At 71.9% G+C, this 56919-nt stretch carries 51 protein-coding genes; 46 read left to right on the plus strand and 5 right to left on the minus strand.

Annotated features, from left to right (window positions below):
- Positions 1-71 precede the first annotated feature (71 nt).
- From ACFVTR_RS04985 to ACFVTR_RS05015, 7 genes are all read left to right on the plus strand, one after another.
- Positions 72-938: a DUF559 domain-containing protein gene (locus ACFVTR_RS04985; RefSeq protein WP_387035285.1), complete on the plus strand. Its 867-nt coding sequence runs from the start codon at positions 72-74 to the stop codon at positions 936-938.
- 234 nt (positions 939-1172) lie between these two features.
- Positions 1173-2147 (plus strand): 4-hydroxy-tetrahydrodipicolinate synthase, encoded by a 975-nt coding sequence (gene dapA / locus ACFVTR_RS04990; RefSeq protein ID WP_387035287.1) that lies wholly within the window; start codon positions 1173-1175, stop codon positions 2145-2147.
- Between the two features lie 79 nt (positions 2148-2226).
- Positions 2227-3903 (plus strand): ribonuclease J, encoded by a 1677-nt coding sequence (locus ACFVTR_RS04995; protein WP_387035288.1) that lies wholly within the window; start codon positions 2227-2229, stop codon positions 3901-3903.
- 108 nt (positions 3904-4011) lie between these two features.
- Positions 4012-4503: a GNAT family N-acetyltransferase gene (locus tag ACFVTR_RS05000; RefSeq protein ID WP_387035290.1), complete on the plus strand. Its 492-nt coding sequence runs from the start codon at positions 4012-4014 to the stop codon at positions 4501-4503.
- 85 nt (positions 4504-4588) lie between these two features.
- Complete coding sequence (locus tag ACFVTR_RS05005) at positions 4589-7549, plus strand: DNA translocase FtsK 4TM domain-containing protein (RefSeq protein ID WP_387035292.1); 2961 nt, start codon at positions 4589-4591, stop codon at positions 7547-7549.
- 24 nt (positions 7550-7573) lie between these two features.
- The gene (gene pgsA / locus ACFVTR_RS05010) at positions 7574-8176 is read left to right on the plus strand and encodes a CDP-diacylglycerol--glycerol-3-phosphate 3-phosphatidyltransferase (RefSeq protein WP_376940778.1); all 603 of its coding nucleotides are present in this window, start codon (positions 7574-7576) and stop codon (positions 8174-8176) included.
- A 32-nt stretch (positions 8177-8208) separates the two neighbouring features.
- Positions 8209-8724: a CinA family protein gene (locus ACFVTR_RS05015; protein WP_387035294.1), complete on the plus strand. Its 516-nt coding sequence runs from the start codon at positions 8209-8211 to the stop codon at positions 8722-8724.
- A 4-nt stretch (positions 8725-8728) separates the two neighbouring features.
- Here ACFVTR_RS05015 and ACFVTR_RS05020 read toward each other — a convergent pair whose 3' ends face one another.
- The gene (locus ACFVTR_RS05020) at positions 8729-9427 is read right to left on the minus strand and encodes a response regulator (protein ID WP_387035296.1); all 699 of its coding nucleotides are present in this window, start codon (positions 9425-9427) and stop codon (positions 8729-8731) included.
- Positions 9424-11091, minus strand: a complete 1668-nt coding sequence (locus ACFVTR_RS05025; protein WP_387035297.1) for an ATP-binding protein — start codon at positions 11089-11091, stop codon at positions 9424-9426. Before ACFVTR_RS05025 ends, ACFVTR_RS05020 begins: the two co-directional genes overlap by 4 nt.
- Before the next feature lie 202 nt (positions 11092-11293).
- Between ACFVTR_RS05025 and ACFVTR_RS05030 the strand changes: the two genes are divergently transcribed.
- From ACFVTR_RS05030 to dapF, 10 genes are all read left to right on the plus strand, one after another.
- Positions 11294-12382 (plus strand): Bug family tripartite tricarboxylate transporter substrate binding protein, encoded by a 1089-nt coding sequence (locus ACFVTR_RS05030; protein WP_387035298.1) that lies wholly within the window; start codon positions 11294-11296, stop codon positions 12380-12382.
- Positions 12379-12939, plus strand: a complete 561-nt coding sequence (locus ACFVTR_RS05035) for a tripartite tricarboxylate transporter TctB family protein (protein WP_387035300.1) — start codon at positions 12379-12381, stop codon at positions 12937-12939. The genes ACFVTR_RS05030 and ACFVTR_RS05035 overlap by 4 nt, the downstream gene beginning before the upstream one ends.
- Positions 12932-14491 carry a tripartite tricarboxylate transporter permease gene (locus ACFVTR_RS05040; protein WP_387035302.1) on the plus strand — a complete coding sequence of 520 codons (1560 nt, stop codon included), beginning with the start codon at positions 12932-12934 and terminating at the stop codon, positions 14489-14491. Before ACFVTR_RS05035 ends, ACFVTR_RS05040 begins: the two co-directional genes overlap by 8 nt.
- A 155-nt stretch (positions 14492-14646) precedes the next feature.
- Positions 14647-14955 carry a helix-turn-helix domain-containing protein gene (locus ACFVTR_RS05045; RefSeq protein WP_130351053.1) on the plus strand — a complete coding sequence of 103 codons (309 nt, stop codon included), beginning with the start codon at positions 14647-14649 and terminating at the stop codon, positions 14953-14955.
- Between the two features lie 73 nt (positions 14956-15028).
- Complete coding sequence (locus ACFVTR_RS05050) at positions 15029-15274, plus strand: DUF3046 domain-containing protein (protein WP_387035304.1); 246 nt, start codon at positions 15029-15031, stop codon at positions 15272-15274.
- A 310-nt stretch (positions 15275-15584) separates the two neighbouring features.
- Complete coding sequence (gene recA / locus ACFVTR_RS05055) at positions 15585-16652, plus strand: recombinase RecA (RefSeq protein WP_387035306.1); 1068 nt, start codon at positions 15585-15587, stop codon at positions 16650-16652.
- 17 nt (positions 16653-16669) lie between these two features.
- Positions 16670-17476: a regulatory protein RecX gene (locus ACFVTR_RS05060; RefSeq protein WP_387035308.1), complete on the plus strand. Its 807-nt coding sequence runs from the start codon at positions 16670-16672 to the stop codon at positions 17474-17476.
- A gap of 12 nt (positions 17477-17488) precedes the next feature.
- Entirely contained in the window at positions 17489-19087 is a 1599-nt protein-coding gene (gene miaB, locus ACFVTR_RS05065) for a tRNA (N6-isopentenyl adenosine(37)-C2)-methylthiotransferase MiaB (RefSeq protein WP_387035309.1), read from the plus strand.
- Between the two features lies 1 nt (position 19088).
- Positions 19089-20009 (plus strand): tRNA (adenosine(37)-N6)-dimethylallyltransferase MiaA, encoded by a 921-nt coding sequence (gene miaA, locus ACFVTR_RS05070; RefSeq protein WP_387035311.1) that lies wholly within the window; start codon positions 19089-19091, stop codon positions 20007-20009.
- A 5-nt stretch (positions 20010-20014) separates the two neighbouring features.
- Positions 20015-20896, plus strand: a complete 882-nt coding sequence (gene dapF / locus ACFVTR_RS05075; protein WP_387035313.1) for a diaminopimelate epimerase — start codon at positions 20015-20017, stop codon at positions 20894-20896.
- Positions 20897-20941: 45 nt separating this feature from the next.
- On the opposite strand, the gene ACFVTR_RS05080 is transcribed toward dapF, so the two are convergent.
- Positions 20942-21559 carry a class I SAM-dependent methyltransferase gene (locus ACFVTR_RS05080; protein WP_387035315.1) on the minus strand — a complete coding sequence of 206 codons (618 nt, stop codon included), beginning with the start codon at positions 21557-21559 and terminating at the stop codon, positions 20942-20944.
- A 42-nt stretch (positions 21560-21601) separates the two neighbouring features.
- On the opposite strand from ACFVTR_RS05080, the gene hflX reads away from it, so the two are divergent.
- From hflX to metE, 3 genes are all read left to right on the plus strand, one after another.
- On the plus strand, positions 21602-23128 hold the full coding sequence (gene hflX, locus ACFVTR_RS05085; RefSeq protein WP_387035316.1) for a GTPase HflX: 1527 nt from the start codon (positions 21602-21604) through the stop codon (positions 23126-23128).
- 241 nt (positions 23129-23369) lie between these two features.
- Positions 23370-24359, plus strand: a complete 990-nt coding sequence (locus tag ACFVTR_RS05090; protein WP_387035318.1) for a methylenetetrahydrofolate reductase — start codon at positions 23370-23372, stop codon at positions 24357-24359.
- Positions 24356-26710, plus strand: a complete 2355-nt coding sequence (metE, locus tag ACFVTR_RS05095; RefSeq protein ID WP_387035320.1) for a 5-methyltetrahydropteroyltriglutamate--homocysteine S-methyltransferase — start codon at positions 24356-24358, stop codon at positions 26708-26710. Before ACFVTR_RS05090 ends, metE begins: the two co-directional genes overlap by 4 nt.
- Positions 26711-26818: 108 nt before the next feature.
- Here metE and lexA read toward each other — a convergent pair whose 3' ends face one another.
- A complete protein-coding gene (gene lexA, locus ACFVTR_RS05100; RefSeq protein ID WP_387035321.1) occupies positions 26819-27502 on the minus strand; it encodes a transcriptional repressor LexA in 684 nt (227 codons plus the stop codon).
- A gap of 258 nt (positions 27503-27760) precedes the next feature.
- Here lexA and ACFVTR_RS05105 point away from each other — a divergent pair, with 258 nt between their 5' ends.
- The 9 genes from ACFVTR_RS05105 to ACFVTR_RS05145 all read left to right on the plus strand — a co-directional run bounded on the left by ACFVTR_RS05105 (position 27761) and on the right by ACFVTR_RS05145 (position 39287).
- Entirely contained in the window at positions 27761-28183 is a 423-nt protein-coding gene (locus ACFVTR_RS05105; RefSeq protein WP_387035323.1) for a LysM peptidoglycan-binding domain-containing protein, read from the plus strand.
- Positions 28184-28250: 67 nt separating this feature from the next.
- Positions 28251-29363, plus strand: a complete 1113-nt coding sequence (locus tag ACFVTR_RS05110) for a histidinol-phosphate transaminase (protein WP_387035325.1) — start codon at positions 28251-28253, stop codon at positions 29361-29363.
- The gene (gene hisB / locus ACFVTR_RS05115; RefSeq protein WP_376940763.1) at positions 29360-29974 is read left to right on the plus strand and encodes an imidazoleglycerol-phosphate dehydratase HisB; all 615 of its coding nucleotides are present in this window, start codon (positions 29360-29362) and stop codon (positions 29972-29974) included. Before ACFVTR_RS05110 ends, hisB begins: the two co-directional genes overlap by 4 nt.
- On the plus strand, positions 29971-30609 hold the full coding sequence (gene hisH / locus ACFVTR_RS05120) for an imidazole glycerol phosphate synthase subunit HisH (RefSeq protein WP_387035326.1): 639 nt from the start codon (positions 29971-29973) through the stop codon (positions 30607-30609). Before hisB ends, hisH begins: the two co-directional genes overlap by 4 nt.
- 114 nt (positions 30610-30723) lie before the next feature.
- On the plus strand, positions 30724-31470 hold the full coding sequence (priA, locus tag ACFVTR_RS05125; protein WP_376940760.1) for a bifunctional 1-(5-phosphoribosyl)-5-((5-phosphoribosylamino)methylideneamino)imidazole-4-carboxamide isomerase/phosphoribosylanthranilate isomerase PriA: 747 nt from the start codon (positions 30724-30726) through the stop codon (positions 31468-31470).
- Entirely contained in the window at positions 31454-32281 is an 828-nt protein-coding gene (locus tag ACFVTR_RS05130; RefSeq protein ID WP_387035328.1) for an SseB family protein, read from the plus strand. The genes priA and ACFVTR_RS05130 overlap by 17 nt, the downstream gene beginning before the upstream one ends.
- A 109-nt stretch (positions 32282-32390) precedes the next feature.
- Positions 32391-33806, plus strand: coding sequence for a pyridoxal phosphate-dependent decarboxylase family protein (locus tag ACFVTR_RS05135; RefSeq protein WP_387035329.1), 1416 nt, complete (start codon positions 32391-32393; stop codon positions 33804-33806).
- Positions 33807-33874: 68 nt separating this feature from the next.
- Positions 33875-38506: an ATP-dependent helicase gene (locus ACFVTR_RS05140; protein WP_387035331.1), complete on the plus strand. Its 4632-nt coding sequence runs from the start codon at positions 33875-33877 to the stop codon at positions 38504-38506.
- Positions 38493-39287: a DNA-formamidopyrimidine glycosylase family protein gene (locus tag ACFVTR_RS05145; protein ID WP_387035333.1), complete on the plus strand. Its 795-nt coding sequence runs from the start codon at positions 38493-38495 to the stop codon at positions 39285-39287. Before ACFVTR_RS05140 ends, ACFVTR_RS05145 begins: the two co-directional genes overlap by 14 nt.
- A 30-nt stretch (positions 39288-39317) precedes the next feature.
- Here the strand turns inward: ACFVTR_RS05145 and ACFVTR_RS05150 are convergent, their stop codons facing one another.
- Positions 39318-39629 (minus strand): DUF1844 domain-containing protein, encoded by a 312-nt coding sequence (locus ACFVTR_RS05150; protein WP_157432313.1) that lies wholly within the window; start codon positions 39627-39629, stop codon positions 39318-39320.
- Positions 39630-39965: 336 nt separating this feature from the next.
- Between ACFVTR_RS05150 and infC the strand changes: the two genes are divergently transcribed.
- The 17 genes from infC to ACFVTR_RS05235 all read left to right on the plus strand — a co-directional run bounded on the left by infC (position 39966) and on the right by ACFVTR_RS05235 (position 56840).
- Positions 39966-40586, plus strand: a complete 621-nt coding sequence (gene infC, locus ACFVTR_RS05155) for a translation initiation factor IF-3 (RefSeq protein ID WP_387035392.1) — start codon at positions 39966-39968, stop codon at positions 40584-40586.
- Between the two features lie 54 nt (positions 40587-40640).
- Entirely contained in the window at positions 40641-40835 is a 195-nt protein-coding gene (rpmI, locus tag ACFVTR_RS05160) for a 50S ribosomal protein L35 (protein WP_376940746.1), read from the plus strand.
- A gap of 33 nt (positions 40836-40868) precedes the next feature.
- Positions 40869-41255: a 50S ribosomal protein L20 gene (rplT, locus tag ACFVTR_RS05165; RefSeq protein WP_157422736.1), complete on the plus strand. Its 387-nt coding sequence runs from the start codon at positions 40869-40871 to the stop codon at positions 41253-41255.
- Between the two features lie 126 nt (positions 41256-41381).
- Entirely contained in the window at positions 41382-42182 is an 801-nt protein-coding gene (locus tag ACFVTR_RS05170; RefSeq protein WP_387035335.1) for a TrmH family RNA methyltransferase, read from the plus strand.
- 91 nt (positions 42183-42273) lie between these two features.
- Positions 42274-43062, plus strand: coding sequence for an amino acid ABC transporter ATP-binding protein (locus ACFVTR_RS05175; RefSeq protein ID WP_387035337.1), 789 nt, complete (start codon positions 42274-42276; stop codon positions 43060-43062).
- Positions 43063-43113: 51 nt separating this feature from the next.
- Complete coding sequence (locus tag ACFVTR_RS05180; protein ID WP_387035339.1) at positions 43114-43977, plus strand: glutamate ABC transporter substrate-binding protein; 864 nt, start codon at positions 43114-43116, stop codon at positions 43975-43977.
- Between the two features lie 58 nt (positions 43978-44035).
- Entirely contained in the window at positions 44036-44683 is a 648-nt protein-coding gene (locus ACFVTR_RS05185) for an amino acid ABC transporter permease (protein ID WP_387035341.1), read from the plus strand.
- Positions 44680-45615, plus strand: coding sequence for an amino acid ABC transporter permease (locus ACFVTR_RS05190; protein WP_387035343.1), 936 nt, complete (start codon positions 44680-44682; stop codon positions 45613-45615). Before ACFVTR_RS05185 ends, ACFVTR_RS05190 begins: the two co-directional genes overlap by 4 nt.
- 42 nt (positions 45616-45657) lie before the next feature.
- Positions 45658-46698: a phenylalanine--tRNA ligase subunit alpha gene (pheS, locus tag ACFVTR_RS05195; protein ID WP_387035344.1), complete on the plus strand. Its 1041-nt coding sequence runs from the start codon at positions 45658-45660 to the stop codon at positions 46696-46698.
- Between the two features lie 3 nt (positions 46699-46701).
- Positions 46702-49227: a phenylalanine--tRNA ligase subunit beta gene (gene pheT / locus ACFVTR_RS05200; RefSeq protein WP_387035346.1), complete on the plus strand. Its 2526-nt coding sequence runs from the start codon at positions 46702-46704 to the stop codon at positions 49225-49227.
- 301 nt (positions 49228-49528) lie between these two features.
- Positions 49529-50572, plus strand: coding sequence for an N-acetyl-gamma-glutamyl-phosphate reductase (gene argC / locus ACFVTR_RS05205; RefSeq protein ID WP_387035348.1), 1044 nt, complete (start codon positions 49529-49531; stop codon positions 50570-50572).
- Positions 50569-51726: a bifunctional glutamate N-acetyltransferase/amino-acid acetyltransferase ArgJ gene (argJ, locus tag ACFVTR_RS05210; protein WP_387035349.1), complete on the plus strand. Its 1158-nt coding sequence runs from the start codon at positions 50569-50571 to the stop codon at positions 51724-51726. The genes argC and argJ overlap by 4 nt, the downstream gene beginning before the upstream one ends.
- A gap of 2 nt (positions 51727-51728) precedes the next feature.
- Positions 51729-52658 (plus strand): acetylglutamate kinase, encoded by a 930-nt coding sequence (gene argB / locus ACFVTR_RS05215; protein ID WP_387035350.1) that lies wholly within the window; start codon positions 51729-51731, stop codon positions 52656-52658.
- Positions 52659-52690: 32 nt separating this feature from the next.
- Entirely contained in the window at positions 52691-53842 is a 1152-nt protein-coding gene (locus ACFVTR_RS05220; protein ID WP_387035393.1) for an acetylornithine transaminase, read from the plus strand.
- Between the two features lie 24 nt (positions 53843-53866).
- The gene (gene argF / locus ACFVTR_RS05225; RefSeq protein ID WP_387035352.1) at positions 53867-54796 is read left to right on the plus strand and encodes an ornithine carbamoyltransferase; all 930 of its coding nucleotides are present in this window, start codon (positions 53867-53869) and stop codon (positions 54794-54796) included.
- Entirely contained in the window at positions 54796-56226 is a 1431-nt protein-coding gene (gene argH, locus ACFVTR_RS05230) for an argininosuccinate lyase (RefSeq protein ID WP_387035354.1), read from the plus strand. The genes argF and argH overlap by 1 nt, the downstream gene beginning before the upstream one ends.
- An 8-nt stretch (positions 56227-56234) precedes the next feature.
- Entirely contained in the window at positions 56235-56840 is a 606-nt protein-coding gene (locus tag ACFVTR_RS05235; protein WP_387035356.1) for a DNA-3-methyladenine glycosylase, read from the plus strand.
- The last annotated feature ends 79 nt before the right edge of the window (positions 56841-56919 follow it).

A 56919-nucleotide genomic window follows, 5' to 3' on the forward strand; every position in this document is an offset into this window, starting at 1 on the left:
CCCCTGCGATCGAGTGCACTGGTTCCGCCCGGGGTTCCCCTGGATCGACCGGAGCGCACAGGCTGGGCGGCGTGCTCATCTCGTCCGAAGTCGCCGCACGCTGCGACATGCTCGGCGGCGTCGCCCGTACCGGCGAACTCATCGCCGCAGGAGCCTCGAAGCACGCGATCGCGGTGGCCGTTCGTGAGCGGATGATCGAGCGCGTCCGCGAGGGTGTCTACTGCCTGCCCGGAACGTCGCAGGCCTCGAGATCCGCGCTCGTGCACGGCGGCATGGTCAGCTGCATCTCGGCCGCCGAGGCGGCCGGGCTCTGGGTGATCGAGCACCATGGCACGCACGTCGCGGTGGCGAGGCAGAGTCGCCTGCACCCGCACGACGGCTGCGCCTGCACTGTGCATCGCCCGAACGGGCCGGCACCTCTCGGGCGCCGGAGTCCGGTTTCGCGCGCGCTCGTCGAGATTCTCGGCTGTCTCGGCGACGAGGCGTTCTTCATCGCGCTCGAGTCGGCGATGCGGCTCCGAAAGATCGACGCGGCAGGCCTCGCGCGAGTCCGACGGCGGATGCCGCTCGGCAAGCGCAGCCTGGTCGACTTCGCCCGCGGGGACGCCGACAGCGGTCTCGAATCCCTGCTGCGGTTCCGTCTCCGCCGGTACGGGCTCGATGTCGCCGCACAGGTCGACATCCCCGGAGTCGGGCGAGTCGACTTCGTGATCGGCGACCGCCTCGTCATCGAGGTCGACGGCAGGCAGAATCACGAGGGCTCGCCGCGTCGTCACCGAGACCTCGAGCGCGACGCCGTCGCGGCCGGGCTCGGCTTCGACACCTTGCGTTTCGACTACGCGCTCGTGGTGCACGACTGGACGACGGTGCTCGGCGCAATCCTCGCGAAGGTCGACGCCGAACTCCATCGCACCCAATCGCCCGTCCGATTCCTCTGAAGGGCGGAGGGCCCCGCTTCATCTCGTCCGATGAACAGCTCGCGTCCAGTCGTCGGCGCGCGGCGGCGACGCACCGCTGCGCGGGTGGCTCTGCCGGCGCGTCGCGATGCTGAGCCGACGACTGGTCACGGCACATCGCGGGGCGACGTTGGGCGCCCGCCGACGGTGCGCGCCGCATGACCCGCCGGGACGCCCCGCCCCGAGGCATCCGCTCGAACCGATACGCTGGTGGGCGTGACTCAAGACAACCCCTTCGGACAGGTGCTCGTCGCGCTCGTCACGCCGTTCACGGCGGACGGCGAGGTCGATTGGCCCGGGGTCGAGAAGCACATCGATCACCTCATCGAGGGCGGCGCAGACGGCATCGTCGTCACCGGCACCACCGGCGAGACGTCGACCCTCACCGACCCCGAGAAGATCCGGCTCGTCGAGGTCGGCAAGGACGTGGCCGCGGGGCGCGCCAAGATCATCACGGGCGGCGGCTCGAACGAGACCGCCCACGCGATCGAGCTCTACAAGCACTCCGAGCAGGCCGGCGCCGACGGCATCATGATCGTCACGCCGTACTACAACAAGCCGACCCAGGCCGGCATCCTGACCCACTTCAGGATGGTCGCCGACGCGACCGACCTGCCGGTCATCCTCTACGACATCCCCGGCCGCACCGGCGTGCCGATCAAGTACGAGACGATCCTGCGGCTCGCGAAGCACCCGAACATCCTCGCCGTGAAAGACGCCAAGGGCGACTTCTCCGAGGTCAGCCGGGTGCTGAACCAGACCGACCTCATGTACTTCTCGGGCGACGACGCGAACGTGCTGCCGCACCTCGCGATCGGCGCGACGGGCCTCATCGGCGTCACGGCGAACATCGCCCCTGCGCCGTACCGCACGATCGTCGACGCGGTGAACCGCGGCGACCTGAAGGCGGCGACCGCCGCGCACCAGCAGCTCGAGCCGCTCGTGCGCGCCGTGATGACCCACGTGCCCGGCACGGTCGCGGCGAAGTACATCCTGCACGGCCTCGGCCGCATCTCGAGCCCGCGGGTGCGTCTGCCCCTCGTCGGCCCCGAGGAGTGGGAGGCCGCGCTCATCGAGGACGAGATCGACCTCGTGAGCGGCATCCCGGGCGTCGACTTCCACAACTTCCGACCCGACCGCAACGCCGCCGCCGGCGGCGCCCTTCCGAAGGTCGCGGGCACGACCCGCTGAGCGGGTGCGCCCACCACGAGACATCCGCGGCGCCGTGCGCGTCGCACCGAACTGAACACCGCAACGTAAGGAGGGCACTGTGCCCGACACCGTCATCGATCCCGCTCCGCTCGAAGCCGGGACGCTCCGCATCATCCCGATCGGCGGCCTCGGAGAGGTCGGCCGCAACATGACGAGCTACGAGATCGACGGCAAGATCCTCATCGTCGACTGCGGCGTGCTCTTCCCCGAAGAGCACCAGCCGGGCGTCGACCTGATCCTGCCCGACTTCGGATTCCTCCGCGACCGCATCGACGACATCGTCGGCGTCGTGCTGACGCACGGCCACGAGGACCACATCGGCGCGGTGCCCTACCTCCTGAAGCTCCGCCGCGACATCCCACTGATCGGTTCGCAGCTGACCCTCGCGCTCGTCGAGGCGAAGCTCAAGGAGCACCGCATCGCGCCCTACACCCACACGGTGAAAGAGGGGCAGCACGAGGAGCTCGGCCCGTTCGACCTCGAGTTCGTCGCGGTGAACCACTCGATCCCCGACGCGCTCGCGGTCGCGATCATCACCGACGCGGGCACGGTGCTCGCGACGGGCGACTTCAAGATGGACCAGCTGCCGCTCGACGGCCGCCTCACCGACCTGCGCGAGTTCGCGCGACTCGGTGAAGAGGGCGTCGACCTGTTCATGGTCGACTCCACGAATGCGGATGTCCCGGGCTTCACCCCGCTCGAGCGCGAGATCGGTCCCGTGCTCGACCAGGTGATCTCGCGGGCGACGAAGAAGGTCGTCGTGGCGAGCTTCTCGAGCCACGTGCACCGCGTGCAGCAGGTGCTCGACGCGGCGCACGCGAACGGGCGTCGGGTGGCCCTCCTCGGCCGCAGCATGGTGCGCAACATGACGATCGCCGCCGACCTCGGCTACCTCAACGTGCCGGCGGGCGTGCTCGTCGACTACAAGAAGGCCGGCGACATCCCCGACGACAAGATCGTCTACATGTCGACGGGCTCGCAGGGCGAGCCGATGGCGGTGCTCAGCCGCATGGCGAACCGCGACCACCAGATCGAGATCAGCGAGGGCGACACGGTGATCCTCGCCTCGAGCCTCATCCCGGGCAACGAGAACGCGGTCTACCGCGTCATCGACGGGCTGACGAAGCTCGGCGCGAACGTCGTGCACAAGGCCAACGCGAAGGTGCACGTCTCGGGCCACGCTGCGGCGGGCGAGCTGCTCTACTGCTACAACATCCTGAAGCCGGCGAATGTGCTGCCGATCCACGGCGAGTACCGTCACCTGCAGGCGAACGCGAAGCTCGCCCGCGACACCGGCATTCCGGCCGAGAACGTCTTCATCGGCGAGAACGGCACGGTCTACGACATGACCGACGGCGTCGTGCGCGAGGCCGGTCAGCTCGACCTCGGCTTCGTCTACGTCGACGGTTCGACGGTCGGCGAGATCACCGACGCCGACCTCAAGGACCGCCGCATCCTCGGCGAAGAGGGCTTCATCTCGGTGATCGTCGTCGTGGATGCCACGACCGGCCGGGTCATCTCGGGCCCCGAGATCCACGCCCGCGGCTTCGCCGAGGACGACGCCGTGTTCGAGGACGTCAAGCCGAAGATCGTGGCGGCCCTCGCCGACGCCGCGCAGAACGGGGTGCGCGACTCGCACGCCCTGCAGCAGCTCGTGCGGCGCACGCTCGGCACGTGGGTGAACCGTCGCCTGCGCCGTCGTCCGATGCTCGTGCCGCTCGTCATCGAGGCGTAGGCGAGTCGGCCGCGCTCGCGGGCCCGGCCCGCGGGCGGGCCCGTGATCGGGGCGCCGTCCTGCGTCACGCGAAACACGGCCGAAACATCTCGGCCGTAGCATCCGCGCATGTCGACGTTCACGCTGCACCCAGCCGCCCCCTCCGATGGGGCGTTCCTCGCCGACATGGTCGTCGAGGCCGCGAACTGGCGGCAGGGCGCGACGCGGCCAAGGCCCGACGTGCTGGCCGACCCGATCTCACGCGGCTACATCGCGGGCTGGCAGCGGCCCGCCGATCGCGGCGTGGTCGCCGTCGACGAGGGCGGACGCCCGGTCGGCGCGGCCTGGTACCGCCTGTTCTCGGTCGAGCAGCGCGCGCACGGCTTCGTGGCGACGGGAGTACCCGAGCTGATCATCGGGGTGCGCCCGTTGTGGCGGGCGCAGGGTGTCGGCCGGGCGCTGCTCCAGGGGCTCGCGGATGCCGCGCGCTCGGCCGGGTTCGCGAGGCTGACCCTCTCCGTGGAGCACGGGAACTTCGCGGGCGTCCTCTACCGCTCGGAGGGGTTCGCGGTCGTCGAGACGCTCGGCGGGCGTGACACGATGGTGCGCACCCTCGCCTGAGCGGGCCGCGTCGCCCCGGCCCGGATCGCAGACACTCGCCCGGTGATGCGGGCGAGGGTCGGCCGTCGGCCGTAACGTAGACCGCATGGCTACGAGCACCAGGTCGAACGGACGCGCCTCCGGCACGCCCGCGCGCGGGGGTTCGAGGTCGACGAGTGCGAAGTCGTCGGGCGCGAAGACCGCGCCCACGAAGAAGCTGCCCGCCACGACCTCGCGCGCGACGTCTGCGAAGGCCGCGGCCGCGGCATCCGATCGCCCCAACGTCCTCGTCCGCATGTGGATGGGTCTCGCCCACGTCACCGGCGGCGCTGCACGAGCGCTCGGCCCCGAGACGCTCAGCAAGGAGGAGCGTCGCGACGGCCTGCCGTTCTTCCTCGTGCTCCTCGCGGTGGCCGGGGCGGTCGTCGAGTGGTTCTTCATCAACGAACCCGTCGCCCAGACCCTCGACGCGTGGACGTTCGGCGGGCTCTTCGGCCGCGTCGCGTTCGCCCTGCCGGTCATCCTGCTGATCTTCGCCGTGTGGCTGTTCCGGCACCCGAGCTCGGTGCACGACAACACGCGCATCGGCATCGGACTCGGCATCCTGCTCGTGAGCGTCTCGGCGCTCTGCCACCTCTTCGGCGGGCAGCCGGCGCCGAGCGAGGGCATGGCCGTGCTCGCGCGCGCCGGCGGCATCCTCGGGTGGATGCTGGCGACCCCGCTCATCCTGCTCCTCACCGAGGTCGGCGCGACGATCGTCGTGATCCTCCTCGTGCTGCTGGCGCTCCTCATCATCACCAAGACGCCGCCGAACCGCATTCCGGCCCGGTTCCGCGAGCTGTACGCGTGGCTGTTCGGGGCGCCCGAGGAGATCGAGCAGACCGAGGCGGAGCCGAAGCCCTCGCGGCGCGAACGGCGCAAGAGCGTGCAGACCGAGCTCGACGGCATCGACGGCGACGGCGACGGCGATGACGAGTCCGAGCCCGCCGGGCTCCTGCCGTGGTGGCGGCGCAACGCCTCCAACCGCGAGGAGGACCCCGAGTTCGAGGCGCCCGGTGTGGAGGGCCTCACCGAGGTGTTCGGCCAGGGCTCGGCCGCGGGCAGTTTCGACAGCCCCATCGAGGGTGCCGGCGGCGGTGCCGTGGCGGGGGCGTACGGCAGCGAGGTGCTCGGCGACCTCGAGCGCGCCGAGTCGGCGCTGCAGCAGTTCACGGGCGAGGCGCCGCAGGCGGGTCGCGGGCTCCGCGGCGACGACGCGGGCGCGACGCAGGTGGTTCCCCTCTACGACGCGGCCGCCGACTTCGGCGACGATCAGGGCGGTGCGGCGGGCGGCGCGGGCGCCGAGGCATCCGAGTTCGACGGCATCGGCGACGACGCGCCCGAGCGCCCCTACTTCCTCCCGTCGGCGTCGACGCTCGCGGCGGGTCCGCCCGCGAAGACGCGTTCGCAGGCGAACGACGAGGTCGTGCGCCAGATCACCGGGGTGCTCGAGCAGTTCTCGGTCGACGCGAAGGTCACGGGCTTCTCGCGCGGCCCGACCGTCACGCAGTACGAGATCGAGCTCGGCCCGGGCGTGAAAGTCGAACGCGTCACCGCGCTCTCGAAGAACCTCTCGTACGCCGTCGCCTCGAACGAGGTGCGCATCCTCTCGCCCATCCCGGGCAAGAGCGCGATCGGCGTCGAGATCCCGAACGCCGACCGCGAGACCGTGACGCTCGGCGACGTGCTGCGTTCGCAGGCCTCGGTCGGGGCGAAGCACCCGATGACGATCGGCGTCGGAAAGGACGTGGGCGGCGGCTACGTCATCGCGAACCTCGCGAAGATGCCGCACCTCCTCGTCGCCGGCTCCACCGGCTCGGGCAAGTCGAGCTTCGTGAACTCCATGATCACGAGCCTGCTGATGCGGGCGAAGCCCTCCGACGTGCGCATGGTGCTCATCGACCCGAAGCGCGTCGAGCTGGCGCCGTACGCCGGAGTGCCGCACCTGATCACGCCCATCATCACGAACCCGAAGAAGGCGGCCGAGGCGCTGCAGTGGGTCGTGAAGGAGATGGACATGCGGTACGACGACCTCGCGTCGTTCGGGTTCCGTCACATCGACGACTTCAACAAGGCCGTCGTGAACGACGAGATCATCCTGCCCGCCGGCAGTGAACGCCGCCTCAAGCCGTACCCGTACCTGCTCGTCGTCGTCGACGAGCTCGCCGACCTCATGATGGTCGCCCCGCGCGACGTCGAGGACTCGATCGTGCGCATCACCCAGCTCGCGCGTGCTTCGGGCATCCACCTCGTGCTCGCGACGCAGCGACCCTCGGTCGACGTCGTCACCGGCCTCATCAAGGCGAACGTCCCGTCGCGGCTCGCGTTCGCGGTGACGAGCGTCACCGACTCCCGCGTCATCCTCGACCAGCCGGGCGCCGACAAGCTGATCGGCCAGGGCGACGCGCTGTTCCTGCCGATGGGGGCGTCGAAGCCGCTGCGCGTGCAGGGCGCCTGGGTCACCGAGGCCGAGATCGAGAAGGTCGTCACGCACGTCACGCGCCAGGCGCGCCCCGAGTACCGGCAGGATGTCGCGGCCGCCGTCGAACGCAAGGAGATCGACTCCGACATCGGCGACGACCTCGAGCTGCTGCTCGCCGCGGCCGAGCTCGTGGTGTCGACCCAGTTCGGTTCGACCTCGATGCTGCAGCGCAAGCTCCGTGTCGGCTTCGCGAAGGCCGGGCGTCTCATGGACCTGCTCGAGTCGCGCGAGATCGTCGGCCCCTCCGAGGGGTCGAAGGCGCGCGACGTGCTCGTGACGGCCGAGCAGTTGCCGGGCGTGCTCGCACGCCTCCGCGGCGAAGAGCCCGCGGGCGGCAGCGGGGGCGGAGCGGGCGCTGCTGCGCCGCAGGCGTCCGCAGCCGGCCAGGCGACCCAGGGTCCGCTCGGCGGGCCGCCCGCGCCCACCGAGGCGTACGACGCACCCGACGCGCGCTACGATGACCCGCTCGCCCGACAGATGGAGGGCCTGCCCGAGGTCGAGGCCGACGGCGACGAAGACGCGTGGGGGCTCACCGGTCGCGACTGATCGGCGGCCGCTATCCTTGGGCGTATGACCTCTTCCGCCGGCACCCCCGGGCGATCGGCGAACTGGAATCTTCCCAACGCCATCACCGTCGTGCGCATCCTCGCCGCGCCCGTCTTCTTCTGGCTGCTCCTCGCCGACGACGGCGCCGACGGTCCGCTGCGCTGGTGGGCGGCGGCGCTGTTCATCGTCGCGATCGCGACCGACGGCATCGACGGGCACATCGCCCGCTCGCGCGGGTTGATCACCGACCTCGGCAAGATCCTCGACCCGATCGCCGACAAGCTCCTGACGAGCGGCGCCCTCGTGTGCCTCTCGATCCTCGGCGAGCTGTGGTGGTGGGTGACGATCCTCATCATCGTGCGCGAGGTCGGCATCACGGTGTGGCGTCTCGTCGAGCTGCGCCGGGGCAACGTCGTGCCGGCCTCCTCGGGCGGCAAGCTCAAGACGGTCGTGCAGGCGGTGGCGATCTCGCTCGCGCTCGTCCCGCTGTGGACGATCGTCGGCGACTGGATCCTGTGGGTGAACTGGGCGGTCATGGGCCTCGCGCTCGTGCTCACGCTCTGGTCTGGCCTGCTCTACGTCCGCGACGCCGTGCGCCTCGCGCGGGGCGCGGGCGCCGCGAGCTGAGCGTCGTCGTGAACGCCGACGCTGGCGATCGGATGCCTCCGACCGAGGCGTCGACCAGGTCGCTCATCGAGCTGCTCACCCGGCGGGGCCTGCGCGTCGCCGTCGCCGAGTCGCTCACGGGCGGGCTCGTCGCGGCCGAGCTCACCTCGGTGCCGGGCGCCTCGGCCGTGGTCTCCGGCGGAATCGTGGCCTACGACACCGCGGTGAAACGCGCACTGCTCGGGGTCGACGACGCGCTCCTCGACCGCGAGGGCCCGGTGCACCCCGAAGTCGCCCGTCAGATGGCCCGCGGCGTGCGCATGGCGCTCGCGGTCGACGGGCGCCCGGCCGACCTCGGCCTCGCGACGACGGGGGTCGCTGGTCCCGACTGGCAGGGCGGCCGCCCGCCCGGCACGGTGTACCTGGGCCTCTCGTTCGGCGACGGGGACGGGGACGGCGACGCCGATGAGGCCATCGAGCTCGCGCTCTCGGGCGACCGCGCCGAGATCCGTCGGGCGACGGTGCTGGCGCTCGTCGAGCAGGCCCTGCGTCGCCTCGGCGCCGACTGATCGGCTACCGCGGCAGCCGGTACCGGTGTTCGGGGCGCCCCGCCGAGCCGTAGCGCGGCGCGACCTCTGCAGCGCCGGCGGCGACGAGGTGCTCGAGGTAGCGTCGCGCGCTCACCCGGGACATGCCGAGCGCCTCGGCGATCTCGGCCGCCGAGGCGTCGCCCTGGCAGGCCGCGAGGCCCGCCGCGACCCGCTCGAGGCTCACGGCCGAGAGTCCCTTCGGCAGGGTGCCCCGCCGCACCGGTGCCGACCCGAGCGCCTCGTCGACGGCCCGCTGGTCGAGTGCGGCGGGCGCGGCGCGGTCGGCGGCGATGCCGCGCCGCACCTCGTCGAGGCGGTCGCCGAGGCTCGCGCCCGAGAACGGCTTGACGAGGTAGTGCCGCACCCCGAGCAGCCGTGCGGTGCGCACGGTGTCGAGGTCGCGGGCCGCGGTGACGGCGATCACCTCGACCTCGTCGCCGGCGGCCCGCAGGCGGCGCAGCACATCGAGTCCGCCGAGGTCGGGGAGGTAGATGTCGAGCAGCACGAGATCGGGGCGATGCCGTGCGATGGCAGCGAGGGCCTCGACACCGGTGTGCGCCTCGGCGACGACCGTGAAGCCGGGGTGCGCTGAGACGAAGGCCCGGTTGACCCGGGCGACGGCGAGATCGTCGTCGACCACGACGACGCGCAGGGCCTCGCCGGGCGAGGCTGAGGCGGTCATCGCGCGGCTCCCGTCGAGGCATCCGAACGGATCGACGCCGCAGAGCCGCCCGCCTCCTCGGCGCTGCCCGCCGCGTCGGCGGCACCCCAGGGCAGCCGGACGGTGAAGCGGGCGCCGCCGAGCGGCGAGTCGCCGACGCGCGCCTCGCCGCCGAGGCGGTGGGCGATGCGCTGCACGATCGCGAGGCCGATGCCGCGCCGTGCCTTGCCGGGCACCGGCGTCTTGCCCGAGACATCCGGTTCGAAGATCGCCTCGCGCTGCGCGGGCGGCACGCCGGGCCCGTCGTCGTCGACCCGCACCACGACGGTGCCGGGTTCGAGGTCGTCGCGCACGTCGAGCACGACGCGGCCGCCGAGCACGCACGCCTCGATCGCGTTGTCGACGAGGTTCGCGACGATCGTCACGAGCTCGGTGCGCGGCTCACCGCCGCGGGTGGCGTCGAGGTGCGCCTCGGGCGCGAGCTCGACGGTGACGCCGAGCTCCTGCGCACGGGTGCGCTTCGCGAGCACGAGCGCCGCGATCTCGAGGTCGGCGAGGCCGTCGTGCTCGTCGAGCGTCGAGAGCGCCCCGCCGCTGCCGACGCGTTCGATGAAGTCCAGCGCGGCGTCGAGGTGGCCGAGCTCGAGCAGTCCGCTCACGACGTGCAGCTTGTTGGAGAACTCGTGCGACTGCGCGCGCAGCCCGTCGGCGAGGCTCTGCGCGCCCTCGAGCTCGCGGAGCGTCGTCTCGAGCTCGGTGCGGTCGCGGAGGATGGCGATCGAGCCGATCTCGCGCCCGTCGATGCGCACCCGGTCGCCGTGCACGAGCAGCACGCGCTCGCCCGAGAGCACCGGGCTCTCGCGCTCCGCACCCGAGGTGATGAAGCGGGCGAGCTCGGGGTCGAGCACCTCGTCGACGCGTCGGCCGAGCACCGCATCGGGCTCGTCGAGGTCGAGGAGTCGTGCCGCGGCGTCGTTGACGAGCAGGAGCCGCCCCGCGTCGTCGACGGCGACGAGCCCTTCGCGGATGCCGTGCAGCATCGCCTCCCGCGTCTCGAGCATGGCGCGGATCTCGTCGGGCTCGAGGCCGTAGATGCGGCGCCGGATGAGGCGGCCGATCCAGGCGGAGCCGATGACGCCGATGACGGCCGCGACGACCAGCGCGACGAGCAGCAGCGTGAGGTTGCCGAGGAAGTCGGCGCGGAGCTCCGACTCGAGGATCCCGACCGACACCTGCCCCATCACCGCGCCGTCGTCGTCGAAGATCGGCACCTTCACCCGCCAGGATTCGCCGAGCGTGCCCGTCTGGGTGCCGACGTAGATCTCGCCCGAGAGGGGGATGGCCGGATCGGTCGAGACCCGCTCGCCGATGCGGTCGGGGTTCGGGTGCGAGAAGCGGATGCCCGCGTCGTCCGAGACGACGACGTACGTGACATCGGATGCCTCGCGCACGACCTCGGCGACGGGCTGGATCGTCGCGGCGGGGTCGGCGTCGTCGAAGGCGGAGGTGATGACCGGGAGCCCCGCGACCGACTGCGCGACCGCGATCATGCGGTCCTGGTAGGCCTCGCGGAGCTGCTGCTCCTGCAGCCACATCGCGGTGAGGCCTGTGCCGACGACCGTGACGAGCACGATGGCGAGCTGCAGCAGCAACAGCTGCATGCCAAGCGTCATCGACCGGACCACCTGTCAAGTGTGCCGCACGCCGGAGTCGCCGACGGCACCGGGCCTGCGACCAATACGACCGAATCGACCAGTACGACCGAAGTCTCCGAAACGACCACTACGACCGTTACGACCGCAGCGTTCCGTCAGTGGGGGGCCGACCCTAGCGTCGACCCGAATCGATCGTCGCCCGTCGAAGTCGCCGGGCGCTCAAGGAGGAGAATTGCGATCTCGCAGCGGGCCGAGCACCTCGGCCGTCAACCACAGCACCACCGGCACGACCGGCCGCCCCGCGCTCCGCCGGGGGATCGCCGGCCTCGGGCTCGGCCTCGCAGGCGCCCTCGCCCTCGCGGCGTGCAGCAGTCCGGCCAGCGGCACCGACCCGGCCGGTGACGGCGGCGAGGCCGTCGCGCTCGACTCGGTGAACCTGATCGCTCCGGCCGACCCCGGCGGCGGCTGGGACCAGACCGCCCGCGCGATGTCGCAGGTGCTGACCGACGAGGACCTCGTGGGCTCGGCGCCGGTCGAGAACATCGGCGGGGCCGGCGGCACCGTCGGACTCGCGGCCCTCGCGAACGAGCAGGATCCGGCGACGCTCATGATCACCGGGCTCGTGATGGTCGGCGCGGTCGAGACGAACGCCTCGGCCAGCCGCATCGAGGACACGACGCCGATCGCGCGACTCACCGAGGAGGCGCTCGTGCTCGTCGTCCCCGCCGACTCGCCCTACGAGACGACCGAAGACCTCGTCGACGCGATCGTCGACGAGGGCGCGGCGATCGCCGTGACCGGCGGTTCGGCCGGCGGCGCCGACCACATCCTCGCGGGCATGCTGCTCGTCGAGGCGGGCGTCGACGCGGCCGAGGTGCCGACGACGCTCAACTACATCCCGAACTCGGGCGGCGGCGAGGCCGTGACGATGCTGCTCGGCAACACCGTGCAGGCGGGCATCTCGGGCGTCGGTGAGTTCGTCGAGCAGATCGAGGCGGGCGAACTGCGCGCGCTCGCGGTCTCCTCGCCCGAGCGGGTCGAGCTGCTGGCCGACACTCCCACGCTCGTCGAGGAGGGTTACGACGTCGAGCTGACGAACTGGCGCGGCGTGCTCGCGCCGGGCGGTATCTCCGAGGAGGAGCAGGCCGCGTTGACTGAGCTCGTGACGGAGATGCACGCCTCGGGCGGCTGGACCACGACCCTCGAGGAGAAGGGGTGGAGCGACGCCTTCCTCACCGGCGACGACTTCGACGACTTCCTCACGAGCGACATCGCCGAGGTGACCTCGACCCTCCAGACGATCGGCCTGGTCTCCCAGTGACCTCCCCGATCCCGGTTCCCCCCGACGCCCCCACGTCGGGGGGAACCCCCTCGCGGGCCCGCCCGCCCGTCGGCGAGTTCGTCTTCGCCGGGATCTGCGCGGCACTCGGCGTGTACACGATCGTGGGCGCCGGCTTCATCAGGGTGCCGCCGGGCTCGGCCAGCGTGCTCGGGCCCCGGGTGTTCCCGTACGCCGTCGGAGCGCTGCTCCTCGTGGCATCCCTCGTCGTGATCGGCCAGGTGCTGCGCGGCCATCGCGGCACGCCCGACGACGGCGAGGACATCGACCCCGATGCCCCGACCGACTGGCTGACCGTCGCGAAGCTCGTCGTGTGCTTCTCGACGCAGCTCGTGCTCATCGAGTCGGCGGGCTGGCCGGTCGCGGTCGCCGTGCTGTTCGCGGGCGCCGCCTGGTCGCTCGGCGCGAAGCGCTGGTGGGTCGCGCTCGCCGCAGGCGCGGGCCTCGGGCTCGTGACGCAACTCGTCTTCGGCGCCTGGCTCGGGCTCTCACTCCCCGCAGGCCCCCTTCTCGACTGGATCCCGATCTTCCATGGATAGCCTCACCGCGCTGCTCGAGGGCTTCGCCACCGCCCTCCAGCCGCAGTACCTGCTCTACGCGCTCTTCGGCGTCTTCATCGGCACCGCGGTCGGCGTGCTGCCCGGCATCGGCCCGGCCATGACCGTCGCGCTGCTCCTGCCGCTCACGTACTCGCTCGATCCCACCGGGGCGCTCATCGTCTTCGCCGGCATCTACTACGGCGGCATGTACGGCGGCTCGACGACCTCGATCCTCCTGAACACGCCGGGGGAGTCGTCGTCGATCGTGACCGCGCTCGAGGGCAATCGCATGGCGAAGGCCGGGCGAGGCGCCGCGGCGCTCGCGACCGCCGCACTCGGCTCCTTCGTGGCGGGCACGGCGGCGACGCTCGCCCTCACCTTCCTCGCGCCGGGCATCTCGAAGCTCGCCGTGCAGCTCGGACCGGCCGACTACTTCGCGCTCATCGTGGTCGCGTTCCTCACGGTCGGGGCGCTGCTCGGCTCGAGCGTGCCGCGCGGGCTCGTCTCGCTCGGCCTCGGGCTCTTCCTCGGCCTCATCGGCACCGAAGTGCTCTCGGGGCAGCAGCGCTACACACTCGGCGTGCCGAGCCTCGCCGACGGTGTCGACGTGGTCATCATCGCGGTCGGGCTCTTCGCCCTCGGCGAGACCCTGTACGTCGCCTCGCGGCTCCGGCACGGTCCGGTGCGGGTCATCCCGGTGACGAAGGGGTGGCGCAGCTGGATGTCGCGTCGCGACCTCGCACGGTCGTGGCGCCCTTGGCTCCGCGGCACGGCGATCGGGTTCCCGATCGGCACGATCCCGGCGGGCGGCGCCGACGTGGCGACGTTCCTCTCGTACGCGACCGAGCGCAAGCTCGCGAAGGGCAACGCCCGGGCCGAGTTCGGGCGAGGCGCGATCGAGGGCGTCGCCGGACCCGAGGCCGCGAACAACGCGGCCGCCGCGGGCGTGCTCGTGCCGCTGCTCACGCTCGGCCTCCCGACGACGGCGACCGCGGCGATCATCATCTCGGCGTTCCAGTCGTACGGCATCCGCCCCGGCCCGATGCTCTTCGAGAACCAGTCGGGGCTCGTGTGGGCGCTCATCGCGAGCCTCTACATCGGCAACGTGATGCTGCTCGTGCTGAACCTGCCGCTCGTCGGCATGTGGGTGAAGGTGCTCCGCATCCCGCGCCCGTACCTCTACGCCGGCATCCTCGCGTTCGCGGGGCTCGGCGCGTACGCGCTGCACTTCAACGTCTTCGACACCTTCGTGCTGCTCCTGGTCGGGCTCATCGGGTTCCTGATGCGCCGCTACGGGTACCCGGTCGCGCCGATGGTCGTCGGCGGCATCCTCGGGCCCATGGCGGAGGAGCAGCTGCGGAAGTCGATGGCCATCAGCCAGGGCGACCTCTCGTACCTCGTGCACAGCCCGTTCGCGATCGTCGCGTACTCGGCGCTCGCGATCATCGTCGTGCTCGGGGTGTGGCTGAAGCGACGCAAGGCACGCTTCGAGGCCTCCGGAGGCGACCCGATCACCGCCTCGCTGCCCGCTTGGGAGGAAGAACGGAGGTAGCGGAATAGTCTTCGTGAACACCCTGTTACATGTGGCAGGTTCACACGAAAGCCCCAGTGTGCGACGCTAGATTGGAAGCCACGAGCATCAGGTAGACTGACGCTCCCGTTTCCGGCTCCGGCGGAGTCGAAGGCAGTGTAGAAGGAGGTTCCCCGATGGTTCTGGTTCGACAGGAGATCGGCGACGTGTTGAGGGACTTCCGCCTGCAGAAGGGGCGAACGCTCCGGCAGGTCGCGTCCAAGGCGAGCGTGGCCCTGGGCTACCTGAGCGAGGTCGAGCGGGGTCAGAAAGAGGCCTCCTCCGAGATCCTCGCCTCGGTCGCCGAGGCGCTCGACACGCCCATCTCGGTGATCATGCACGAGGTCGGCGACCGCATCGCGGTGCTCGAGGGGCTCTCCGTGGTCCCCGACAGCCTGCCCGACGAGCTCGTCGCCGAGTTCGACGCCGACATGATGGTCCGCTGAGCACGGCGACCCGATCGTTTTCTCGTGCTTCGGCCGGTCTTCGGACCGGCCGAAGCCATGTCCGGGAGGTTCCGTGAAGCTCAGCGAATTCCAGATCGCCGTCGACGCCGAGTTCGGCGCGGGGTACGGCGGGGTCGTCGTGAACGACCTCGTGCTCGCCTCGCTCGGCGGGCGCACGGCGAGCGAGGCGCTCGCCGCGGGCGTGCGGCCGCGCGAGGTCTGGCTCGCGCTCTGCGAGGCGACGGATGTCCCCGAGTCGCACCGGCACGGCGCAGGGCGCCCGATGCCGGGGGAGGCGCGGGGCGCTTCGGGGCGCTGACGCCGCCCGCGCCGTCGGCGTTGTTCGTGCATCCCGTTCCGAAGACGCGTTCGACACGCGGAGTGTCGGTTCGAACATCCGTTCGGGTTCTGCGTTAGGCTCCTCAACAGCAGGAGGAACGACGCATCCCTCCACATCCCGGCCTGAGAGGGCGTCGGATGTCGGTGGTCGACCATACGGTCGAAGCGTCGGAACACACCGCAAACGCCTTGTCGCGAGACGCCGCGGGTCAGCACCGGTCAGCCGGGGCCCGCAACGTGGAACGACAGCCTAGAGGCAGCAGCACACGAGCATCGAAGGAGCCCACATCATGGCATCACCCGCAGACCGCGAGAAGTCTCTCGAAGCCGCACTCGCGCAGATCGACCGCCAGTTCGGCAAGGGGTCGGTCATGCGCCTCGGCAGCGAAGACCGCGCGCCCGTCGAGGTCATCCCCACCGGTTCGATCGCCCTCGACGTCGCACTCGGCGTCGGTGGTCTCCCGCGCGGCCGCATCGTCGAGATCTACGGTCCCGAGTCCTCGGGCAAGACGACGCTCACGCTCCACGCGATCGCCAACGCCCAGCGCGCCGGCGGCATCGCCGCCTTCGTCGACGCCGAGCACGCACTCGACCCCGAGTACGCGAAGAAGCTGGGCGTCGACATCGACGCGCTGCTCGTCTCGCAGCCCGACACGGGTGAGCAGGCGCTCGAGATCGCCGACATGCTCGTGCGCTCCGGCTCGATCGACCTCATCGTCATCGACTCCGTCGCGGCGCTCGTGCCCCGTGCCGAGATCGAGGGCGAGATGGGCGACTCGCACGTCGGCCTCCAGGCCCGACTCATGTCGCAGGCGCTGCGCAAGCTGACCGGTGGGCTCAACCAGACGAACACCACGATGATCTTCATCAACCAGCTCCGCGAGAAGATCGGCGTGTTCTTCGGCAGCCCCGAGACGACCGCGGGCGGCAAGGCGCTGAAGTTCTACGCCTCCGTCCGCCTCGACATCCGTCGCATCGAGACCCTGAAAGACGGCACCGAGGCGGTCGGCAACCGCACCCGCGTGAAGATCGTCAAGAACAAGATGGCGCCGCCCTTCAAGCAGGCCGAGTTCGACATTCTCTACGGGGTCGGGATCTCCCGCGAGGGCAGCCTCATCGACTACGGCGTCGACCAGGGCATCGTCAAGAAGTCGGGCGCCTGGTACACCTACGACGGCGACCAGCTCGGTCAGGGCAAGGAGAACGCTCGCAACTTCCTGCTCTCCAACCCCGACATCGCCGCCGACATCGAGCAGAAGATCCTCGTCAAGCTCGGCATCGGTCAGGCAGGCGCTGCGGCCGCGAACACGGCGCCGGCGAACGTCGAGTCGATCACCGCGAAGCGCAAGGGCGCCTGAGCGGCGAGCAGCACCAGATGACCGGGGAGGGGAGCGACATGCACGACCCGTCGGCCGAGCACCTCGCCCCGGTCACCTACCTGCCGTGGGTGCGGCACGACGCCGCGCCCCCGGCCGAAGAACGTCCCGGTGAGGCGGGTACGGCGCGTCGATCTGCACCGGCGCGCCGGCCTCGCCGGGCATCCGAGGCGTTCGCCGAGCACGCCGCAGGCAACGAGGTTCCCGACCGCTGGTTCGGCGAAGAGGAGCCGAGTGAGCCGGTCGCTGCTCGCGACACGGGCTCGAAACGGTCGCGAGCCGCCCGTGGCTCACGCTTCGGCAGCGACCCCGAGGGCGAGCCCGACGAGTCGGGCGTCGAGCGCGACGCGCGCATCGACCGGCTCGTCGTCTCGCGGCTGAGCCGCTCGGCCCTCTCCGTCTCCGAGGTACGTTCGGTGCTCGCCGAGCACGGGCTCGACGAGTCCGAGGTCGAGGAGTGGATCGAGCGCTACGAGCGGCTCGGCTACCTCGACGACGCGCGGCTCGCCGAGCAGCTGGTGCACAGCCAGGGCGTGCGGCGAGGCAAGGGCAGCGGCGCGCTCCTCCAAGAGCTCGGGCGCCGCGGTGTCGACCAGTCGGTCGCGCGGGCCGCCGTCGAAGACCTCGACCCCGAGACCGAACTCGAGAACGCGCGCACGGTCGCCGAACGGCGCGCTCGCCAACTCCGCGGCCTCGACCGCCAGACGGCCGAGCGCCGCCTGTCGGCGTTCCTCCAGCGCCGGGGCTATCCCGGCAACGTCGTGCGCGAGGCGGTGACGGCGGCGCTGTCCGGCGAGGGCTCGTAAACTGGTGCGATCATGAGCACCATTCACGAGGTCGTCCGCGCCGGGGCGACGACGCCTGCGCCGCGCACCTACGAGGTCCGCACCTTCGGGTGCCAGATGAACGTCCACGACTCCGAGCGCCTCAGCGGATCGCTCGAAGCGGCGGGCTACGTGCCGGCCGACGGCAGCGAACCCGACATCGTCGTCATCAACACCTGCGCCGTGCGCGAGAACGCCGACAACAAGCTCTACGGCAACCTCGGCCATCTCGCGGGGGTCAAGCGTCGCCATGCGGGCATGCAGATCGCCGTCGGCGGCTGCCTCGCCCAGAAGGACAAGAACCTCATCCTCGAGAAGGCGCCGTGGGTCGACGTCGTGTTCGGCACGCACAACATGGGCGCGCTGCCGAGCCTGCTCGAGCGGGCCCGCCACAACGACGAGGCGCAGCTCGAGATCCTCGACGCCCTCGAGGTGTTCCCCTCGACGCTGCCGACGAAGCGCGACTCGAGCTACAGCGGCTGGGTCTCGATCTCGGTCGGCTGCAACAACACCTGCACCTTCTGCATCGTGCCGGCGCTCCGCGGCAAGGAGAAGGACCGCCGCCCGGGCGAGATCCTCGCCGAGATCCAGGCGCTCGTCGACGACGGCGCGATCGAGGTGACCCTGCTCGGCCAGAACGTGAACTCCTACGGCGTCGAGTTCGGCGACCGCCAGGCGTTCGGCAAGCTGCTGCGCGCGGCCGGGCAGATCGAGGGCCTCGAGCGCATCCGCTTCACCAGTCCGCACCCCGCGGCGTTCACCGACGACGTGATCGACGCGATGGCCGAGACGCCCAACGTGATGCCGCAGCTGCACATGCCGCTCCAGTCGGGCTCCGACCGCATCCTCAAGGCGATGCGCCGCTCGTACCGCTCCGAGAAGTTCCTCGGCATCCTCGACCGCGTGCGCGCGAAGATCCCGAACGCGGCGATCTCCACCGACATCATCGTCGGCTTCCCCGGCGAGACCGAAGACGACTTCCTCGAGACCATGCGGGTCGTCGAGGCCGCGCGGTTCGCCTCGGCGTTCACTTTCCAGTACTCGATCCGCCCGGGAACGCCGGCGGCGACGATGGAGGACCAGGTGCCGAAGGAGGTCGTGCAGGAGCGCTACGAACGGCTCATCGCCCTCCAGGAGCGCATCTCCTGGGAGGAGAACCAGAAGCTCGCAGGCCAGGCCGTCGAGGTGCTCGTCGCCAACGGTGAAGGCAAGAAGGATGCCGAGACGCACCGTCTCAGCGGCCGTGCCGAAGACAGCCGCCTCGTGCACTTCGAGGTGCCCGCCGGCTCCGAGCTGCCGCGCCCCGGCGACGTCGTCTCGGTCACGATCACGCAGGCGGCGCCGTTCCACCTCATCGCCGACTCCACCGACGACGCGCCGCTGACGGTGCGGCGTACTCGCGCCGGAGATGCGTGGGACCGCGCGCAGGCCGAGAGCTGCGGCGTCCCCGCGACCGGTTCGGGCGAGGGGACGTCGACGCCGGGGCGCGTCTCGCTCGGCCTGCCGTCGCTGCGCGTGCGCGGCGGCGAGCCGCTCGTCTCGCCGGGCGTCGGCACCATGCCGATCTACGACCCGACCGACGGTCAGCGCTGACGTGAGCCTCATCGCCGTCGTCGGCGCGACCGGCACCGGCAAGTCGGCTTTCGCGCTCGATCTCGCCGAGGCGCTCGAACGCACCGGGCGCACGCCCGAGGTCGTCAACGCCGACGCCATGCAGCTCTACCGCGGCATGGACATCGGCACCGCGAAGCTCTCGCTCGACGAGCGACGCGGCGTGCCGCATCACCTGCTCGACGTGCTCGAGGTCACCGACGAGGCGTCCGTCGCCGAGTACCAGGCCCTCGCACGGGCGCGCATCGACGAGATCATCGCGCGGGGCGGCATCGCCCTCCTCGTCGGAGGGTCGGGCCTCTACGTCTCGTCGGTGATCCACGACTTCCGCTTCCCGGGCACCGACCCGGTGGTGCGCGCCCGACTCGAGGCCGAGCTCGCCGAGCACGGGCCGGGCATGCTGCACGCGCGGTTGCGCGGCATCGACGCCGAGACGGCGGCGAAGGTCGACCCGCAGAACGGCCGCCGCGTGGTGCGGGCGCTCGAGGTGATCGAGGTCACGGGCGAGCCCGCGGCCGCGCGTCTCCCCGACGAGCCGGTGCCGTGGCGCGAGCACCGCATCGTGCACCTGCGCGCCGATCGCGGTGCCCTCGTCGAGCGGCTCGACGAGCGCGTGCACGGGATGTGGCGGCAGGGCATCGTCGACGAGGTGCGCGGGCTCGTGCCGCTGGGCCTCGAGCGCGGGGTCACCGCGCGCAAGGCCATCGGCTACGCGCAGGCACTCGCCGAGCTGCAGGGCCGGATGCCACGAGCCGAGGCCGTGGCGGAGACGCAGCAGCTCACCCGCACCTACGCGCGGCGCCAGGTGGGATGGTTCAAGCGCTACCGCGACGCGGTCGAGATCGACGCCGACGACGTCGTCGCCCGGGGCGCGGAACTGGCCCGTCAGGCCGCCCTAGACTGAGTCGCATGCCGTTCGATCTGCGATTCACCAAGGGCCAGGGCACGGGCAACGACTTCGTGCTCTTCAGCGATCCCGAGGGTGAGAACGCGCTCACGCCGACGCAGATCGCCGCGGTGTGCGATCGCCATTTCGGTGTCGGTGCCGACGGGGTGATCCGTGCGGTGCGTTCGCAGAACCTCGACGACGGGGCCACGGCGCTCGCGGCCGATCCGCGCGCGGTCTGGTTCATGGACTACTGGAACGCCGACGGCACGGTCTCCGAGATGTGCGGCAACGGCATCCGCGTCTTCGTGCGCTACCTGCTCGACCAGGGGCTCGCCGAGCTGCACCCCGGCGCCGAGCTCGCGATCGGCACCCGTGCCGGCGTCCGGCTCGTGACGCGCACGGCGACGGGCTTCCAGGTCGATCTCGGCCCGTGGCGACTCGCCGGCGGCGAGCCGCTCGTGCGCGCCAAGCAGCTTCCGGTGGCCAGGCCCGGTCTCGGCATCGACGTGGGCAACCCGCACGTCGTCGTCGCCCTCGCCGACGATGACGAGCTCGAGGGCCTCGACCTCGCCTACTCGCCGATCCTCGACCCCGAGCCCGAGGCGGGCGCGAACGTCGAGTTCGTCGTGCCCGCCGAGCCCCTCGTCGAGGACGGGGTGGGCCGCATCCGCATGCGGGTGCACGAGCGCGGCTCGGGCGAGACGCTCTCGTGCGGCACGGGCGCCGTCGCCTCGGCGCTCGCGGTGCGGCATTGGGCGGGCGCCTCGGCGCCGAACGACTGGCGCGTGCAGGTGCCGGGCGGGGTCGTCGGCGTGCGCATGTTCGCGGCCGCCGACGGTGAGCACGTGGCCCTCGCGGGCCCGGCCGAACTCGTCTTCGACGGCGTGCTGACGCTCGCCTGAGCGGGCTCGGACGCTGCCGTCGCAGCTTCCCTCGGGCTGCGTCGGTCAGGCGGATGCCGCGTGCGCGACCCGCAGCACGCGGAAGCCCTTCGCGTTCGCGGCGCGGTCGACATCGAGTCCGAGCTCCTCGCCGATCCAGCGCTGCAACGACTCGGCGCCGAGGTGCTTCGCGACGACGAGCCAGGCGGACGAGTCGACCTCGTCGTCGAGGCGGGGCAGCCACCGCGTGAGGAGTGCGTGCAGCTCGGCCTTGCCGACCCGGATCGGCGGATTCGACCAGATCTCGGCGAATCGCACCGCGTCGGGAACATCGTCGGGCAGGACGGCGTTGACATTGTGCAGACCGAGTCGTGCGGCGTTCTGCCGCGTGAGTTCGAGCGCGCGTTCGTTGACGTCGACCGCCCACACCGTGGCATCCGGCGACTGGATCGCGAGCGAGAGCGCGATCGGCCCCCAACCGCACCCGAGGTCGAGCAGCGCGCCCGACGCCGGGGGAGCGGGCACGTTCTCGAGGAGCACGCGAGTGCCCTGGTCGAGGTGCTCAGGGCTGAAGACGCCGCCGGCGGTCGTGAGCTCGACCTCGCGGCCGGCGAGGCTCGCGCGGATGGTGCGGGTGCGCGAACTGCTCGACGGAGACGCGGAGAAATAGTGGTCGGAACCCATACAGGGAACCTATCGCAGCGATTGGAACTAGTCTTGAACGTGATGAATGAAGCCGAACAGACCACCGCGGACGACGCCGTCGAGCGGGTGCTGCGCGGCGCTGAGACGAAGGCCGGGCTGACCCGGTTCGGCTCGGGTGCCGCCGAGGCGCTCATGGAGCACGGCTCCGACGCCGCAGCCGGCGCCGAGTCCGACGGCGAGCAGCTCGAGCGAGAAGAGCGCGCGGCGCTCCGCCGCGTCGCCGGACTCTCGACCGAGCTCGAGGACGTCACCGAGGTCGAGTACCGGCAGCTCCGGCTCGAGAACGTCGTGCTCATCGGCGTCTACTCGCAGGGCTCGCTCGACGACGCCGAGAACTCGATGCGCGAGCTTTCGGCCCTCGCCGAGACGGCGGGCGCGCGCGTGCTCGACGGCGTCCTGCAGCGGCGCCCGCACCCCGACCCGAGCACCTACCTCGGCCGCGGCAAGGTCGAGGAGCTGCGGCACATCGTCGCCTCGCTCGGCGCCGACACCGTCGTCGCCGACACCGAGCTCGCGCCGAGCCAGCGGCGCGCGCTCGAGGACGCGGTCAAGGTGAAGGTGATCGACCGCACGGCCGTCATCCTCGACATCTTCAGCCAGCACGCGAAGAGCCGCGAGGGCAAGGCGCAGGTCGAGCTCGCACAGCTCGAGTACCTGCTCCCGCGCCTGCGCGGCTGGGGCGAGTCGATGTCGCGGCAGGCCGGTGGCCAGGTCGGCAGCGGCGGAGCGGGCATGGGTTCCCGTGGCCCGGGTGAGACGAAGATCGAACTCGATCGTCGTCGCATCCACTCGCGCATGGCGAAGCTGCGCAAGCAGATCGCCGGAATGAAGCCCGCCCGCGACGCGAAGCGCGCCAACCGACGGCGCAACGCCATTCCCTCGGTCGCCATCGCCGGGTACACGAACGCCGGCAAGTCGAGCCTGCTGAACCGCATCACGGGCGCGGGCCTCCTCGTCGAGAACGCGCTGTTCGCGACCCTCGACGCCACGGTGCGCCGCAACACGACCGCCGACGGCCGGGTCTACACGCTCGCCGACACGGTCGGCTTCGTGCGCAACCTCCCGCACCAGCTCGTCGAGGCGTTCCGTTCGACCCTCGAGGAGGTCGGCGACTCCGACCTCATCGTGCACGTCGTCGACGCGGCGCACCCCGACCCGGCCGGTCAGATCGCCACGGTGCGCGATGTCATCGGCGAGGTCGGCGCACGCGACATCCCCGAGCTGATCGTCTTCAACAAGGCCGACCTCGTGACGCCAGAAGACCGCCTCGTGCTGCGCGGGCTCGAGCCCGGCGCCGTGTTCGCCTCGGCGCGAACGGGCGAGGGCATCGACGAGGTGCTCGCGGCGATCACGCGCATGCTGCCCGACCCGGCGGTCGAGATCGACCTCGTCGTGCCGTACGACCGGGGCGACGTCGTGTCGACGCTGCACGAGACCGGTCGAGTGCTCTCGGTCGACTACCTCGAGGGCGGCACGCACGTGCGCGCGCTCGTCTCGCCCGAACTCTCCGCACAGCTGGCCGATTTCCGGGCTCCCGTCGACGCCTGAGGCGCTCCAGACCGGCGGCTCGGGTCACTCCGCGACACCTCGCGTCACCTCACGTCATAGAGGGGCGGCGCGCGGGATCGGCGCGTATCGTCGCTCCTGATCGTCGGTGCACGGCCGGATGCCGGGCACCAGGAGCGACCGCCGAGCCCGGCACCCGCCCGCGAGACCCACCCGCCGATTCCGGCCGGGGGACGCGGCCTGCCGCGCTTCCGCCGCATCGGCTGCGCCACGCAGGAGTCCCATGGCAGCCACCGGTTCCGACCTCCGGGATGCGGACTGTCGACCGCGCCCGCCCGTCTCGTTCGAGTTGTTCCCGCCTCGATCGGATGCCGCGGCGCTCGCCCTCGGCCGGACGATCGACCGGCTCGCCGAGGCCGACCCCGCGTTCATCTCGGTGACCTTCGGGGCGGGCGGCTCCTCGCGCGACCGTTCGTTGACGGTGCTCCGCTACATGCTCGAGCACACCGCGGTCGAGCCCATGGCGCACCTCACCTGCGTCGGCTCCTCGCACGTCGAGGCGAACCGGCTGGTGCGCGAGTTCCTCGACGCCGGGGTGACGAGCTTCCTCGCACTGCGCGGCGACCCGCCGGAGGGCGCCGGCCCCGATGCCGGCATCGGCGACCTCGGCAGCGCGGCCGAACTGGTGCAGCTCATCCACCGGGTCCAGGAGGAGCGGGAGCCCTTCGCCCAGGTCGGCGTGCCCGGCGTCCCCGGGGCGTCGCGCATCCGCGAGCGGCCCCGGCCCGAGCGCGTCGCGGTCGCGGCGTTCCCCACGGGGCATCCGCGTTCCCGGAGCGCCCATCAGGACGTCGACGCCCTACTCGCGAAGGAGATCGCGGGCGCGACCCTCGCGATCACCCAGCTGTTCTGGCACGCCGACGACTACCTCGGCTACGTCGACCGCGCTCGCGCGGCGGGCGTCACCATTCCGATCCTGCCGGGCATCATGCCCGTCACGACGCCGGCGCGGCTCGCCCGGCTCGCCGAGCTCACCGGGGTCGAGGCCCCGGCCGAGCTCGCCATCGACCTCGAGATCGAACCCGATCCCGAGGCCCAGGCCGAGCTCGGCGTCGCGTACGCCGCGAAGCTCGCCGCCGGGGTGCTCGCGGGCGGCGCGCCCGGCCTGCACCTCTACACCTTCAATCGTCACGAGGCCGTGCTGGGCGTGCTCGCCCGGCTCGGACTCGGAGTCCCAGCACAGCTCGTCAATGAGAGGAACACCGCACGATGACCGCACCCGCCTTCCCCACCGGCACCATCCTGGGCTACCCCCGGATCGGCCGTCGCCGTGAGCTCAAGCGCGCCGTCGAGGCGTTCTGGGCCGGCACGATCGACGCGGAGGAGCTCGAGGCTCGCGCCGCCGAGCTCCGCGCCGCGACCCGCGAGCGTCTCGCCGCGCAGGGTCTCGACCGCACCGGCTCGGCCATCCCCGAGTCGTTCTCGTTCTACGACCAGGTGCTCGACGCCGCCGTCGCCGTCGGCGCCGTGCCCACGCGTTTCGCCCGGTTCCTCGGCGAGGACGGCAGCGTCGACCTCGGCGCCTACTTCACGATCGCCCGAGGGGTCGGCGACGACGCCCCGCTCGAGATGACGAAGTGGTTCGACTCGAACTACCACTACCTCGTGCCCGAGATCGGCCCCGAGTCCTCGTTCGCGCTGCACGCCGAGCGCATCCTCGCCGAGTTCGCCGAGGCGAAGGCGCAGGGCTTCCTCACCCGCCCGGTGCTCGTCGGCCCCGTGACCTTCCTCCTCCTCGCGAAGGCCGCCGACGACGCGCCCGAGGGCTTCCGCCCGATCGACCGCCTCGGCGAGCTCGTGCCCGTGTACGGCGAACTCCTCGCCGAGCTCGCCCGCGCGGGAGCCGAGTGGGTGCAGCTCGACGAGCCCGCGCTCGTGAGCGAGTCGATCGACGAGCCGCGCGCCCGTGTGCTCGAGGCGGCCGCGGCGGCGTACGACGCGCTCGGCGCGCAGGACGAGCGTCCGGCCATCTTCGTCGCCGCGCCCTACGGCTCGCTCGACGACGCGCTGCCGGTGCTCGCCGCGACCCCCGTCGAGGCGATCTCGCTCGACCTCGTGCGCGGTGCGCTGCCCGAGGGCCTCGACCCCGTCACCGCCGAGGCGCTCGCCGCGAAGACGCTCGTCGCGGGCGTCGTCGACGGGCACAACATCTGGCGCGGCGACCTCGCCGCCGCGTTCGACCGCGTCGCCGCCGTGCAGCACCTCTCGGGCAGCGTCGCGGTGTCGACCTCGACCTCGCTGCTGCACGTGCCGCACGACGTCGAGGACGAGCAGGCTCTCGACGCCCGACTCGTGTCGTGGCTCGCCTTCGCCGACCAGAAGGTCGCGCAGGTCGCGACCCTCGCACGCGGGCTCGCCGAGGGCCGCGACGCGATCGCCGCCGAGCTCGACGCGGCATCCGCAGCCCTGGCCGACCGCAGCGGCGCACCCGGCGTGCGTGTGCCCTCGGTGCGCGAGCGGCTCTCCGCCCTCGTGAGCGGCGACTTCGACCGCGGCGACTACGCCGCCCGCGTCGCCGCGCAGGCCGAGCTCGAGCTGCCCGAGCTGCCCACCACGACGATCGGCTCGTTCCCGCAGACGAGCGACATCCGTCGCGCCCGCGCGCGCCTCGGCAAGGGCGAGCTCGACGCAGACGGCTACGCGCAGCTCATGCGCGAGGAGATCGAGCGGGTCGTGCGCCTGCAGGAGGAGATCGGCCTCGACGTGCTCGTGCACGGCGAGCCCGAGCGCAACGACATGGTGCAGTACTTCGCCGAGCTGCTCGACGGCTTCGCCGTCACCGAGCACGGCTGGGTGCAGTCGTACGGTTCGCGCTGCACGCGCCCCTCGATCCTCTGGGGGGATGTCTCGCGGCCGGCCAGGATGACGGTCGAGTGGTCGTCGTACGCGCAGTCGCTGACAGAGAAGCCCGTCAAGGGCATGCTCACGGGCCCGGTGACGATCCTCGCCTGGTCGTTCGTGCGCGACGACCAGCCCCTCGGCGACACGGCGCGCCAGGTGGCGCTCGCACTGCGCGACGAGATCGCCGACCTCGAGGGCGCCGGCATCAAGGTGATCCAGGTCGACGAGCCCGCGCTCCGCGAGCTGCTGCCGCTGAAGCTCGCCGACCAGCCGGCGTACCTCGACTGGTCGGTCGGCTCGTTCAAGCTCGCGACCGCGGGCGCGGCGGCGGCGACGCAGGTGCACACCCACCTCTGCTACTCGGAGTTCGGCGTCGTCATCGACGCGATCAAGAACCTCGACGCCGACGTGACCTCGATCGAGGCGGCGCGCAGCCGCATGGAGGTCGTCGACGACCTCTCGACGAGCGGCTTCGACCACGGCATCGGCCCGGGCGTCTACGACATCCACTCGCCGCGCGTGCCGTCGACGGCCGAGGTGCAGGCGCTCCTCGAGCGTGCGGTCGCCGAGATCCCGGCGTCGCGGCTCTGGGTGAACCCCGACTGCGGTCTGAAGACCCGCGGCTACGACGAGACGGTCGCCTCGCTCGAGAACATCCTCGAGGCGACGCGCGCGGTGCGCGCCGAGCTCGAGGCGCGCACCGAGCCGGTGCTCGCGGGCTAGCCGGACGACGAGAAGGGGCGGATGCCGCGTGCTGCGCGGCATCCGCCCCTCTTCTCTGTCTTGCGGTGCGTGCGGGGCCGCTCGCGCGGCCGGGGTCGCGTACCCGCGTCAGACCGCGCGGAGGACCGAGACGACCTTGCCGAGCACCTCGGCGTGGTCGCCCACGATCGGCTCGAACGCGCTGTTGCGGGGGAGCAGCCACGTGTGGCCGTCGCGCTGGCGGAAGACCTTGACGGTCGCCTCGCCGTCGAGCATGGCCGCGACGATCTCGCCGTTCTCGGCGGTGCGCTGCGAGCGCACGACCACCCAGTCGCCGTCGCAGATGGCGGCGTCGATCATCGAGTCGCCGACGACCTTGAGGATGAACAGCTCGCCCTTGCCGACGAGCTGCCTCGGGAGCGGGAAGACCTCTTCGACCTGCTGCTCGGCGGTGATCGGCACACCGGCGGCGATGCGGCCGACGAGCGGCACCATCGCAGCGTCGCCGACGGGGGCCGCGTCGCCCGCGGCGGGAGCGCGCTCCTCGAGTCCGGGCACCTCGATGAGGACCTCGAGCGCGCGGGGGCGGTTGGGGTCACGGCGCAGGTAGCCGGCGAGCTCGAGCTGGTTGAGCTGGTGCGTCACGCTCGACAGTGAGGAGAGCCCGACGGCGTCGCCGATCTCGCGCATGCTGGGCGGATAGCCGCGGCTCGCGACCGAGCGCTGCACGACCTCGAGGATGGCGAGCTGCTTGGCACTGAGGCTCTTGCGTCGACGCGCCCTTCCGATGTCACGCACGTCGTTGTCGCTCACGGTCTCCGCCCCTCGTTGCGATCGCCGCGCGATCGGATGTCGGTGGTTCCTGCTGCACTGTTGTCCAGACATTCGAAACTGTATCCGCCTCGCAGGGGTGCGGCAAACATTCGTTCGAGTGTGTCGGCATATTCGTGCACGAGAACGGCGGTGTTCGGATACTTGCCTTCGAATTCATTCGAAGATATATTCGGAACATAGATTCGCATTCGGCCCTCCCGGCCGAGGGCCGGATGCGATTCACTCAGGAGGTGTGAGATGAGCGCAGCGATCATGACCGGCGGGTACGCCCCGGTGCAGTCCCGCCCGGTGCCGTTCCACGAGCCCGACCGTCTCGCGCGTGCTGGCGCAGGCGAGGCGGCTGCGGTCCGCACCCGCCTGCGACTGACCCGGCGGGGCCGAGTGGTCTTCACGACGCTCGCAGCGCTCCCGCTCGTCGTCTGGGCGTTCGTCGTCGTGCTCGGGGCCGGCGGCGCTGCGGCCGACGTCTCCGGCGCCGGCGCGGGGGCCGCGCTCGAGTACGTCACCGTCGAGGTCGGCGCGTCCCTCTGGGAGATCGCCGAGTCGATCGCCCCCACCGCCGATCCGCGCGACACGATCGCCGAGATCGTCCGCATCAACGGCCTCGACGAGGCCACGATCGTGCCGGGCCAGCAGCTCGCCGTGCCGGCGGCCGAGTAGGCGGGCCCGCCCGGTCACACGGGGTCTCACGGAGGGGACGCCGCCCTCGCGTGGCTAGCATGGTTCGGTGACGAGTCTCGATGATCTCCCCATCCGCGACGACCTCCGCGGCCGTTCGCCGTACGGCGCCCCGCAGAAGTCCGTCCCCGTGGCGCTCAACGTCAACGAGAACACGCATCCCATTCCCGAAGACGTCGCCCACGACATCGTGGCCCGCGTCGCCGCCGCGATCCTCCGGCTGAACCGCTACCCCGACCGCGAGTTCGCCGAGCTGCGCGAGGCGCTCGCCCGCTACCTCGGCCACGGACTCGGGCCCGAGCACATCTGGGCCGCGAACGGGTCGAACGAGGTGCTCCAGCACCTGCTCCAGGCCTTCGGCGGCCCCGGGCGCCGGGCGCTCGGCTTCGACCCGACGTACTCGATGTACGGCTTGCTCGCCTCGGGCACGGGCACCGAATGGGTCGCCGCGCCCCGCGACGAGGAGTTCGAGCTCAGCCCCGAGACCGCGGTCGCCGCCGTGCGCGAGCACGACCCCGACCTCGTGCTGCTCTGCGCGCCGAACAACCCGACGGGCACCCCGCTCGACCTCGACACGATCCGCGCGGTCGCCGACGCCGCACGCGGCATCGTCATCGTCGACGAGGCGTACTTCGAGTTCGCCGAGCCCGGCACGCCGAGCGCGCTGACCCTGCTCGAGGGCCGGCCGCGCCTCGTCGTCTCGCGCACGATGAGCAAGGCCTTCGCCTTCGCCGGCGCCCGGGTCGGCTACCTCGCCGGCGACCCCACGACGATCGACGCGCTGCGCCTCGTGCGGCTGCCGTACCACCTCTCGGCGCTCACCCAGGCGGCCGCGCTCGGCGCGCTCGCTCACGCCGACGAGATGCTCGCGATGGTCGACGAGATCCGCGGGCAGCGCGAGCGCATCTCCGCCGAACTCGCACGACTCGGCTTCGCCCCGCACCGCAGCGGATCGAACTTTGTGCTTTTCGGGGGCGTCGACGACCCGCACGCGGTCTTCGAGGCGCTCCTGGCGCGCGGCATCCTCATTCGCGAGCTCGGCATCCCCGGGCACCTGCGCGTGACTGCGGGCACCGAGGCCGAGACGACCGCGTTCCTCGAGGCGATCGCGGTGTTCGCCCCGAACGCGGCGGGCGCCGCCGAGAATAGGATCGACGCATGAGCGGCCAGACCCACAACCGCGCGGTGCGCGTGCAGCGCGAGACCAGCGAGTCGAGCATCGACCTCTCGATCGACCTCGACGGCACCGGTGCGAGCGACATCGAGACCGGCGTGCCGTTCTACGACCACCTGCTGACGGCGTTCGCGAAGCACTCGCTCACCGACCTCACCGTGCGCGCCGCGGGCGACGTCCACATCGACGTGCACCACACCGTGGAGGACACGGGCATCGTGCTCGGGCAGGCGATCCGGCAGGCGCTCGGCGACAAGCGCGGCATCTCGCGGTACGGCGACGCCCTCGTGCCGCTCGACGAGGCGCTCGCGCAGGCCGTCGTCGACATCTCGGGGCGTCCGTACCTCGTGCACACCGGCGAGCCCGCCGGCTTCGAGTTCCACCTCATCGGCGGCCACTTCACCGGCTCGATGGTGCGGCACGTCTTCGAGGCGATCACCTTCAACGCGGGGCTCACCGTGCACGTCAACGTGCTGGGCGGTCGCGACCCGCACCACATCGCCGAAGCCGAGTTCAAGGCGTTCGCACGGGCGTTCCGTCAGGCGAAGGCGTTCGATCCGCTGGTCACCGGCATCCCGTCCACGAAGGGCGCACTGTGAGCCCCACCCGTCGCGTCGTCGTGCTCGACTACGGCTCGGGCAACGTGCACTCCGCCGCGAAGGCGCTCGAGGCCGCGGGCGCCGAGGTCGAGGTCACGGCCGACCGCCGGGCGGCGAGCGAGGCCGACGGCCTGCTCGTGCCGGGCGTCGGCGCCTTCAGGGCCGTGATGGAGCAGCTCCGCGCGGTGCGCGGCGACGAGATCATCGATCGGCGGCTCGCGGGCGGGCGTCCGGTGCTCGGCATCTGCGTCGGGATGCAGGTGCTCTTCGAGCACGGCGTCGAGCGCGGGGTCGACACCGAGGGCCTCGGCGAGTGGCCGGGAACGGTCACCGAGCTGCCCGCCGCAGTGCTGCCGCACATGGGCTGGAACACCGTGACGCCCGACGCGGGGTCGGTGCTGTTCGACGGCATCGAGGACGAGCGCTTCTACTTCGTGCACTCCTTCGCTGCGCAGGAGTGGCACCTCGACGTGATCCCGCCGTTCCCCGGCCCGAAGCTGACGTGGGCCGAGCACGGCGGGTCCTTCCTCGCCGCGGTCGAGAACGGTCCGCTGTCGGCGACCCAGTTCCACCCCGAGAAGTCCGCCGAGGCGGGCATCCGGCTGTTGTCGAACTGGATCGGCACCCTCGGCTGACACCCGCCCGAGACCGTGCGTGTCACGGTCAGGCCGCTCGCGCCCCGGGCGACTAAGATTCTGTGACTGTGCCGACCGGCGATCCACGGCGGCATCCCGCGAACGAGGACAGTGATGAGTGAGTTCAACAAGACCCCCGGTCTCGTGCTGCTTCCGGCAGTCGATGTGGCCGGCGGCAAGGCCGTCCGTCTGACGAAGGGCGAAGCCGGCACCGAGACGAGCTACGGCGACCCGGTCGACGCGGCCGTCGACTGGGCCGATCAGGGCGCCGAGTGGATCCATCTCGTCGACCTCGACGCGGCCTTCGGCCGGGGGTCGAACGGCGGCATCCTGAAGAAGGTCATCCGTCAGGTGCGCGGCGTGAACGTCGAGCTCTCGGGCGGCATCCGCGACGACGAGTCGCTCGAGCACGCCCTCGAGATCGGGGCGAAGCGCATCAACCTCGGCACGGCGGCGCTCGAGAACCCCGAGTGGGCCGCCTCGGTCATCGCCCAGTACGGCGAGGCGATCGCGGTCGGCCTCGACGTGCGCGGCACGACGCTCGCCGCCCGCGGCTGGACGAAGGACGGCGGCGACCTCTGGCAGGTCATGGACCGCCTCGAGGAGGCCGGCGCCGCCCGCTACGTCGTCACCGACGTCACGAAGGACGGCACCCTCCAGGGCCCCAACATCGAGCTGCTTCGGCAGGTCATGGAGCGCACCGAGCGCCCGGTGGTCGCCTCGGGAGGCATCTCGAGCCTCGACGACATCGTCGCCCTGCGCGAGCTCGTGCCGCTCGGCCTCGAGGGCACCATCGTCGGCAAGGCCCTCTACGCCGGCGCGTTCACGCTGGCCGAGGCGCTGGATGTCGCCTCACGCTGACCGTCCGGCGGGCGAGCACGGGGATGCCCCGGCGACCCCGCCGTCCGCCGCGGACTCCGCCGGCGTGCCCTGGGCCGGGCGCTCGTTCGAGGCGAACCCGCACGCGGCCGACGACGGCAGTGCCCCGGCCGAGCTCGCCGAGGCGATCGCGCGGTTCCGTGCGGGCGAGGGCGGGCAGTCCGAGGTCGTCGCGGCGTTCGCCGGGTCGCGCCTGCTGATCCCGCTGCTCGCCGAACTCGGCGACGGCGGCACCGAGACGGGCGCGCACGGCCTCGCGGTCGACAAGAGCCAGGAGCTCTCGATCGTCACGGTCGCCGGCCCCGACGGTCGCGCGGTGCTGCCGGTCTTCTCCTCGGTCGAGGCGATGTCGCGGTGGAACCCCGTCGCGCGGCCGGTGCCGGCCGACGGCGTGCGCGTCGCGCTCGCGGCGGCCGATGATGGCACCGAACTCGTCGTGCTCGATCCCGGCTCACCGGGCGAGTTCGTGCTGCGGCGCCCCGCGGTCTGGGCGGTGGCCCAGTCGCTGTCGTGGCAGCCGCCGTTCGAGTCCGACGCCGTGCGCGACGCCTTCCTGCGCGCTGCCGAGCGGGAGCTCTCAGTGCTCGGGGTGACGCTCCTCCCGGGCGACCCCGAGGCGCGGCTCGCCGGCCCCGAGCTCGTCGTGCGCCTCGAACTCGTGGCGGGTCTCACCCGCGAGGCGCTCGACGCGACGACGACCCGGCTGGCGCACCGCTGGGCCGCCGACGAGGCGATCGCCACAGGGGTGGACTCGCTCGCCGTGAAGCTCGTGGCCGGGGCATCCGACGCCTGAACCGGTGACCGTGCGGCCGCCCGTCCGGTGACTCGTTCGGGTGGTTGACCGTCGACCCGACCGGGAGCATGATCGGAGAGGCGCGACGGCGCGGAATCCAGGTGCGGCCATGACCGAGCATCCCGATGCGGAACGACGAGACGACGGCGACGCGAGCTACGACGCGGCGCTCGAGCGGGCCGCGGTGCACGCCCGGGCCTGGCTCGACGGCGTCCGCGAGCGGAAGGTGCCCCCCGGCGCGACCACCGAGGAGATGCTCGACCGGCTCGGCCGCGACCTGCCGGAGGACGGCGAGCCCGCGGCCGCGGTGATCGACCATCTCGCCGCCGCGGCGGAGCCCGGGCTCATCGCGATCGGGTCGCCGCGCTTCTACGGCTGGGTGATCGGCGGCACGCACCCCGCGGCGCTCGCGGCCGACTGGCTCGTCTCGAGCTGGGACCAGAACACCGGGCTGCGCACGATCACCCCGGCCGCGGTCGCCGCGGAGGAGCTCGCGGGCGCGTGGCTCGTCGACCTGCTGGGGCTGCCTGCGGGCAGCGAAGTCGGCTTCACCACGGGGGCGACGATGGCCCAGTTCACCTGCATGGCGGCGGCCCGCGACGAGGTGCTCACCCGGGTCGGCTGGGACGTCGAGGAGGCCGGGCTCGCGGGCGCCCCGCGCATCCGCTTCATCGTCGGCGAGGAACGGCACGGCACGGTCGACCTCGCGGCGCGCTATCTCGGGCTCGGGGCGCCGATCGTCGTGCCGTCCGACGAGCAGGGTCGCATCCGGGTCGAGGCGCTGCGCGACACGCTCGCCGCAGGGGAGGGGCCGGCGATCGTGCTGCTGCAGGCCGGCAACATCCACTCGGGCGCCTTCGACGACTTCGTGGGAGCGATCGCCGCGGCCCATGAGGCGGGCGCCTGGGTGCACGTCGACGGTGCGTTCGGCCTCTGGGCAGCGGCATCCGCGCGCCTCCGTCACCTGACCGCGGGCATGGCCGACGCCGACTCCTGGTCGACCGACGCGCACAAGACGCTCAACGTGCCCTACGACTCGGGGCTCGCGATCGTGCGCGACGGCCGCGCCATGCACCGCGCGCTCAGCATGCATGCGAGCTACCTGCAGGCGACCGAGGTCGGCGCCGACCCGCACGAGAAGGTGCCCGAGCTCTCACGGCGGGCGCGCGGCGTCCCGGTGTGGGCGGTCCTGCGCGCACTCGGTCGCTCTGGCGTCGCCGAGCTCGTCGACGGCCTGGCCGCTGCCGCGCGGGGACTCGCCGACGGCATCGGGCGCCTGCCCGGCGTCGAGGTGCTGAACGAGGTCGTCTTCACGCAGCTGTGCATCGCGCTCGCCGACGACGAGGCGACCGAGGCGCTCAGCGAACGGCTCTGGGCGGAGGGCGACGTGCTCGCGATGACCTCGCGCTGGCACGATCGCGCGGTGGTGCGCTTCTCGGTCAGCAACTGGCGCACGGATGCCGCGGAGGTGCGCCGCACGGTCGACGCCGTCGCCCGCGCGCTCGCCGCGGGCGAGGCCCGCTGAGCGGTGGCGCGGCGCGCGAGCGCGAGGGCATCGGCGCCCGCGTCGGTGGCATCCGCTTGAATGGAGGCATGACCGAGGCGCTCGCGGAGTTCTCGCCCGCGACCAGGGCGTGGTTCACCGAATCCTTCACCGAACCGACGGCGGTGCAGCGCGGCGCGTGGCAGGCGATCTCGCGGGGCGAGCACGCGCTCGTGGTCGCGCCGACGGGCTCGGGCAAGACGCTCGCGGCGTTCCTCTGGGCGATCGACCGGTTGCACCACGAGGCGCCCGACCCGGCGGCCGCAGGCACCCGGGTCGTCTACCTCTCGCCGCTCAAGGCGCTCGGCGTCGACGTCGAGCGCAACCTCAGGGCGCCGCTCGTCGGCATCGCCCGCACCGCCGCGGCGCACGGGCTCGAGGTGCCCGAGGTCTCGGTCGGGGTTCGTTCGGGCGACACCCCCGCCTCCGAACGTCGCGCACTCGTCGCGAGGCCGCCCGAGATCCTCATCACGACGCCCGAGTCGCTCTACCTCATGCTCACCTCGCAGGCGCGCGAGACGCTGCGCGGCGTCGAGACGGTGATCGTCGACGAGATCCACGCGGTCGCCGGCACGAAGCGCGGCGCGCACCTCGCGGTCACGCTCGAACGGCTCGACGCGCTGCTCGCGCAGCCCGCGCAGCGCATCGGGCTCTCGGCGACCGTGCGCCCCCTCGACGAGGTCGCCCGGTTCCTCTCCGCCGCAGCACCCGTCAGCGTGGTCGCCCCGCCCAGCGAGAAGCGCTTCGAGCTGCGGGTCGAGGTGCCCGTCGAAGACATGTCGCGCCTGCCGGCGAGCGACGACGCGACGGGGTCGATCTGGCCGCACGTCGAGCAGGCGATCCTCGACCGGGTGCTCGCGCACCGATCTTCGATCGTCTTCGCGAACTCGCGTCGCCTCGCCGAGCGGCTGACGGCGCGGCTCAACGAGCTCGCGCTCGAGGCCGACGAGCAGGCCGCACTCGTCGCCGCCGCGGCCGCGAGCGGGCCGCCCGCCGCGCTCATGGCGCAGTCGGGGCAGACCTCCGGCGCACCTCCCGTCGTCGCCCGCGCACACCACGGATCGGTCAGCAAAGAGCAGCGCGCCGAGATCGAGGACGACCTCAAGTCGGGCCGGCTGCGCTGCGTCGTCGCGACCTCGAGCCTCGAGCTCGGCATCGACATGGGTGCGGTCGACCTCGTCGTGCAGGTCGAGTCGCCGCCGTCGGTCGCGAGCGGGCTGCAACGGCTGGGTCGCGCGGGCCACCAGGTCGGCGAGGTCTCGCGGGGCATCATGTTCCCGAAGCATCGCGCCGACCTCGTGCACACGGCCGTCGCCAGCGAGCGCATGCTCGCCGGGCAGATCGAGACGCTGCGGGTGCCGGCGAACCCGCTCGACATCCTCGCCCAGCAGACGATCGCCGCCGCGGCCGTCGACGAGCTCGACGTCGAGGCGTGGTTCGAGACCGTGCGACGCAGTGCGCCGTTCCAGAACCTGCCGCGCTCGGCCTACGAGGCGACCCTCGACCTGCTCGCGGGCCGGTACCCCTCCGATCGATTCGGCGAGCTGCGGCCGCGCGTCGTCTGGGATCGCGAGGGCGGCACGATCACCGGGCGGCCCGGGGCGCAGCGGCTCGCGGTGACGAGCGGCGGCACCATCCCCGACCGGGGCATGTTCGGGGTGTTCCTCGTCGGCGACGACGCCACCGGCCGCCGGGTCGGCGAGCTCGACGAGGAGATGGTCTACGAGTCGAGGGTCGGCGACGTCTTCGCGCTCGGCGCGACGAGCTGGCGCATCCAGGAGATCACCTTCGACCGGGTCAACGTGGTGCCTGCCTTCGGGCAGCCGGGCCGCGTCCCGTTCTGGAAGGGCGACGCCATCGGCAGGCCGGCCGAGCTCGGGCGCGCACTCGGCGGCTTCATGCGCGAACTCTCTTCGGCCGACGAGCCCGACGCCCTCGCGCGCGTCGCCGCCGCGGGGCTCGATGCGAACGCCTCCGCGAACCTGCTGGGGTTCCTGGCCGATCAGCGCGCCGCGACCGGCGCCGTCCCGAGCGACCGCACCCTCGTGGTCGAGCGCTCGCGCGACGAGCTCGGCGACTGGCGCATCATCCTGCACTCGCCCTACGGCATGCCGGTGCACGCGCCCTGGGCGCTCGCCGTCGGCACCCGCGTCCGCGAGCGGCACGGCGTCGACGGTGCGGCGATCGCGGCCGACGACGGCATCATCGTGCGCATCCCCGACACCGGCGGCGACGCGCCGGGCGCCGAGCTGTTCGTCTTCGACGCCGCCGAGCTCGAGCCGCTCGTGACCGAGGAAGTCGGCGGCTCGGCCCTGTTCGCGAGCCGGTTCCGCGAGTGCGCGGCGCGCGCGCTGCTGCTGCCGCACTACCGGCCGGGGCAGCGCTCGCCGCTCTGGCAGCAGCGGCAGAAGTCGGCCCAGCTCCTCGAGGTCGCGAGCGACTACCCGACGTTCCCGATCATCCTCGAGACGCTGCGCGAGGTCCTGCAAGACGTCTACGACGTGCCTGCGCTCGTGGCGGTCGCGGGCGAGATCGCCTCCCGCAAGATCCGGGTCGTCGAGACCACGACCGACTCGCCGAGCCCGTTCGCGAGCGCACTCCTGTTCGGGTACGTCGGCGCCTTCATGTACGAGGGCGACGCACCCCTCGCCGAGCGGCGCGCCGCGGCGCTCGCGATCGACCAGGCCCTGCTCGGCGAGCTGCTCGGCCGGGTCGAGCTGCGCGAGCTCCTCGACCCGGCCGTCATCGACGAGGTCGAGGCCGAGCTCCAGCGCCTCGCGCCCGAGCGGCGCGCCCGCGGCGTCGAGGGCGTCGCCGACCTGCTGCGCGCGCTCGGCCCGCTGACGCCCGACGAGATCGGCGCCCGGGTCGACGCCGAGACCGACGCGGGTGCGGCGATCGCCGAGCTCCTCGCCGCCCGCCGGGCGGTTCGCGTCGGTTTCGCCGGTCGTGAGCAGCTGGCCGCGGTCGAAGACGTCGGGCGCCTGCGCGATGCCCTCGGGGTGCCCGTGCCGCCCGGGGTCGCGGCCGCGTTCGAGGCGCACGTCGCCGACCCGCTCGGCGACCTCGTGAGCCGGTACGCCCGCAGCCACGGCCCGTTCACCGTCGACGACGTCGCCGCGCGCTTCGGTGTCGGCGTGGCCGTCGCGCGAGTCGCGCTGCGGCGCCTCGCCGACGACCGGCGGGTCGTCGAGGGCGAGTTCCGTCCGCACGGCACCTCGACCGAGTGGTGCGACGCCGAGGTGCTGCGCCGGCTCCGCCGCCGCTCGCTCGCCGCCCTGCGGCACGAGATCGAGCCCGCGCCGCAGCTCGCCCTCGCCCGGTTCCTTCCGGTGTGGCAGCGGGTCGGCGCGGGCATCCGCGGCATCGACGGCGTGCTCTCGGCGATCGAGCAGCTCGAAGGGGCCCGCCTGCCGGCCTCGGCGTGGGAGTCGCTCGCGCTGCCGGCGCGCGTCGCCGACTACTCGCCCGCGATGCTCGACGAGCTCATGAGCTCGGGCGAAGTGCTCTGGGCCGGGTCGGGCGCGCTCTCGGGCGACGACGGCTGGGTGAGCCTCCACCTCGCCGAGTCGGCCCCGCTCACCCTGCCCTGGGCGCCCGAGGTCGACCTCGAGCCGCTCGAGCGAGAGGTGCTCCTCGCACTCGGTTCGGGCGGCGGGTTCTTCTTCCGACAACTCGCCGACGCGGTCGGCGCCGCCGGGTCGTTCGAGGCCCCGCCCGACGACGCCGCCCTCGTCGACGCGCTCTGGTCGCTCGTCTGGTCGGGCCTCGTGACGAACGACACCGCGGCCCCGCTGCGCGCCCTCGTCGGTGGCGGGCGCAGCGCGCACAAGCCGCAGCGCCCGAGCGCTCGCGCGCGAGCCCTCCGCGGCCGCACCCTGCCGCGGGCGGTCATGCCGAGCCGCACCGGCCCGCCCTCGGTCGCCGGGCGCTGGTCGATCCTCCCGGTCGCCGAGACCGACGCCACCCGCCGCGGGCACGCGCTCGGTGAGACGCTGCTCGACCGCTATGGCGTCGTCACGCGCGGCACGGCGGTGGCCGAGGGTGTGCTCGGCGGCTTCGCGCTCGTCTACAAGACCCTCCGCGGCTTCGAGGAGTCGGGGCGCGCCAGGCGCGGATACTTCGTCGAGCGGCTCGGTGCGGCCCAGTTCGCCGCCCCGGGCGCGGTCGATCGACTGCGGGCACTGGTCGACTCCGCGAGCGAGACCGACGAGGGCGCGGGCGCGGCCGGACGCGCCGCGGCGGGGGAGTTCGCAGCCGGCCCGGTGTCCGCCAGGTCGTCGCAGGCGCGTGACCGGCGTGAGCACGGCCCCGCGCTCGTGCTCGCCGCGACCGACCCGGCGAACGCCTACGGTGCGGCCCTGCCGTGGCCCGACCCGCCCGGCGAGAGTTCGCATCGTGCCGCGCGCAAGGCGGGGGCGATGGTGGTGCTCGTCGACGGCGAGCTGATCGCCTACGTCGAACGCGGCGGCAAGACCGTGCTCGTCTACCGCGACGACGATCGGCGGCTCGCCCTCGCCGCGCAGGCCCTCGCCGCGACGGTCGTCGCCGGTCGGGTGCGGCGCCTCGCCGTCGAGTCGGTCAACGGGGCGTTCGTCCTCGGCACGCCCTTCGGCCGGGCGCTCGGTGCGGCCGGATTCGGCGAGACTCCGCGCGGAGTGCGGCTCGATGCCAGAAGGTGACAGCGTCCACCAGGCTGCGGCCCGACTGAGGTCGGCGCTCGCGGGCGAGGTGCTCATCCGCACCGACTTCCGCGTGCCCGCGTTCGCAACGGTCGACCTCGCGGGCGAGCGCGTCGACGAGGTGCTCGCGCGCGGCAAGCACCTGCTCATCCGCACGCCGACGCGCACGGTGCACTCGCACCTCAAGATGGAGGGGGAGTGGCGCGTGCTCGCGCCGGGCGAGCGCTGGCCGAAGCCCGCGCACCTAGCCCGGGTCGTGCTCGAGACCGGCCGATCGGTCGCGATCGGCTTCGAACTCGGGCTCGTCGAGGTGCTGGCGCGTGCCGACGACGAGCAGGCGCTCGCGTACCTCGGTCCCGACCTCCTCGGCCCCGACTGGGATGCGGAGGAGGCCGTCCGCCGCCTCGAAGCGAGCCCGTCGACCTCGATCGCGGTCGCGCTCCTCGACCAGCGCAACCTCGCCGGGCTCGGCAACGTCTACGTCAACGAGTTGTGCTTCCTCCGCGGCATCCGCCCCGACCGACCCGTCGGGGAGGTGCCCGAACTGCCGGCGGTCGTGTCGCTCGCCCGCCGGCTGATCGTGGCGAACCGCGATCGCCCGGCACGCGTGACCACGGGGGTCGACCGGCGCGGCCGACAACTCTGGGTCTACGGACGCGCCGGGGCGCCGTGCCTGCGCTGCGGCACGACGATCGAACGCGGCGCCCTGGGCCGCGAGGCGCGCGCCGGCGACGACCCGCAGGAGCGGGTCACCTTCCGGTGTCCGAACTGCCAGCGGTGAGGCTGGAGCCGGGCCGCGCGCCTGCGCGCGTCAGCTGACGGGGCCGGTCCACTTCTCGCCGGGGCCCTGCCCGATCGGGTCGGGGATCGACGAGGCCTCGCGGAACGCGAGCTGGAGCGAACGGAGCCCGTCGCGGAGCGAGCGCGCGTGCATGTCGCTGATCTCGGGCGCTCCGGCGGTGATGAGCCCGGCGAGGGCGTTGATGAGCTTGCGCGCCTCGTCGAGGTCGAGCTGCTCGTCGGGGTTGTCGGCGAGGCCGAGCTTCACGGCGGCGGCGCTCATGAGGTGCACGGCCGCGGTCGTGATGATCTCGACGGCGGGCACCTCGGCGATGTCGCGCAGCGCGCCGTCGACCGACTCGTTGACGGCCTCCTCGTAGCGGTGGGTGGACTCGTCGGAACCCGGGTTGATGGGCGAACTATGTGACACAGACTTCCTCTGCTAGACTGCTTCGGGCTCCGGGGCTTTCCCCCGGTACGAAAGTGGAGATTCTCCCACCCGCGCATACCGCTTCATCAAGGTTACCGGGTCGATTGCACTCCGCTCTCACGTGAAGGTTCGCCAGAACCGCAGCGGGAGAGTAGACAGGGTGCCGTATGAGTCGCGGTGAGATTCCGCGCGAAATACGTGAATTCTCCTCCTTCGGCGCACAGACAGCTTGAGTAGAGGAGTACACGCATCAGCGATCCCCGTACCAACGACCGCATCCGCGTTCCCGAGGTCCGCCTCGTGGGCCCCGGCGGAGAGCAGGTCGGCGTCGTGAAGATCGAGGTGGCCCTGCGGCTCGCGCAGGAGGCCGACCTCGACCTCGTCGAGGTCGCACCGAACTCCAAGCCGCCGGTCGCCAAGATCATGGACTACGGCAAGTACAAGTACGAGGCTGCGCAGAAGGCGAAAGAGGCCCGGCGCAACCAGGCGAACACCATCCTCAAAGAGGTCCGGTTCCGCCTCAAGATCGACAAGCACGACTACGAGACCAAGATGAAGCGCGCCATCGGCTTCCTGAAGGCCGGCGACAAGGTCAAGGCGATGATCCTCTTCCGCGGACGCGAGCAGTCGCGCCCCGAGATGGGTGTCCGCCTCCTCCAGCGCTTCGCCGAAGACGTGGTTGAGTTCGGCACGGTCGAGCACAACCCGACGATCGACGGCCGCAACATGGTCATGGTCATCGCGCCCCTGAAGAACAAGTCCGAGGCCAAGGCCGAGGCGAATGCACAGCGTGCTGCAGCGAAGACGCGACCGGCGGCGGACGCCGCGGACGACGCCGACGCGCAGACGGCCGAGCCCACCGAGGCGTAGGCCAACACCCACGTCCGTCACCCGCATGGCGGCAGAACCAAGGAGAAACACGAGATGCCGAAGCAGAAGACCCACTCCGGGTCCAAGAAGCGCTTCAAGATCACCGGCAGCGGCAAGATCAAGAAGCAGCAGGCCGGTATGCGCCACAACCTCGAGGTCAAGGCCTCGAAGCGCAAGATGCGCCTGAACCAGGACCAGGTCGTTTCGCCCGCCGACGCGAAGAAGATCCAGAAGCTTCTCGGCCACTGAGCCGCGAGAATCCCGTAAGGAAGAAACAGCACAATGGCTAGAGTCAAGCGCGCAGTCAATGCGCACAAGAAGCGTCGCGTCATCCTCGAGCGTGCCGAGGGCTACCGCGGTCAGCGTTCGCGCCTGTACCGCAAGGCGAAGGAGCAGGTCACCCACTCCCTCGTCTACTCGTACAACGACCGCCGCAAGAAGAAGGGCGACTTCCGTCGCCTCTGGATCCAGCGGATCAACGCGGCTTCGCGTCAGAACGGCCTCACCTACAACCGCCTGATCCAGGGCCTCGGCCTTGCGGGCATCGAGGTCGACCGCCGCATCCTCGCGGAGCTCGCGGTCAACGAGCCGGCGACCTTCGCCGCGCTCGTCGAGTCGGCCAAGAAGGCGCTCCCCGCCGACACGTCGGCCCCGAAGACCGCCGCGTAAGCGTCGACTTCTCCTCGAACGGCCCGGCGCTCTGCCTCAGCAGAGCGGCCGGGCCGTTTCGCATGCCGCCGCGCGAGTGCTCCGAGGATGCCCCGACCGCGGCATCCCCTTGAATAGACTGTGACCATGCTCGAGAACCCCCGCTCGCCGCGCGTCCGTGCCGTCGCGAAACTCGCGAAGAAGGCCGCACGCGCCGAGAGCGGGCTGTTCCTGCTCGAGGGGCCGCAGGCGGTCTCCGAGGCGCTCGAGTTCCGGCCCGAACTGGTCGTCGATCTCTACGCGACCCCGACCGCCCTCGAGCGCTACACCGACATCGCCGAGAACGCCGTGCGCGCCGCGGTGGAGGTCGAGTTCGTCACCGAAGAGGTGCTGGCGTCGATGGCCGACACGGTCACGCCGCAGGGCTTCGTCGCCGTGTGCCGGCAGTTCCCGACCGCCGTGAAAGACGTCTTCGCGGCGGGGCCGCGGCTCATCGCGATCCTCGAGGAGGTGCGCGATCCGGGCAATCTCGGCACGATCGTGCGGGCCGCCGACGCGGCCGGCGCCGATGCGGTCATCCTCACGGGGCGGGCCGTCGACCTCTACAACCCGAAGGTCGTCCGCTCATCGACGGGCTCGATCTTCCACCTGCCGGTCGCCGTGGGCGCCGACCTCGACGACGTGCTGACGCGCGCCCGCGCCGCGGGCCTCACGGTGCTCGCCGCCGACGTCAAGGGCGAAGACCTGCTCACGGTGCGCAACGAGGGCGTGCTCGCGAACCCGACGGCCTGGCTGTTCGGCAACGAGGCCCGAGGCCTTCCCGACGAGCAGCTCGCCCTCGTCGACCGCGTCGTCATCGTGCCGATCTACGGCAAGGCCGAGTCGATGAACCTCGCGACCGCCGCCTCGGTGTGCCTCTACGAGAGCGCGTTCGCGCAGCGCAGCTGACGGGCGGACCGTCCGCCCCGCGGGTCACGAAACGGTAACCGCGTCGTCGAACAGTGGCGGCAGGGGCCGAAGCCTCCCTAGTTTTGGGGGTATGGAGCCCACCCAGCCCGCGCCGCCGACCTCGAACATCAGCGTCCGACGCGGCGAGCCGCTCGTCGTGGTCGACCACGTCGACAAGCACTTCGGCGACCTCCACGTGCTGAACGACATCAACACGGTCGTGAACCGCGGCGAGGTCGTCGTCGTGATCGGCCCGTCCGGTTCGGGCAAGTCGACGCTGTGCCGGGCGATCAACCGGCTCGAGACCATCGACTCGGGCTCGATCTCGATCGACGGCGAGACGCTGCCCGAAGAGGGCGCGGCGCTCGCGAAGCTGCGGGCCGACGTCGGCATGGTCTTCCAGTCGTTCAACCTCTTCGCCCACAAGACGGTGCTCGAGAACATCACGCTCGCGCCGATCAGGGTGAAGAAGATGTCGCGCAAAGACGCCGAGGCGAAGGCGATGGAGCTGCTCGACCGGGTCGGGGTGGCGAACCAGGCGAAGAAGCTGCCGGCGCAGCTCTCGGGCGGTCAGCAGCAGCGCGTCGCGATCGCGCGCTCGCTCGCGATGAACCCCAAGCTCATCCTCATGGACGAGCCGACGAGCGCGCTCGACCCCGAGATGATCAACGAGGTGCTCGACGTCATGGTCGGCCTCGCGAAGGACGGCATGACCATGATCGTCGTCACCCACGAGATGGGCTTCGCCCGCAAGGCCGCCGACCGCGTGCTCTTCATGGCCGACGGCAAGATCGTCGAAGAGGCGACCCCGGCCGAGTTCTTCGACAACCCGCAGTCCGATCGTGCGAAGGACTTCCTCTCGAAGATCCTCGAGCACTAGACCTCCGCGATCACGAGTCGCGAGGACCATCACAGGAGAAGAGGCAGGGACATGAAACGCAACAGCATCGCACTCCTCGCAGCCGCGGCGGTGACCGCGCTCGCACTGGCCGGTTGTTCGAGCGGCGGCGGCGACTCGGCCGAGCCGTCGGCGGAACCGGCGCCCACGTTCGACGAGGGCACCACGATGGCGAAGCTCGCCGAGGCGGGCACCATCACGGTGGGCACGAAGTTCGACCAGCCGCTGTTCGGGCTCGTCGGCCCCGACGGCGTCCCGGTCGGCTTCGACGTCGAGATCGCCAAGATCATCGCGTCCGAGCTGGGCATCGCCGAGGACAAGATCGAGTGGGTCGAGTCGGTCTCGGCGAACCGCGAGCCCTTCATCGAGAACGGCGACGTCGACATCGTCGTCGCGACGTACACGATCAACGACAAGCGCAAGGAGGTCGTCTCCTTCGCGGGCCCGTACTACCTGGCCGGCCAGTCGATCCTCGTGCTCGCCGACAACGAGGACATCGCGAGCGAGGAGGACCTCGTCGGTCAGCCGGTCTGCTCGGTCACGGGTTCGACCCCGGCCGCCAACCTGAAGGAGCTCGGCGCGGAGGTCATCGAGACCGACACGTACTCGAACTGCCTCGAGCCGCTGCGGAGCGGCCAGGTCGTCGCGGTGTCGACCGACAACGTGATCCTCGCCGGGCTCGTCTCCCAGAACGAGGGGGAGTTCAAGATCGTGGGCGAGCCGTTCACGGAGGAGCCCTACGGCATCGGCCTGAAGCTCGACGACACCGACTTCCGCATGTGGATCAACGACGTGCTCGAGGAGGCGTACGAGGACGGCCGCTACGAGGAGGCGTGGAACTCCACCGCCGGAACCGTGCTGCCGTTCGTCGAGCCGCCGGCCGTCGACCGCTACTGACCCGTTCGCGGTCCGGGCGCGCGAGCGCCCGGACCGCGACCCGCCCTGAAGGAGGCGCATGGACGCCGTCATCGAGAATCTGCCGACCTACTGGCGCGGGTTCAGCATGACCCTGCTGCTGCTCGGCGTGAGCGGCGTCTCGGCGCTCGTGATCGGCACGATCATCGCGGCGATGCGCATCTCGCCGGTGGCGTCGCTGCGCACCTTCGCGACCGTCTACACCGAGCTGGTGCGCAACACCCCGTTGACGCTCGTACTGTTCTTCTGCGCGATCATCCTGCCGTACCTCGGTTCGCGGCTCGACTACGTGACTGCCGCGATGATCGGGCTCTCGGTCTACACCTCGCCGTTCGTCGCCGAGGCGCTTCGGTCGGGCATCAACGGCGTGCCGGTCGGGCAGGCCGAGGCGGCGCGCAGTGTCGGCCTCGGGTTCGGGCAGACGGTGAGCCTCATCGTTCTGCCGCAGGCCTTCCGCATGACGATTCCGCCGCTCATCAACGTGTTCATCGCCCTGACGAAGAACACCTCGGTCGCCGGTGGCTTCTTCGTCTTCGAACTCTTCGCCGCCACCCGCGAACTTGCGAACGCCAACGGCAACGCCGTCATCGCGATCCTCCTCGCCGCGGCGACGCTCTACCTCGTGATCACCATTCCGCTCGGCGTCATCGCCGCACAACTCGAACGGAAGTGGGTGGTGCAGCGATGAGCGGCTCGAGCGTGCTCTTCGACGCCCCGGGGCCCCGTGCCCGGCGTCTCTCGCTGATCTCGTCTATCGTCACCGGCGTCGTGATCGTCGCGGGTCTCGCCTGGATCGTGATGACGCTCGCCGCCCCGCGCGAGAGCGGCGGCATCACGTTGCCGGGCTTCTTCGACCCGAGCCGCTGGGACATCTTCACCGACCCGGTGGTGTGGGAGCGCATCCTGGTCGTCGGCGTCGGCGGCACCCTGCAGGCCGCGCTGACCGCCTCGGTGTTCGCGATCGCGCTCGGCATGGTGTTCTCGCTGCTCCGCAGTTCCGAGATCCGGTGGATCCGGGTGCCGACCGCGATCGTCCTCGAGTTCTTCCGTGGCATGCCGTTGCTGCTCATGATGCTGTTCATCCTGCTCGTGTTCAGCGTTCCGGCGTTCTGGGCGGTCGTCGTGGCCCTGACCCTCTACAACGGCGCACTCATCGGCGAGGCGCTGCGCGCCGGGCTCGCGGCGCTGCCGCGCGGTCAGCGCGAGGCGGGGCTCAGCCTCGGCATGCGCCCGCTGCAGTCGAAGATGCTCGTCGAGTTCCCGCAGGCGTTCCGGCAAATGCTGCCCATCATCGTCGCGCAACTCGTGGTGCTCCTGAAGGACACCTCGCTCGGTTACATCGTCGGTTACGTCGAGCTCATGCGCGTGACCCTCAACAACATGGCGAGCTTCTTCGGCAACCGCTACCTGTTCTCGTTGTTCGTCGTCACGCTGGTGCTGTACCTCATCATGAACCTCTCGCTCTCGTGGTTCGCGCGCTGGCTCTCGCGGCGCACGGCGTCGAAGTCGAGCGGCAAGCGGCTCGACCCCGACAACCCGAACCAGGCGATGCTCCTCGCGGAGGCATCGGCCGCGGCCCGCCAATCGGACCAGACCGGCGGCATGGGCGGCGCGATCTGACGGTCGCGTCGGCAGGCCTCCGCGCCGGTAGACTCGTTCTTCGTGTCCGAGCCCCTCGAAATCACCGAATCCGCGGTCGCATCCGCGGTCGACGCAGCCCTCGCGGCCATCGCGTCGGCCGGCGACTCCGCCGCCCTGAAGACCGTGCGCACCGAGCACACGGGCGAGAAGTCGGCGCTCGCGCTGCTGAACGCCGAACTGCGCAACGTGCCGAACGACCAGAAGGCCGCCCTCGGCAAGCTCGTCGGCGGCGCCCGAGGCCGGGTCAACCAGGCCTTCGCCGCCCGCGAGGCCGAGATCGTCGAGGCCGAGGCGGCCGCGCAGCTCGCCGCCGAGGCGGTCGACGTCACGGCATTGCCGTCGCGCATCACGGCGGGCGCGAGGCATCCGCTCGCCCTGCTGCAGGACCGGGTGTGCGACGTCTTCACCGGCATGGGGTGGGAGATCGCCGAAGGCCCCGAGGTCGAGAGCGAGTGGTTCAACTTCGACGCGCTGAACTTCGACGCCGATCACCCGGCGCGCGCGATGCAGGACACCTTCTTCGTCGATCCGCCCGAGGCGCACCTCGTGATGCGCACGCACACGAGCCCGGTGCAGATCCGCTCGATGCTCGACCGCGAGCTGCCGCTGTACGTGCTCGCGCCGGGGCGCGTGTACCGCACCGACGAGTTCGATGCGACCCACCTGCCGGTGTTCATGCAGTTCGAGGGCGTCGCCGTCGACAAGGGCCTCACGATGGCGCACCTCAAGGGCACGCTCGACCACTTCGTGAAGGCGATCTTCGGCGACGAGGCGAAGATCCGCCTGCGCCCGAGCTTCTTCCCGTTCACCGAGCCGAGCGCCGAGCTCGACTTCTGGCACCCGACCTTCAAGGGCGGCGCGCGCTGGATCGAGTGGGGCGGCTGCGGCATGATGCACCCGAACGTGCTGCGCGCGGCGGGCATCGATCCCGAGGTGTACACGGGCTTCGCCTTCGGCATGGGGGTCGAGCGCGGCCTCATGCTCCGCAACGACGTGCAGGACATGCGCGAGATGGTCGAGGGAGACGTGCGGTTCTCCGAGCAGTTCGGAATGGTGGTCTGACCCATGCGAGTACCCCTGAGTTGGCTCGCCGAGTACGTCGAGCTCGTGCCGGGCACGACGCCCGAAGACGTCCACGCCGCCCTCGTGAAGGTCGGCCTCGAAGAAGAAGACGTGCACACCTTCGAGCTCCAGGGCCCGATCGTCGTGGGCGAGGTGCTCGAGTTCGTCGAGGAGCCGCAGACCAACGGCAAGACGATCCGCTGGTGCCAGGTGCGCGTCGCGCCCGACGGCGAGACGGCGGCCGACGGCGGCGACGCCGTGCACGGCATCGTCTGCGGCGCCCGCAACTTCTTCGTCGGCGACAAGGTCGTGGTGACGCTCCCGGGCGCCGTGCTGCCCGGCCCGTTCCCGATCGCCGCGCGCAAGACGTACGGGCACGTCTCCGACGGCATGATCGCCTCGGCGCGCGAGCTCGGGCTCGGCGACGAGCACGACGGCATCCTGCGCCTGTCGACCCTCGGCATCGACGCGCCGGTCGGCAGCGACGCGATCTCGCTCCTCGGCCTCGACGACGCCGCGATCGAGATCAACGTCACCCCCGACCGCGGCTACGCCTTCTCCATCCGCGGGGTGGCGCGCGAGTACGCGCACGCGACGGGCGCGGTGTTCCGCGACCCGGCCCTGCAGACGCCCGCGACGGATGTCTCCGACGACGGCTTCTCCGTCGTCATCGACGACCGGGCGCCGCTGCGCGGCCGGCTCGCCTCGAACGCGTTCGCGACCCGGATCGTGCGCGGCCTCGACGCCTCGAAGCCGACCCCCGCGTGGATGATCGCGCGCCTGAAGCTCGCGGGCATCCGCTCGATCTCGGTGCTCGTCGACATCACGAACTACGTCATGCTCGAGCTCGGCCAGCCGATCCACGGCTACGACCTCGACGCGCTGCGCGGCGGCATCGTCGTGCGCCGTGCCGAGCAGGGCGAGCGCTTCACGACGCTCGACGGCAAGGAGCGCACGCTCCACGCGGAGGACATCGTCGTGACCGACGACCGCGGCCCCATCGGCCTCGCGGGCGTCATGGGCGGCGCCGAGACCGAGATGGGCGACGCCACGCAGAACGTGCTCATCGAGGCCGCGCACTGGGATCCGATCTCGATCGCACGCACGGCCCGTCGGCACAAGCTGCCGAGCGAGGCGGCGAAGCGCTACGAGCGCGGCATCGACCCGACCATCGGCGCCGTCGCGGTCGCACGTGTCGCCCAGCTGATGGTCGACCTGGCCGGCGGCACGGCCGACGCGGGCGGTTCGCTCATCCAGACCACGCCCGAGCGCGACGCCATCGTGCTGCCCGACGGCTTCGTCTCGCAGCTCATCGGCGTCGAGTACACGAACGACGAGGTGCACGACGCGCTCGCCGAGATCGGCGGGGTGCTCAGCCGCGTCGACGACGGCTTCTCGGTCGTGCCCCCGGCGTGGCGCCCCGACCTCACCGGTCGCGAGGAGCTCGCCGAAGAGGTCGCCCGGCTCGTCGGCTACCACCGCATCCCGTCGGTGCTGCCGGTCGCGCCTCCCGGGCGCGGTCTCACCCGTTCGCAGCGCCTCCGCCGGCAGACCGCCGACGTGCTCGCGGGCGCGGGGTCGACCGAGGTGCTGAGCTTCCCGTTCTCGACCGAGGCCGAGAACGCGCGCTTCGGCAGCGCCGACGGCTCGCCCGTGGCCTCCGTGCGTCTCGCGAACGCCCTCGACCAGTCGACGCCGTACCTCCGCCGCTCGCTCCTGCCCGGCCTCATGGCCGCGGCGAAGCGCAACCGCTCGCGCGGGCTCGTCGACGTCGACCTGTTCGAGCTCGGGCTCGTCTTCCTTCCTGAGGCGGGGCGCGCCTACGGCTCGGCCGAGTTGCCGGTCGGCGACGCGAAGCCGAGCGACGAGACCCTCGCCGCCCTCGATGCGGGCATTCCGCCGCAGCCGCGCCACCTCGGCGTGCTGCTCGTGGGCGAGCGCATCGTGAAGCAGCCGGGCCAGCCCGCCGAGCCGGTCGGCATCGTCGACGCGCTCGACGCGGTGCGCCGGGTCGCGCTCGCGACGGGTGCCGAGCTCGAGATCGTGCAGGGTGCGCACCAGGCGATGCACCCGGGCCGCACTGCAGAGCTCCGCGTCGGCGGCCGCGTCGTCGGCTTCGCGGGCGAACTGCACCCCGCGATCGCCGAGGAGAACGACCTGCCGCGCGTGGTCGCGGTCGCCGAGCTCGACCTCGACGCCGTCATCGCCGCCGCCGACCCCGCGGTCGAGGCGTCGCCGATCGGCACGTTCCCCGCAGCGACGCAGGACCTCTCGGTCCTCGTCGACGCCGCCGTGCCGGCCGCCGCGGTCGCCGCAGCGGTGCGCGAGGGCGCGGGCGACCTGCTCGAGCACCTCGCCCTCGTCGACGACTACCGCGGACAGGGCCTGCCCGAGGGATCGAAGAGCCTGACCTTCGCGCTGCGCTTCCGCGCGCCCGACCGCACGCTCACCGCAGCCGAGGCCAGCGAGGCGAAGCTCGCCGGCGCGGCGCTCGCGGCCGAGCGCACCGGGGCCGCGATCCGCGACTGACCGGGTCGGGCCCGGCCCGATCACCCGAACGCCGACGACGGCGCCGCGCACTCCGCGGCGCCGTCGTCGCATTCCGACGCACATCGCAAGCCCGGTTTGCGCCCCGCGTCGACCCGCGGATATGGTCGATCCATGTCCATCACCCGGTTCGCCATCGCCGCACGCGTCTCGCGTGCCTCGATCGTGCGCAGCCGACGCCGTGGCGGCCGCCGAATCTCGGCGACCCCTGCACAGGCGTAGCGGCCTGTCGCGGGGCGTCGCCGGAACATCGCCCCGACCAGACAGACCCTAAGGTGGATTCATGACGTACTCCGTCGCCGTTTCCGGCGCGTCCGGCTATGCCGGAGGAGAGATCCTGCGGCTCCTCGCCGATCATCCCGAGTTCGAGGTCCGCACCGTGACCGCGCACTCCAACGCCGGCCAGCCGCTCGTCGCGGTGCAGCCGCACCTGCGCACCTACACGCACCTCACGCTGCAGGAGACGACCGCCGCGACGCTCGCCGGCCATGACGTCGTCTTCCTGGCGCTCCCGCACGGCGCCTCGGGCGCGGTCGCAGCCGAGCTCCCGCCCGAGACGCTCGTCATCGACTGCGGCGCCGACCACCGGCTCGAGCGCGCCGCCGACTGGGACGCGTTCTACGGCGGCGACTTCCACCCCGCGTGGACCTACGGGGTGCCCGAGCTTCCGCGGCTCAGCAGCACCCAGCGCGACCGGCTGGCGAAGTCGCGTCGCATCGCCGCCCCGGGCTGCAACGCCTCGACCGTCGCGCTGTCGCTCGCGCCGGGCATCCGCGCCGGCGTCATCGAGGACCGCGACCTCGTGTCGGTGCTCGCCGTCGGGCCGTCGGGTGCGGGCAAGAGCCTGAAGGCGCACCTGCTCGGCTCCGAGATCCTGGGTTCGGCGAACCCGTACTCGGTGGGCGGGGTGCACCGGCACATCCCCGAGATCCAGCAGGCCCTCCGCTGGGCCGGGGCGGCCGACCCGACCATCTCGTTCACGCCGGTGATCGTGCCGATGTCGCGCGGCATCCTCGCGACCTCGACGGCGCGCATCATGCCGGGCACCGATGCGAGGACGGTGCGTGCCGCCTGGGAGGACGCCTACGCGGGGGAGCGCTTCGTGCAGCTGCTGCCCGACGGCCAGTTCCCGCGCACCGCCGACGTGCTCGGCGCCAACACCGCGCTCATGGGCCTCGCGGTCGACGAGCGCGCGGGTCGCGTCGTGGTCGTCACCGCGGTCGACAACCTCGTCAAGGGCACCGCGGGTGCCGCAATCCAGTCGGCGAACCTCGCGCTCGGGCTCACCGAGTCGACCGGCCTTCCCGTGAACGGAGTCGCCCCGTGACCGTCACCGCCCCCGCCGGATTCGAAGCCGCCGGCATCGCCGCCGGGATCAAGCGCACCGGGGCGCTCGACCTCGCCCTCATCGTGAACCGCGGGCCGTCGCAGCAGGCGGCCGCGGTGTTCACCTCGAACCGCGCGCAGGCGAATCCGATCATCTGGTCGCGGCAGGTCATCGCCGACGGTCAGGTCGCCGCGATCGTGCTCAACTCGGGCGGGGCCAACTGCTTCACCGGGCCCGAGGGCTTCCAGGTCACGCACCGCACCGCCGAGGCGGCGGCATCGGCGCTCGAGGTCTCGGCCGGCGACGTCCTCGTCTGCTCGACGGGCCTCATCGGCGACCAGCTCGACGGCGAGGTGCTCGAAGAGGGCGTGCTGAGCGCCGCGAACCGCCTCTCGGCCGAGGCCCAGGCGGGCGCCGACGCGGCGCGCGCCATCATGACGACCGACACGACGCCGAAGACCGTCGTGGTCGAGGGCGCGGGGTGGCGCATCGGCGGCATCGCGAAGGGCGCGGGAATGCTCGCACCCGGCCTCGCCACGATGCTCGTCGTCATCACGACCGACGCCGAGTTCGAGGCATCCGCCCTCGACCGCGCGCTGCGCCAGGCGACCCGGGTGAGCTTCGACCGGCTCGATTCCGACGGGTGCATGTCGACGAACGACCAGGTGACGCTCCTCGCGAGCGGCGCCTCGGGCGTCGTGCCCGACGAGGCGGCGTTCACCGACGCGCTCACCGCCGCGTGCCTCGACCTCGCCGCGCAGCTGCAGGCCGACGCCGAGGGCGCGAGCCACGACATCACGATCGAGGTGCGCGGCGCCGAGACCGAGGACGACGCGGTCGAGGTCGGCCGTTCCGTCGCCCGCAACAACCTCTTCAAGGCCGCGATCTTCGGCAACGACCCCAACTGGGGCCGGGTGCTCGCCGCGATCGGCACGACGCAGGCTCCGTTCGACCCCTACCTCGTCGACGTGTCGATGAACGGGGTGCGCGTGTGTCACGCGGGGCGGCCCGACCGCCCGCGCGACGAGGTCGACCTGACGCCGCGCGCGACCCACGTGCTCATCGAGCTGCACGCCGGCGAGGCGACCGCGACGATCCTGACGAACGACCTCACGCACGACTACGTGCATGAGAACAGCGCGTACGCGAGCTGAGCATGAGCGATTTCGAAACGGATGCCGCGGGCTCCAGCGCCGACGTCGCCGCCGAGAAGGCGCGGGTGCTCATCGAGTCGCTGCCGTGGCTGCAGCGATTCCACGGCGAGACGATCGTCGTGAAGTTCGGCGGCAACGCCATGGTCAGCCCCGAGTTGCAGCGCGCCTTCGCCGAGGACATGGTCTACCTCCGCTACGCCGGCATCAAGCCGGTGGTCGTGCACGGGGGCGGCCCGCAGATCTCGTCGATGCTCGAGCGGCTCGGCATCGAGAGCGAGTTCCGCGGCGGCTACCGCGTGACGACGCCCGAGGCGATGGACGTCGTGCGGATGGTGCTCTCGGGCCAGGTGAATCGCGAGCTCGTCTCGCTCATCAACGGGCACGGGCCGCTCGCGGCCGGGCTCTCGGGCGAGGACGCGGGGCTGTTCACCGGCCGTCGTCGCGGGGCCGTCGTCGACGGCGTCGAGATCGACCTCGGCCTCGTGGGCGACGTCGTGGCGGTCGATCCCGAAGCCGTGCAGGCGCAGCTCGACGCCGGTCGCATCCCCGTCGTCTCCTCGATCGCGCCCGATGCAGACACGCCGGGGCAGTCGCTCAACGTGAACGCCGACTCGGCGGCGGCGGCGCTCGCCGTCGCGCTCGGTGCGGCGAAGCTCGTCATCCTCACCGACGTCGCCGGGCTCTACCGCGACTGGCCGAACCGCGACTCGCTCGTCTCGGTCATCGAGGTGCCCGAGCTCACGGCGCTCCTGCCCTCCCTCGAGTCGGGCATGATCCCGAAGATGCGTGCCTGCCTCGACGCCGTCGAGGGCGGCGTCGCGAAGGCGGCGATCATCGACGGTCGCATACCGCACTCGATCCTGCTCGAGGTCTTCACCCAGTCCGGAATCGGCACGGAGGTCGTGCCCCAGAACGCCGGAGGCGCCGAGTGAACGACTGGCAGCAGCGGTTCGACACCCGCATCATGCGCTCGATCGGCATGCCGCTCGCGAAGCTCGAGCGCGGCGAAGGCGCGCGCGTGTGGGATGACTCGGGCAAGCCCTACCTCGACTTCCTCGCCGGCATCGCGGTCAACGCGCTCGGCCACGCGCATCCGGCCTTCGTCGACGCGGTGTCCCGCCAGGCCGCGACCCTCGCGCACGTCTCGAACTACTTCACGACCGAGCCGACGCTCGAGCTCGCCGAGCGCATCACCCGGCTCGCCGGGGCCGGCGACGACGGTCGGGTGTGGTTCGGCAACTCCGGGGCGGAGGCCAACGAGGCGGCGTTCAAGCTGGCCCGGCTGAACAACTCGGGCGGCGCACGCACGCGGGTGCTCGCGCTCGTCGACGCCTTCCACGGACGCACGATGGGGTCGCTCGCCCTCACCGGCAAGGCGCACATGCGCGACCCGTTCCTGCCGCTGCCGGGCGGCGTCGAGCACATCCCGGCGACGCTCGACGCGCTCGAGGCCGAGCTCGATGACGCGGTCGCGGCGCTCATCGTCGAGCCGATCCAGGGCGAGGCCGGGGTCGTCGAACTGCCCGAGGGCTTCCTCGAGGCCGCGCGCGAGCTGACGCACCGCCACGGGGCGCTGCTCATCGTCGACGAGATCCAGACCGGCGCCGGGCGCACGGGCGCCTGGTTCGGGTTCCAGCACGCGGGCATCACGCCCGACGCGATCACCTTCGCCAAGGGCGTCGGCGGGGGCTTCCCGATCGGCGGCCTCGTGACCTACGGTCACGCGTCGACGCTCTACACGAAGGGACAGCACGGCTCGACTTTCGGGGGCAACCCGCTCGCGACGGCCGTCGCGAACGCGGTGCTCGGAGAGATCGAGTCGGCCAGGCTCGTCGAGAACGCGGCGGTGCGCGGCGAGCAGCTGCGCGAACGTATCCTCGGCCTCGACTCGCCGCTCATCGCCGGGGTCCGCGGCCGCGGCCTCCTCATCGGCATCGGGCTCACCGAGCCCGTCGCGGGCCCGCTGGTCGCCGCGGCGATGGACGCCGGGCTCATCGTGAACGCCGCGAACGACGCCACCATCCGCATGGCGCCGCCGCTCATCATCGGCGACGCCGAGATCGACGAGTTCGTCCAGCGCTTCAGGGCCGCGCTCGACGCCGTCGCCGCCTCCTGAACCTCCCCACACGAAACGGACCCCATGACCCGCCACTTCCTCCGTGACGACGACCTGAGCCACGCCGAACAGGCCGAGGTGCTCGAGCTGGCCGCCCGCCTCAAGGCCGACCGCTTCGCCGAGCGCCCGCTCGAGGGCCCGCAGACCGTCGCCGTGATCTTCGACAAGACCTCCACCCGCACCCGCGTCTCGTTCTCGGTCGGCATCGCCGACCTCGGCGGCGTGCCGCTCGTGATCGCCTCGAACGAGAGCCAGCTCGGCGGCAAGGAGTCGGTGGCCGACACGGCCCGCGTGCTCGAGCGCATGGTCGCCGCGGTCGTCTGGCGCACCTACGCCCAGTCGGGCCTCGAGGAGATGGCGGCCGGCACCACGGTGCCCGTCGTCAACGCGCTCTCCGACGACTTCCACCCGTGCCAGATCCTCGCCGACCTGCAGACCGTGCGCGAGCAGAAGGGCGAGCTCGCCGGGCTCACGATGTCGTACTTCGGCGACGGCGCGAACAACATGGCGCACTCGTACCTGCTCGGCGGCGCGACCGCCGGCATGCACGTGCGCATCGCCGCGCCCGCCGACTACGCGCCGCGCGCCGACCTCGTGGCCGATGCCGAGCGGATCGCCGCCTCCACGGGCGGGTCGGTGCTCGTCACGACCGACGCGGCCGCCGCGGCGTCGGGCGCTGACGTGATCGTCACCGACACCTGGGTGTCGATGGGCCAGGAGGCCGAGAAGGCCGAGCGCCTCGCGACCTTCGGCGACTACCGGGTCACGGAGTCGCTCATGGCGGAGGCATCCGATGACGCGATCTTCCTGCACTGCCTTCCCGCGTACCGCGGCGTCGAGGTCGACGCCGAGGTCATCGACGGCCCGCAGTCGGTCGTCTGGGACGAGGCGGAGAACCGCCTGCACGCGCAGAAGGCGCTGCTCACCTGGCTCTTGAACCGGAAGGACGCATGATGGCCGAGCACGGCACCAACGAGGGGTCGCTCTGGGGCGCCCGATTCGCGAGCGGTCCCTCACCCGAGCTCGCGCGGCTCTCGAAGTCGACGCACTTCGACTGGCAGCTCGCGAGCTACGACCTCGCCGGGTCTCGAGCTCACGCACGCGCGCTCGCCGCGGCCGGCTACCTCGCCGACGACGAGCTCGCGTCGATGCTCGGCGGGCTCGACACGCTCGAGGCGCGGGTCCTCTCGGGCGAGATCGTCGCGGGCGAGAGCGACGAAGATGTGCACGGGGCGCTCGAGGCGGCCCTCATCGGCATCGTCGGGCCCGAGCTCGGGGGCAAGCTGCGTGCCGGCCGCAGCCGCAACGACCAGATCGCGACGCTCGTGCGGCTCTACCTGAAGGACCACGCCGCCGTCATCGGGCAGCAGCTGGTGCACCTGATCGACGCGCTCGCCGCGCAGGCCGAGGCCCACCGCGGGGCCATCATGCCGGGGCGCACCCACCTGCAGCACGCGCAGCCCGTGCTGCTCGCGCACCACCTGCTCGCCCATGCGTGGGCGCTCAGCCGCGATCTCGAACGCCTCGTCGACTGGACGAAGCGCGCCGACGTCTCGCCCTACGGCGGGGGAGCGCTGGCGGGTTCGACGCTCGGCCTCGACGCGGCGTCCGTCGCCCGCGACCTGGGCCTCGCCGCGCCGGCCGAGAACTCCATCGACGGCACGGCGAGCCGCGACGTCGTCGCGGAGTTCGCCTTCGTCACGACGATGATCGGCATCGACCTCTCACGCATCTCCGAGGAGATCATCCTCTGGAACACCCGCGAGTTCGGCTTCGTCACGCTCGACGACGGCTACTCGACGGGATCGTCGATCATGCCGCAGAAGAAGAACCCCGACATCGCCGAGCTCGCGCGCGGCAAGTCGGGTCGCCTCATCGGCAACCTCACCGGCCTCCTCGCCACGCTGAAGGCGCTCCCGCTCGCGTACAACCGCGACCTCCAGGAGGACAAGGAGCCCGTCTTCGACTCGGTCGAGACGCTCGAGGTGCTGCTGCCCGCGTTCACGGGCATGGTGGCGACCCTCACCTTCCACACCGACCGGATGGCGGAGCTCGCGCCCGCCGGCTTCTCCCTCGCGACCGACGTCGCCGAGTGGCTGGTCAAGCGGCACGTCCCGTTCCGCGACGCTCACGAGATCACGGGCGCCCTGGTGCGCTACGCCGAGGAGCACTCGCTCGAGCTCGACGCCGTCGACGACGCCGCGCTCGCCGCGATCTCGCCGCACCTCACGCCCGAGGTGCGCGAGGTGCTCACGATCGAGGGTTCGGTGGCGAGCCGCGACGGCATCGGGGGCACCGCCCCAGTGAGGGTCGACGAGCAGTTCGCTCGCCTGGCCGATCGGGTGCGGCATCTCGTGGCCGGGCTTCCCGAGGGGGCGGCCTGACCGCACTGATGACGCCTGAGCGGGCGTTCTTCGAGCAGGATCCGGTGCGGCTCGCGCCGCTCCTGCTCGGTGCCGTGCTGAGCTACGCCGCGCCCGACGGCGAGGTGGCGATCCGTCTGTCGGAGCTCGAGGCCTACCGCGGGGTCGGGGAGGACCCGGGATCGCACGCCTTCCGCGGGCGCACGCCGCGGAACGCGGTTATGTTCGGCGAGCCGGGGCACCTCTACGCGTACTTCAGCTACGGCATGCACGTCTGCCTGAACATCGTGGCGCGACGGGCCGGCACCTCGGCGGGGGTGCTGATGCGCGGCGCCACGGTCGTGCGGGGCCTCGAGCTCGCCCGGCATCGGCGTTCTGGCGTCGCAGACCGCGACCTCGCGCGCGGCCCCGGCCGGCTGTCGCGCGCACTCGGGGTGCCCCTCGACGCCGGCGGCAGCGACCTGCTCGCGCCGCCGTTCTCGCTGCAGGTGCTCGAAGCGCCGCTCCATCATGCGCACGGGCCGCGCACGGGCGTGAGCGGCGACGGCGGCGGTGCGGCCTACCCGTGGCGGTTCTGGCTGCCCGGCGACGAGGGCGTCTCACCGTATCGGCGGCACCGGCTCGCCGCCGAGTAGCCGCTGCGAATCGAGCGCCCGGTCCACGTGCATATGCACGTCGCGCGAACGGCGCGAGCGGAACGTCGTGCGCGGAGGA

This window comes from Agromyces sp. NPDC058126 (genome assembly GCF_042884595.1).
In the GTDB taxonomy this organism is placed as follows: domain Bacteria; phylum Actinomycetota; class Actinomycetes; order Actinomycetales; family Microbacteriaceae; genus Agromyces.

Bases quoted from the DNA above. Each gene is read 5' to 3' on its own strand.
- hisB (WP_376940763.1), top strand. From the start codon at position 29,360: ATGAGCGGCCAGACCCACAACCGCGCGGTGCGCGTGCAGCGCGAGACC.
- ACFVTR_RS05180 (WP_387035339.1), top strand. From the start codon at position 43,114: ATGAAACGCAACAGCATCGCACTCCTCGCAGCCGCGGCGGTGACCGCG.
- argC (WP_387035348.1), top strand. From the start codon at position 49,529: ATGACGTACTCCGTCGCCGTTTCCGGCGCGTCCGGCTATGCCGGAGGA.
- ACFVTR_RS05015 (WP_387035294.1), top strand. From the start codon at position 8,209: ATGCCTCCGACCGAGGCGTCGACCAGGTCGCTCATCGAGCTGCTCACC.
- ACFVTR_RS05000 (WP_387035290.1), top strand. From the start codon at position 4,012: ATGTCGACGTTCACGCTGCACCCAGCCGCCCCCTCCGATGGGGCGTTC.
- dapF (WP_387035313.1), top strand. From the start codon at position 20,015: ATGCCGTTCGATCTGCGATTCACCAAGGGCCAGGGCACGGGCAACGAC.
- ACFVTR_RS05130 (WP_387035328.1), top strand. From the start codon at position 31,454: ATGTCGCCTCACGCTGACCGTCCGGCGGGCGAGCACGGGGATGCCCCG.
- ACFVTR_RS05185 (WP_387035341.1), top strand. From the start codon at position 44,036: ATGGACGCCGTCATCGAGAATCTGCCGACCTACTGGCGCGGGTTCAGC.
- ACFVTR_RS05170 (WP_387035335.1), top strand. From the start codon at position 41,382: ATGCTCGAGAACCCCCGCTCGCCGCGCGTCCGTGCCGTCGCGAAACTC.
- ACFVTR_RS05235 (WP_387035356.1), top strand. From the start codon at position 56,235: ATGACGCCTGAGCGGGCGTTCTTCGAGCAGGATCCGGTGCGGCTCGCG.
- rplT (WP_157422736.1), top strand. From the start codon at position 40,869: ATGGCTAGAGTCAAGCGCGCAGTCAATGCGCACAAGAAGCGTCGCGTC.
- ACFVTR_RS05135 (WP_387035329.1), top strand. From the start codon at position 32,391: ATGACCGAGCATCCCGATGCGGAACGACGAGACGACGGCGACGCGAGC.
- ACFVTR_RS05080 (WP_387035315.1), bottom strand. From the start codon at position 21,559: ATGGGTTCCGACCACTATTTCTCCGCGTCTCCGTCGAGCAGTTCGCGC.
- pheT (WP_387035346.1), top strand. From the start codon at position 46,702: ATGCGAGTACCCCTGAGTTGGCTCGCCGAGTACGTCGAGCTCGTGCCG.
- ACFVTR_RS05175 (WP_387035337.1), top strand. From the start codon at position 42,274: ATGGAGCCCACCCAGCCCGCGCCGCCGACCTCGAACATCAGCGTCCGA.
- metE (WP_387035320.1), top strand. From the start codon at position 24,356: ATGACCGCACCCGCCTTCCCCACCGGCACCATCCTGGGCTACCCCCGG.
- ACFVTR_RS05060 (WP_387035308.1), top strand. From the start codon at position 16,670: ATGACCGGGGAGGGGAGCGACATGCACGACCCGTCGGCCGAGCACCTC.
- ACFVTR_RS05020 (WP_387035296.1), bottom strand. From the start codon at position 9,427: ATGACCGCCTCAGCCTCGCCCGGCGAGGCCCTGCGCGTCGTCGTGGTC.
- recA (WP_387035306.1), top strand. From the start codon at position 15,585: ATGGCATCACCCGCAGACCGCGAGAAGTCTCTCGAAGCCGCACTCGCG.
- miaB (WP_387035309.1), top strand. From the start codon at position 17,489: ATGAGCACCATTCACGAGGTCGTCCGCGCCGGGGCGACGACGCCTGCG.
- ACFVTR_RS05040 (WP_387035302.1), top strand. From the start codon at position 12,932: ATGGATAGCCTCACCGCGCTGCTCGAGGGCTTCGCCACCGCCCTCCAG.
- ACFVTR_RS05220 (WP_387035393.1), top strand. From the start codon at position 52,691: ATGCGCTCGATCGGCATGCCGCTCGCGAAGCTCGAGCGCGGCGAAGGC.
- ACFVTR_RS05105 (WP_387035323.1), top strand. From the start codon at position 27,761: ATGAGCGCAGCGATCATGACCGGCGGGTACGCCCCGGTGCAGTCCCGC.
- rpmI (WP_376940746.1), top strand. From the start codon at position 40,641: ATGCCGAAGCAGAAGACCCACTCCGGGTCCAAGAAGCGCTTCAAGATC.
- argF (WP_387035352.1), top strand. From the start codon at position 53,867: ATGACCCGCCACTTCCTCCGTGACGACGACCTGAGCCACGCCGAACAG.
- ACFVTR_RS05190 (WP_387035343.1), top strand. From the start codon at position 44,680: ATGAGCGGCTCGAGCGTGCTCTTCGACGCCCCGGGGCCCCGTGCCCGG.
- ACFVTR_RS05140 (WP_387035331.1), top strand. From the start codon at position 33,875: ATGACCGAGGCGCTCGCGGAGTTCTCGCCCGCGACCAGGGCGTGGTTC.
- argB (WP_387035350.1), top strand. From the start codon at position 51,729: ATGAGCGATTTCGAAACGGATGCCGCGGGCTCCAGCGCCGACGTCGCC.
- ACFVTR_RS05045 (WP_130351053.1), top strand. From the start codon at position 14,647: ATGGTTCTGGTTCGACAGGAGATCGGCGACGTGTTGAGGGACTTCCGC.
- ACFVTR_RS05145 (WP_387035333.1), top strand. From the start codon at position 38,493: ATGCCAGAAGGTGACAGCGTCCACCAGGCTGCGGCCCGACTGAGGTCG.
- ACFVTR_RS05090 (WP_387035318.1), top strand. From the start codon at position 23,370: ATGGCAGCCACCGGTTCCGACCTCCGGGATGCGGACTGTCGACCGCGC.
- ACFVTR_RS05005 (WP_387035292.1), top strand. From the start codon at position 4,589: ATGGCTACGAGCACCAGGTCGAACGGACGCGCCTCCGGCACGCCCGCG.
- argH (WP_387035354.1), top strand. From the start codon at position 54,796: ATGGCCGAGCACGGCACCAACGAGGGGTCGCTCTGGGGCGCCCGATTC.
- priA (WP_376940760.1), top strand. From the start codon at position 30,724: ATGAGTGAGTTCAACAAGACCCCCGGTCTCGTGCTGCTTCCGGCAGTC.
- pgsA (WP_376940778.1), top strand. From the start codon at position 7,574: ATGACCTCTTCCGCCGGCACCCCCGGGCGATCGGCGAACTGGAATCTT.
- hflX (WP_387035316.1), top strand. From the start codon at position 21,602: ATGAATGAAGCCGAACAGACCACCGCGGACGACGCCGTCGAGCGGGTG.